Annotated in this window: 52 protein-coding genes and 1 tRNA gene (2 of these 53 running past the window's edge); 21 read left to right on the top strand and 32 right to left on the bottom strand. The window is 68.2% G+C overall.

The window, feature by feature from the left end; genetic code table 11:
* Positions 1-628 carry the 3' portion of a Bug family tripartite tricarboxylate transporter substrate binding protein gene (locus AC07PU_RS38375; protein WP_495323144.1) on the top strand. 350 nt of this gene lie to the left of the window's left edge, so only the last 628 of its 978 coding nucleotides appear in the window; its start codon lies off the left edge, out of view; the stop codon is at positions 626-628.
* 13 nt (positions 629-641) lie between these two features.
* On the opposite strand, the gene AC07PU_RS38370 is transcribed toward AC07PU_RS38375, so the two are convergent.
* Complete coding sequence (locus AC07PU_RS38370; RefSeq protein WP_093341052.1) at positions 642-1,268, bottom strand: helix-turn-helix transcriptional regulator; 627 nt, start codon at positions 1,266-1,268, stop codon at positions 642-644.
* A 165-nt stretch (positions 1,269-1,433) separates the two neighbouring features.
* Between AC07PU_RS38370 and AC07PU_RS38365 the strand changes: the two genes are divergently transcribed.
* Together AC07PU_RS38365 and AC07PU_RS38360 are read left to right on the top strand one after the other, a co-directional pair.
* A complete protein-coding gene (locus AC07PU_RS38365; RefSeq protein WP_495323143.1) occupies positions 1,434-2,342 on the top strand; it encodes an amino acid ABC transporter substrate-binding protein in 909 nt (302 codons plus the stop codon).
* Positions 2,343-2,374: 32 nt separating this feature from the next.
* On the top strand, positions 2,375-3,517 hold the full coding sequence (locus AC07PU_RS38360) for a threonine synthase (protein WP_495323142.1): 1,143 nt from the start codon (positions 2,375-2,377) through the stop codon (positions 3,515-3,517).
* 36 nt (positions 3,518-3,553) lie between these two features.
* On the opposite strand, the gene AC07PU_RS38355 is transcribed toward AC07PU_RS38360, so the two are convergent.
* The 3 genes from AC07PU_RS38355 to AC07PU_RS38345 all read right to left on the bottom strand — a co-directional run bounded on the left by AC07PU_RS38355 (position 3,554) and on the right by AC07PU_RS38345 (position 6,083).
* A complete protein-coding gene (locus AC07PU_RS38355) occupies positions 3,554-4,696 on the bottom strand; it encodes a DSD1 family PLP-dependent enzyme (protein WP_495323141.1) in 1,143 nt (380 codons plus the stop codon).
* A gap of 22 nt (positions 4,697-4,718) precedes the next feature.
* Entirely contained in the window at positions 4,719-5,708 is a 990-nt protein-coding gene (locus AC07PU_RS38350; RefSeq protein WP_495323140.1) for an ornithine cyclodeaminase family protein, read from the bottom strand.
* Positions 5,709-5,774: 66 nt separating this feature from the next.
* Complete coding sequence (locus AC07PU_RS38345) at positions 5,775-6,083, bottom strand: hypothetical protein (RefSeq protein ID WP_093341044.1); 309 nt, start codon at positions 6,081-6,083, stop codon at positions 5,775-5,777.
* Positions 6,084-6,304: 221 nt separating this feature from the next.
* Here AC07PU_RS38345 and secA point away from each other — a divergent pair, with 221 nt between their 5' ends.
* From secA to AC07PU_RS38315, 6 genes are all read left to right on the top strand, one after another.
* Positions 6,305-9,091, top strand: a complete 2,787-nt coding sequence (secA, locus tag AC07PU_RS38340; RefSeq protein ID WP_093341043.1) for a preprotein translocase subunit SecA — start codon at positions 6,305-6,307, stop codon at positions 9,089-9,091.
* A gap of 25 nt (positions 9,092-9,116) precedes the next feature.
* Positions 9,117-10,346: a bifunctional glutamate N-acetyltransferase/amino-acid acetyltransferase ArgJ gene (argJ, locus tag AC07PU_RS38335; protein WP_093341041.1), complete on the top strand. Its 1,230-nt coding sequence runs from the start codon at positions 9,117-9,119 to the stop codon at positions 10,344-10,346.
* Positions 10,347-10,353: 7 nt separating this feature from the next.
* Complete coding sequence (locus AC07PU_RS38330; RefSeq protein ID WP_093341040.1) at positions 10,354-11,229, top strand: ATP-binding protein; 876 nt, start codon at positions 10,354-10,356, stop codon at positions 11,227-11,229.
* Entirely contained in the window at positions 11,226-11,684 is a 459-nt protein-coding gene (locus AC07PU_RS38325) for an NUDIX domain-containing protein (RefSeq protein ID WP_495323138.1), read from the top strand. The genes AC07PU_RS38330 and AC07PU_RS38325 overlap by 4 nt, the downstream gene beginning before the upstream one ends.
* A gap of 86 nt (positions 11,685-11,770) precedes the next feature.
* A complete protein-coding gene (locus tag AC07PU_RS38320) occupies positions 11,771-13,738 on the top strand; it encodes an acyltransferase family protein (protein ID WP_495323137.1) in 1,968 nt (655 codons plus the stop codon).
* A 23-nt stretch (positions 13,739-13,761) separates the two neighbouring features.
* Positions 13,762-15,735 (top strand): acyltransferase family protein, encoded by a 1,974-nt coding sequence (locus AC07PU_RS38315; RefSeq protein WP_495323136.1) that lies wholly within the window; start codon positions 13,762-13,764, stop codon positions 15,733-15,735.
* A gap of 30 nt (positions 15,736-15,765) precedes the next feature.
* Here the strand turns inward: AC07PU_RS38315 and AC07PU_RS38310 are convergent, their stop codons facing one another.
* The 10 genes from AC07PU_RS38310 to AC07PU_RS38265 all read right to left on the bottom strand — a co-directional run bounded on the left by AC07PU_RS38310 (position 15,766) and on the right by AC07PU_RS38265 (position 25,181).
* Positions 15,766-15,990: a DNA gyrase inhibitor YacG gene (locus tag AC07PU_RS38310; protein ID WP_203202663.1), complete on the bottom strand. Its 225-nt coding sequence runs from the start codon at positions 15,988-15,990 to the stop codon at positions 15,766-15,768.
* Positions 15,987-16,742: a cell division protein ZapD gene (gene zapD / locus AC07PU_RS38305; RefSeq protein ID WP_057592104.1), complete on the bottom strand. Its 756-nt coding sequence runs from the start codon at positions 16,740-16,742 to the stop codon at positions 15,987-15,989. Before zapD ends, AC07PU_RS38310 begins: the two co-directional genes overlap by 4 nt.
* A gap of 34 nt (positions 16,743-16,776) precedes the next feature.
* Positions 16,777-17,790: a hypothetical protein gene (locus tag AC07PU_RS38300; protein WP_490875682.1), complete on the bottom strand. Its 1,014-nt coding sequence runs from the start codon at positions 17,788-17,790 to the stop codon at positions 16,777-16,779.
* 1 nt (position 17,791) lies between these two features.
* A complete protein-coding gene (locus AC07PU_RS38295; RefSeq protein ID WP_495323135.1) occupies positions 17,792-19,285 on the bottom strand; it encodes an MBOAT family O-acyltransferase in 1,494 nt (497 codons plus the stop codon).
* 74 nt (positions 19,286-19,359) lie between these two features.
* Positions 19,360-19,968 carry a dephospho-CoA kinase gene (gene coaE / locus AC07PU_RS38290; RefSeq protein WP_495323134.1) on the bottom strand — a complete coding sequence of 203 codons (609 nt, stop codon included), beginning with the start codon at positions 19,966-19,968 and terminating at the stop codon, positions 19,360-19,362.
* A 16-nt stretch (positions 19,969-19,984) separates the two neighbouring features.
* On the bottom strand, positions 19,985-20,947 hold the full coding sequence (locus AC07PU_RS38285; RefSeq protein WP_495323133.1) for a prepilin peptidase: 963 nt from the start codon (positions 20,945-20,947) through the stop codon (positions 19,985-19,987).
* Positions 20,947-22,182: a type II secretion system F family protein gene (locus AC07PU_RS38280; RefSeq protein WP_495323132.1), complete on the bottom strand. Its 1,236-nt coding sequence runs from the start codon at positions 22,180-22,182 to the stop codon at positions 20,947-20,949. The genes AC07PU_RS38285 and AC07PU_RS38280 overlap by 1 nt, the downstream gene beginning before the upstream one ends.
* A 30-nt stretch (positions 22,183-22,212) precedes the next feature.
* On the bottom strand, positions 22,213-23,946 hold the full coding sequence (gene pilB, locus AC07PU_RS38275) for a type IV-A pilus assembly ATPase PilB (protein ID WP_296787497.1): 1,734 nt from the start codon (positions 23,944-23,946) through the stop codon (positions 22,213-22,215).
* 121 nt (positions 23,947-24,067) lie between these two features.
* Positions 24,068-24,144: transfer RNA gene (locus AC07PU_RS38270), tRNA-Pro, on the bottom strand.
* Positions 24,145-24,188: 44 nt separating this feature from the next.
* Complete coding sequence (locus AC07PU_RS38265; RefSeq protein ID WP_296787498.1) at positions 24,189-25,181, bottom strand: polyprenyl synthetase family protein; 993 nt, start codon at positions 25,179-25,181, stop codon at positions 24,189-24,191.
* Between the two features lie 185 nt (positions 25,182-25,366).
* On the opposite strand from AC07PU_RS38265, the gene rplU reads away from it, so the two are divergent.
* From rplU to proB, 4 genes are all read left to right on the top strand, one after another.
* Positions 25,367-25,678, top strand: coding sequence for a 50S ribosomal protein L21 (rplU, locus tag AC07PU_RS38260; protein WP_057592097.1), 312 nt, complete (start codon positions 25,367-25,369; stop codon positions 25,676-25,678).
* Positions 25,679-25,690: 12 nt separating this feature from the next.
* The gene (rpmA, locus tag AC07PU_RS38255; RefSeq protein ID WP_057592096.1) at positions 25,691-25,951 is read left to right on the top strand and encodes a 50S ribosomal protein L27; all 261 of its coding nucleotides are present in this window, start codon (positions 25,691-25,693) and stop codon (positions 25,949-25,951) included.
* A gap of 71 nt (positions 25,952-26,022) precedes the next feature.
* Positions 26,023-27,099, top strand: coding sequence for an Obg family GTPase CgtA (gene cgtA, locus AC07PU_RS38250; RefSeq protein ID WP_093341025.1), 1,077 nt, complete (start codon positions 26,023-26,025; stop codon positions 27,097-27,099).
* A gap of 80 nt (positions 27,100-27,179) precedes the next feature.
* Complete coding sequence (gene proB / locus AC07PU_RS38245) at positions 27,180-28,319, top strand: glutamate 5-kinase (protein ID WP_495323131.1); 1,140 nt, start codon at positions 27,180-27,182, stop codon at positions 28,317-28,319.
* Positions 28,320-28,389: 70 nt separating this feature from the next.
* Here proB and AC07PU_RS38240 read toward each other — a convergent pair whose 3' ends face one another.
* Together AC07PU_RS38240 and AC07PU_RS38235 are read right to left on the bottom strand one after the other, a co-directional pair.
* Entirely contained in the window at positions 28,390-28,839 is a 450-nt protein-coding gene (locus AC07PU_RS38240; RefSeq protein ID WP_256222354.1) for a CNP1-like family protein, read from the bottom strand.
* Between the two features lie 91 nt (positions 28,840-28,930).
* Positions 28,931-29,608, bottom strand: a complete 678-nt coding sequence (locus AC07PU_RS38235) for an RNA pyrophosphohydrolase (protein WP_093341020.1) — start codon at positions 29,606-29,608, stop codon at positions 28,931-28,933.
* A 137-nt stretch (positions 29,609-29,745) separates the two neighbouring features.
* Here AC07PU_RS38235 and AC07PU_RS38230 point away from each other — a divergent pair, with 137 nt between their 5' ends.
* A complete protein-coding gene (locus AC07PU_RS38230; RefSeq protein WP_495323130.1) occupies positions 29,746-31,491 on the top strand; it encodes a proline--tRNA ligase in 1,746 nt (581 codons plus the stop codon).
* 61 nt (positions 31,492-31,552) lie between these two features.
* Positions 31,553-32,236 carry a lytic transglycosylase domain-containing protein gene (locus AC07PU_RS38225; protein WP_495323129.1) on the top strand — a complete coding sequence of 228 codons (684 nt, stop codon included), beginning with the start codon at positions 31,553-31,555 and terminating at the stop codon, positions 32,234-32,236.
* A 15-nt stretch (positions 32,237-32,251) separates the two neighbouring features.
* On the opposite strand, the gene paeA is transcribed toward AC07PU_RS38225, so the two are convergent.
* From paeA to hemA, 6 genes are all read right to left on the bottom strand, one after another.
* Positions 32,252-33,535 (bottom strand): polyamine export protein PaeA, encoded by a 1,284-nt coding sequence (gene paeA, locus AC07PU_RS38220; protein ID WP_495323128.1) that lies wholly within the window; start codon positions 33,533-33,535, stop codon positions 32,252-32,254.
* A 79-nt stretch (positions 33,536-33,614) separates the two neighbouring features.
* Positions 33,615-34,127, bottom strand: a complete 513-nt coding sequence (locus AC07PU_RS38215) for a cupin domain-containing protein (protein WP_495323127.1) — start codon at positions 34,125-34,127, stop codon at positions 33,615-33,617.
* A 13-nt stretch (positions 34,128-34,140) separates the two neighbouring features.
* A complete protein-coding gene (grxD, locus tag AC07PU_RS38210; protein ID WP_296787505.1) occupies positions 34,141-34,467 on the bottom strand; it encodes a Grx4 family monothiol glutaredoxin in 327 nt (108 codons plus the stop codon).
* A gap of 29 nt (positions 34,468-34,496) precedes the next feature.
* Positions 34,497-35,348, bottom strand: a complete 852-nt coding sequence (gene prmC / locus AC07PU_RS38205; RefSeq protein WP_495323126.1) for a peptide chain release factor N(5)-glutamine methyltransferase — start codon at positions 35,346-35,348, stop codon at positions 34,497-34,499.
* On the bottom strand, positions 35,345-36,433 hold the full coding sequence (prfA, locus tag AC07PU_RS38200; protein ID WP_495323125.1) for a peptide chain release factor 1: 1,089 nt from the start codon (positions 36,431-36,433) through the stop codon (positions 35,345-35,347). The genes prmC and prfA overlap by 4 nt, the downstream gene beginning before the upstream one ends.
* A gap of 96 nt (positions 36,434-36,529) precedes the next feature.
* Positions 36,530-37,801, bottom strand: a complete 1,272-nt coding sequence (gene hemA / locus AC07PU_RS38195) for a glutamyl-tRNA reductase (RefSeq protein ID WP_495323124.1) — start codon at positions 37,799-37,801, stop codon at positions 36,530-36,532.
* A gap of 93 nt (positions 37,802-37,894) precedes the next feature.
* Here hemA and AC07PU_RS38190 point away from each other — a divergent pair, with 93 nt between their 5' ends.
* Positions 37,895-38,173 carry a hypothetical protein gene (locus tag AC07PU_RS38190; protein WP_495323123.1) on the top strand — a complete coding sequence of 93 codons (279 nt, stop codon included), beginning with the start codon at positions 37,895-37,897 and terminating at the stop codon, positions 38,171-38,173.
* A 10-nt stretch (positions 38,174-38,183) separates the two neighbouring features.
* On the opposite strand, the gene AC07PU_RS38185 is transcribed toward AC07PU_RS38190, so the two are convergent.
* The 4 genes from AC07PU_RS38185 to AC07PU_RS38170 all read right to left on the bottom strand — a co-directional run bounded on the left by AC07PU_RS38185 (position 38,184) and on the right by AC07PU_RS38170 (position 41,422).
* A complete protein-coding gene (locus AC07PU_RS38185) occupies positions 38,184-38,684 on the bottom strand; it encodes a GNAT family N-acetyltransferase (protein WP_495323122.1) in 501 nt (166 codons plus the stop codon).
* Positions 38,681-39,475 carry an ABC transporter ATP-binding protein gene (locus tag AC07PU_RS38180; RefSeq protein WP_093341008.1) on the bottom strand — a complete coding sequence of 265 codons (795 nt, stop codon included), beginning with the start codon at positions 39,473-39,475 and terminating at the stop codon, positions 38,681-38,683. The genes AC07PU_RS38185 and AC07PU_RS38180 overlap by 4 nt, the downstream gene beginning before the upstream one ends.
* Positions 39,475-40,371: an ABC transporter permease gene (locus AC07PU_RS38175; protein WP_057592072.1), complete on the bottom strand. Its 897-nt coding sequence runs from the start codon at positions 40,369-40,371 to the stop codon at positions 39,475-39,477. Before AC07PU_RS38175 ends, AC07PU_RS38180 begins: the two co-directional genes overlap by 1 nt.
* 76 nt (positions 40,372-40,447) lie before the next feature.
* The gene (locus AC07PU_RS38170; RefSeq protein ID WP_495323121.1) at positions 40,448-41,422 is read right to left on the bottom strand and encodes an ABC transporter substrate-binding protein; all 975 of its coding nucleotides are present in this window, start codon (positions 41,420-41,422) and stop codon (positions 40,448-40,450) included.
* 204 nt (positions 41,423-41,626) lie between these two features.
* Between AC07PU_RS38170 and AC07PU_RS38165 the strand changes: the two genes are divergently transcribed.
* Positions 41,627-42,097: an Lrp/AsnC family transcriptional regulator gene (locus AC07PU_RS38165; RefSeq protein WP_209541745.1), complete on the top strand. Its 471-nt coding sequence runs from the start codon at positions 41,627-41,629 to the stop codon at positions 42,095-42,097.
* Positions 42,098-42,115: 18 nt separating this feature from the next.
* Here the strand turns inward: AC07PU_RS38165 and AC07PU_RS38160 are convergent, their stop codons facing one another.
* From AC07PU_RS38160 to ugpB, 6 genes are all read right to left on the bottom strand, one after another.
* A complete protein-coding gene (locus AC07PU_RS38160; RefSeq protein WP_495323120.1) occupies positions 42,116-44,539 on the bottom strand; it encodes a DUF3772 domain-containing protein in 2,424 nt (807 codons plus the stop codon).
* A 70-nt stretch (positions 44,540-44,609) separates the two neighbouring features.
* Positions 44,610-45,350, bottom strand: a complete 741-nt coding sequence (gene ugpQ, locus AC07PU_RS38155) for a glycerophosphodiester phosphodiesterase (RefSeq protein ID WP_495323119.1) — start codon at positions 45,348-45,350, stop codon at positions 44,610-44,612.
* On the bottom strand, positions 45,347-46,354 hold the full coding sequence (gene ugpC, locus AC07PU_RS38150; RefSeq protein WP_093340999.1) for a sn-glycerol-3-phosphate ABC transporter ATP-binding protein UgpC: 1,008 nt from the start codon (positions 46,352-46,354) through the stop codon (positions 45,347-45,349). Before ugpC ends, ugpQ begins: the two co-directional genes overlap by 4 nt.
* Before the next feature lie 17 nt (positions 46,355-46,371).
* The gene (ugpE, locus tag AC07PU_RS38145; RefSeq protein WP_057592066.1) at positions 46,372-47,220 is read right to left on the bottom strand and encodes a sn-glycerol-3-phosphate ABC transporter permease UgpE; all 849 of its coding nucleotides are present in this window, start codon (positions 47,218-47,220) and stop codon (positions 46,372-46,374) included.
* 63 nt (positions 47,221-47,283) lie between these two features.
* Positions 47,284-48,165, bottom strand: coding sequence for a sn-glycerol-3-phosphate ABC transporter permease UgpA (gene ugpA, locus AC07PU_RS38140; protein ID WP_093340998.1), 882 nt, complete (start codon positions 48,163-48,165; stop codon positions 47,284-47,286).
* Between the two features lie 127 nt (positions 48,166-48,292).
* A complete protein-coding gene (gene ugpB / locus AC07PU_RS38135; RefSeq protein WP_093340996.1) occupies positions 48,293-49,606 on the bottom strand; it encodes a sn-glycerol-3-phosphate ABC transporter substrate-binding protein UgpB in 1,314 nt (437 codons plus the stop codon).
* 231 nt (positions 49,607-49,837) lie between these two features.
* Here ugpB and serA point away from each other — a divergent pair, with 231 nt between their 5' ends.
* The 4 genes from serA to AC07PU_RS38115 all read left to right on the top strand — a co-directional run.
* The gene (gene serA, locus AC07PU_RS38130; RefSeq protein ID WP_093340995.1) at positions 49,838-51,070 is read left to right on the top strand and encodes a phosphoglycerate dehydrogenase; all 1,233 of its coding nucleotides are present in this window, start codon (positions 49,838-49,840) and stop codon (positions 51,068-51,070) included.
* 138 nt (positions 51,071-51,208) lie between these two features.
* A complete protein-coding gene (locus AC07PU_RS38125) occupies positions 51,209-55,087 on the top strand; it encodes a DUF3683 domain-containing protein (protein ID WP_495323118.1) in 3,879 nt (1,292 codons plus the stop codon).
* Positions 55,084-55,530, top strand: coding sequence for an HIT family protein (locus AC07PU_RS38120; RefSeq protein WP_296787525.1), 447 nt, complete (start codon positions 55,084-55,086; stop codon positions 55,528-55,530). Before AC07PU_RS38125 ends, AC07PU_RS38120 begins: the two co-directional genes overlap by 4 nt.
* 64 nt (positions 55,531-55,594) lie before the next feature.
* Positions 55,595-55,955: the 5' portion of a gamma-butyrobetaine hydroxylase family protein gene (locus AC07PU_RS38115; protein ID WP_093340991.1), read on the top strand. The gene runs 53 nt beyond the window's last position; the window shows 361 of its 414 coding nt (coding positions 1-361); its start codon is at positions 55,595-55,597; the stop codon falls past the right edge of the window.

Below are 55,955 nucleotides of genomic sequence, written 5' to 3'. Positions count from 1 at the left end.
GGTGACCATGATCGGCACCTCGCCGCTGGTGCTGTTCGCGGGCATGGACGAGGGCAGCAAGGACTTCCGCAGCTTCATGAAGACGGCCGCCGCGAGCGCCGCGCCGCCCGCGATCGCGCACAGCGGCGCGGGCACCGTGAGCCATCTCGCGGGCGAGCTGCTGGCGCAGCGCTCGAAGATCCGTTTCAACATGGTCCCGTACCGCGGCTCGGCGCCCGCGCTCACCGACGTGGCCGCGGGCACGGTGGCCGGCCATTTCGCGACCCTGGCCAGCGGCTCGAGCCTGGTGGGCGCGCGCCGCATCCGGCCGCTGCTGGTGGCGAGCACGAAGCGCGTGGACATCCCGGGCCTGCAGGGCGTGCCCGCGCTGGCCGAGAGCGGCCTCGCGGGCATGGAGATCGACCAATGGTGGGCGCTGGTCGCGCCCGCCACCACGCCGCTCGAGGTGGTCGAGAAGCTGCGCGCCGAGGCCGTCTCGGCGCTGGCCCATGCCTCGGTGAAGGAGCGCATGTCGGCGCTCGGCGTGCAGCTGCGCGGCTCGACCCCCGCCGAGCTGCGTGCCTTCATGCGCGCCGAGGCCGAGCGCTGGCAGCGCGTGGCGCGCGAGATCGGGCTGCAGCCGCAGTAAGCCGCGCGGACTCCTAGCGGGCGTCGCTGTAGACGGTGGCGCGCGACACGCCCATGTGCGCGGCCGCGATCTCGGCGCCGCGGCGGATCTCGAGAAAGCCTTCCTTCTTGAGTTCCTGCACCAGCTGCTTGCGGTCGGCCGGCTTGAGCGAGCGCGGCGTGGTCGCGCGCGCGGCCGCGAAGGCGTCGATGCGCGCATGGATGCGCTCGGACTGGCCGCTGCCCGGCTCGAGGTGCTCGCGCACCTCGCTGTCGTCGATGCGCGTGAACTGCGACATCGCGCTCTGGAAGCTCTGGAACAGGGTCAGGTCCACGTTCAGGCACAGCGCGGCCACGTACTCGCCGTGCTCGTCCTTGATGCCGATCGAGGTGCTCTTGACCTTGCGGCCGTCGGGAAAGGCATTGGCGTAGTTCGCGATCACGGCCGGGAATTCGGGATCGCGGATGCGCGCGAGCCCGAGCTCGGTGACCGACTGGCCGACCTGCCGGCCGCTCAGGCCGTTCTCGATCGCATGGATCGCGTTCTCGGGGTTGCGCAGGTCGTGCACCACCACCTCGCAAAAGGGGGCGAAGGTCTGGCCCAGGCCCTCGGCGATGTGGTCGAGCATCTCGAGCAGGTGCTTGTCGGACTTCTTCTTCATGCGGGTGAATGTATCCAGGTCTGGACGAAGCATCCAAACCGCGCGCCAAAACTGTACAAAAAGTACATTAATGGATATATTGTCTGGAACCGCGGTGCCCTCCGGCGGCCGCCTTCGCGGGCGGCGCGCCGACTTCCCTCTTTCTTTCTCTGCTCGGAGAAACCCATGAAGAAGATCCGTCTGGCGTTCCCTGTCCTCGTCCTCTCGCTGCTGGCCGCCGGTGCCGGCCCGGCCTCGGCCGACACCCTGCGCAAGCTCGCCGACAGCGGCCGCATCGCGATGGGCGTGCGCGACTCGGGCGCGCCGCTGTCCTATGCGCTCGGCGCGGGCCGCTACACCGGCTACCACGTCGAGCTCTGCGAGCGCGTGATCGCCGGCCTGCGCGAGGCGCAGCGGCTGCCCGCGCTGGCCATCGACTACCAGCCCGTGACCTCGTCGAACCGCATTCCGCTGGTGCGCAACGGCACGGTCGACCTCGAGTGCGGCACCACCACCAACAACGCGGCGCGCCAGAAGGAGGTGGCGTTCGCGCTCACCACCTACGTCACCGAGGTGCGGCTCGCGGTGGCCGCGAAGTCGGGCATCGCCTCGATCGCGCAGTTGCAGGGCAGGACGGTGGTCGTGACCTCGGGCTCGAGCGCGGTGAAGACCGCGCGGCTGCACAAGAAGGCGGCCGGCGTCGAGTTCCAGGAGGTCTACGGCAAGGACACGGGCGACAGCTTCCTGCTGCTGCAGACCGGCCGCGCCGATGCCTGGATCGACGACGACAACATCCTCGCGGGCAACATCGCGAGCGCGCGTGCGCCGGGCGACTTCCGCATCGCGGGCGAGACCTTCGCGGTGGAGCCGATCGCGATCATGCTGCGGCGCGACGACCCGGCCTTCAAGGCCGCGGTCGATGCCCAGCTGCGCCGGCTGATGGCCGACGGCGAGCTCGCGAAGCTCTACGACAAGTGGTTCGTGCAGCCGATCCCGCCGCGCAACGCGGCGCTGAACCTGCCGATGAGCGCCGCGCTGCGCCAGGCGATCGCGACGCCGAACGACAACCCCTCCGAGGCCTACCAGGCCCGCTGAACCCATTCATCAAGCAACGAAGGAACAGATCCATGCCGAACACCCCGCACTACATCGACCCCCGCACCGGCCGCACCCACGGCCTACTCGAGCGCCGCTGGCGCTCCGACGACGGCCACCCGATGATGATCACGTCGCTGCCCGGCATCTCGCGCGACGACATCGACACGCGCGTGCGCTCGCTGTGGCGCTACCGCGCGGCGCTGCCGGTGGCGATCGAACGGCCCGCGAGCCTGGGCGAGGGCTGCACGCCGCTGGTGCAGAAGCGCTGGGGCGGGCTCGAGCCCTTCTTCAAGCTCGAGTGGTTCAACCCGACCTGCAGCTTCAAGGACCGCGGCGCGGCCGTGATGATGTCCTTCCTGCGCCAGATCGGCGTGGACGCGGTGCTCGAGGACAGCTCGGGCAACGGCGGCGCCGCGATCGCCGCCTCCGGTGCCGCCGCGGGCCTGCGCGTGAAGGTGCTCGCGCCCGCCTACACGCCCGCGCCCAAGGTGGCGCAGATCCGCGCCTTCGGCGCCGAGGTGCAGCTCGTGCCCGGCCCGCGCGAGGCTTCCGAAGAAGAGGCGGTGCGCCAGTCCAGCGAGATCTTCTACGCCAGCCACAACTGGCACCCGTTCTTCCTGCAGGGCACGAAGACGCTGGCCTACGAGCTCTGGGAGGACCTGGGCTTCGAGGCGCCCGACAACGTGATCATCCCGGCCGGCGCGGGCAGCAACGTGCTGGGCTGCCACATCGGCTTCAAGGAGCTGCTGGCGGCGGGGCAGATCCGCCGGCTGCCGCGCATCTTCGTCGCGCAGCCGCTCAACTGCTCGCCGATCGATGCGAGCTTCACGGCCGGCGCCGACACGCTGGTCGAGCGCGCGGTGGCGCCGACCATCGCCGAGGGCACGGCGATCAAGCGGCCGGTGCGACTGCGCGAGATCCTGCAGGCGCTGCGCGAGACGCGCGGCGGCACGGTGGCGCTGACCGAGGAACAGATCGCGGCGGCCGTGCGCCGGCTGGCGGCGACGGGGCTCTATGCCGAGCCGACCTCCTCGTCGGCCGCTGCCGCCATCGAGTTGCTGGAGCAGCGCGGCGAGATCCGCGCGGGCGAGAAGACGGTGGTGCTGCTGACGGGCACGGGGCTCAAGTCGACGCAGTTCATGACCGAGCTGTTCGCGGGGGCGGTCGGCTGATCGACCAGGCGCCCCGCGCGCAGCGGGGCGCTCGCTTTACCAGCCGTGCAGGCGCGGCCAGGCGCGCAGGCTGCCGTCCTGCGCGAGCGCGTGGTATTCGGGGAACTGGGCGCCGGTCGCGCAGGCATGGTTGGGCAGGATGCGCAGCCGTGTGCCGATCGGGAAGCGTTCGACGATGTCCGCGGCCGTGCCGTCCGCGAGCGACAGGATGCCGTGCTCCTGGTTCGCGCCGCTCAGCACATAGCCTTCGATCACGCGGCCCTCGAGGTCGCAGGCCTGGCCGTAGCCGAAGTCGTGCTTCTGCTTCGCGGTGCCGCGGTCGCGGCTCATCGCCATCCAGCCCGCGTCGAGGATGGCCCAGCCCTTCTCGGCCTGGTGGCCGATGACGGTGGCCAGCACGCTCAGCGCGATGTCCTCGGGCGCGCAGACGCCGATGTTGTGCATCACGAGGTCGAAGAACACGTAGACGCCGGCCCGTACCTCGGTCACGCCGTCGAGCCGCGCGGCCGACAGCGCGGTGGGCGTGGAGCCCACGCTCACCACCGCGCAGGGCAGGCCGGCCGCGCGCAGCCGCTCGGCGGCCCGCACGCAGCCCGCGCGTTCCTGCTCGGCCATGGCCGCGAGCGCCTCGGGCGTGTCGAGCTCGTAGCTCGAGCCCGCATGCGTGAGCACGCCCGCCAGCCGCATGCCGCCGTCGTGCAGCACGCGCCCCACCTCGAGCAGCGCGGCCTCGCCGGGCTTGATGCCCGAGCGGTGGCCGTCGGTGTCGATCTCGATCAGCACCTCGAAGGCCTCGCCCTGCGCGCGGCCGAAATCGGCGATGGCGCGGGCCGAGGCCAGGCTGTCCGTGATGATCTTCAGCCGGCAGCCCGCGCGGCGCAGCGCGAGCGCCTGCGGCAGCTTGGCCGCGGCCATGCCCACCGCGTAGAGGATGTCGTCGATGCCGTCGGCATGGAACTGCGCCGCCTCCTTGAGCGTGGAGACCGTGATGCCCTGCGCGCCCGCCGCGAGCTGCGCCTGCGCGACCGGCGTGCACTTGCTGGTCTTCACGTGCGGACGGAAGCGCACGCCCAGCGCGTCCATGCGCTCTTGCATGCGCGCGATGTTGCGCTGCATGCGCGGCAGGTCGATCAGGGCGGTGGGGGTGTCGAGCTCGGCGAGGGAGGGGATGGTGGTCATGGCGGGGAGGGAAGAGGGGGAGTTACCAGGGCCAGGCGATGCGCGTGCCGGTGCCGGTCGCGGCCGCGCGCCGCTGCAGCATGCGCGCCACGGTCAGGTCCTGCAGCGCGAGGCCGGTCATGTCGAACACGGTGATGTCGTCGGCGGCGCGCTCGAAGGCCGCGCGGCCCGAGAGCAGGTCGCCGAGCTCGATGCTGGCGGTGTCGGGTGCCCACTGGGTCTCGCCGATCTGCTGCGCTTGTGCGCGGTCGTCGACGACCAGGCGCACGCGCGGCAGCAGGCCGTCGGGCAGTTCGCGCTTGCCGCGCGTGTCGGCGCCCACGCAGTTCAGATGGGTGCCGGGTTGCACGGCCTCGAGGTCGAACAGTGGGCCGGCGCCGGGCGTGGCGGTGATCACGAGGTCGCTGTGGGCCACGGCCTCGTGACGGTCGGCCGCCGGCGCTATCGCGCAGCGCGCGGCGAAGGCGGCCTCGAAGCCGGCGTCGCGCCCGCCGCGGGCGCTCACGTAGCGCACCTCGGCCAGCGCGGGCAGGGTGCGCAGCGCGAACTCGAGCTGCACCCGCGCCTGCACGCCGGTGCCGAAGACGCAGGCCCGCGTGCTGTTGGGCCGCGCGAGCGTGCGCAGGCCCAGCGCGCCGGCCGCGCCGGTGCGCAGCGTGGTGACCGCGTTGCCGTCGATCAGGCACTGCGGCCGGCCGGTCAATGGGTCGATCAGCAGGATCGTGGCCTGGTGGGGCTCGCCGCCGCGCGCGCGGTTGGCCGGCCAGAAGCCAGCGGCCTTGAAGCCCAGCAGCCCCTGCGCGGGCACGTCGCCCGACTTGATGCCGAACACGCCGCCGGTGGCCAGCGGCTCGCGCACCACCGGAAACACCCGGCCTTCGCGCGCGCTGTGCAGCACGAAGGCCTCGCGCACGGCCTCGAGCACGTCCTCGGGAGCGAGCAGGGCGTCGACCTGGTGCTGGTCGAGCAGCAGCAGCGAGGCGTCGGCGGGCGACGATGGGGCTTCATTCATCTGGAAATATTATCCAATTCCAGACGAAAAGTAAAATGCAAGGAAGGCGGCCGGCCGCCGCGGGCTTCAGCGCCCGGTCTGCACCTTGATGCGGATGCTGCGCACCTCCCAGCCGCGGTTGCGCAGCCGGGTCACCAGCATCGGCGCCAGCTGGCGCAGCTTGGCGGCCGCGGCGCTGCCCTTGACCAGCAGGCACCATTCGTCGCCCTCGGCCGGGCCGGCCTGGATGGCGGGGCGCATCAGCGGCGGGATCAGTTCCTCGACCGCGCGCAGCCGGTCGCCGGCGTCGCGCGCGCGGGCGATCAGGCTCGCCAGCGTGGGCGAATCCTCGGCCGCCTGCTGCAGCGTGAACGGGGGCGTGGAACGGCGATTCATTCGTAATTCTGAGGGTGAAACAAGACAGCTAAAATGCCCGGTTTGCCGGCGGTCCCGCCGGGAAAATCGTTCAAATCCGATAACCCGACTACCGATAACCGGCACGGGCTTCCGACTTTCGAAGGCTTGCTTTTGAAAGAGGTGCGCCCAACTGCTCTCACCATATCTTAGGGAATCCGGTCGCAGTGCCTGTCGTGTCAGGTGCCCGCCCACCTCCACCCATGGCCACCAACTTCCTGACCCAGATCTTCGGCAGTCGCAACGACCGGCTACTCAAGCAGTACCGCAAGACGGTCGCGCGCATCAACGCGCTCGAACCCGAATTCGAAAAGCTAGGCGACGACGCGCTGCGCGCCAAGACCCAGGAATTCAAGGACCGCATCGCCAAGGGCGAGAGCCTCGACGACCTGCTGCCCGAAGCTTTCGCCACCGTGCGCGAGGGCTCCAAGCGCGTGATGAAGATGCGCCACTTCGACGTCCAGCTGCTCGGCGGCATGGCGCTGCACAACGGCAAGATCTCCGAAATGCGCACCGGCGAAGGCAAGACGCTGACCGCCACGCTGCCGGTGTACCTGAACGCGCTGTCCGGCAAGGGCGTGCACGTGGTGACGGTCAACGACTACCTGGCCAACCGCGACGCGACCTGGATGGGCCGGCTCTACAACTTCCTCGGCCTGTCGGTGGGCATCAACCTGCCGCAGATGCCGCGCGAGGAGAAGCAGGCCGCCTACGGCAGCGACATCACCTACGGCACCAACAACGAGTACGGCTTCGACTACCTGCGCGACAACATGGTCTACGAGCCCGGCGACCGGGTTCAGCGCAAGCTGAACTACGCGATCGTCGACGAGGTGGACTCGATCCTGATCGACGAGGCCCGCACGCCGCTGATCATCAGCGGCCAGGCCGAGGACCACACCGACCTGTACCTCGCCATCAACAAGGTGGTGCCGCTGCTCAAGAAGCAGGAAGGCGAAGCCGATCCGCGCACCGGCGAGGGCGTCACGGTGCCCGGCGACTTCACGGTCGACGAGAAGACGCACCAGGTGTTCCTGACCGAGGACGGCCACGAGAACGCCGAGCGCATCCTCGGCGAATTCAAGCTGCTGCCCGAGGGCGCCTCGCTCTACGACCCGGCCAACATCACGCTGATGCACCACCTGAACGCGGCGCTGCGCGCCCGTCACCTCTACCACCGCGACCAGCACTACGTGGTGCAGCAGGGCGAGGTGGTGATCGTCGACGAGTTCACCGGCCGCCTGATGACCGGGCGCCGCTGGAGCGACGGCCTGCACCAGGCCGTGGAAGCCAAGGAAGGCGTGGAGATCCAGGCCGAGAACCAGACCCTGGCCTCGATCACCTTCCAGAACTACTTCCGCCTGTACGGCAAGCTCGCCGGCATGACCGGCACGGCCGACACCGAGGCCTACGAATTCCAGGAGATCTACGGCCTGGAAACCATGATCATCCCGCCGAACCGCGTGAGCAAGCGCGACGACCAGCTCGATCGCGTCTACAAGACCACGCGCGAGAAGTACGAGGCGGCGATCCAGGACATCCGCGAGTGCTACGAGCGCGGCCAGCCGGTGCTGGTGGGCACCTCCTCGATCGAGAACTCCGAGATCATCGACGGCCTGCTCACGCAGGCGGGCCTGCCGCACCAGGTGCTCAACGCCAAGCAGCATGCGCGCGAGGCCGACATCGTGGCGCAGGCCGGCCGCACCAAGATGATCACGATCGCGACCAACATGGCCGGCCGCGGTACCGACATCGTGCTGGGCGGCAACATCGAGAAGATGATCGAGGCGGTCGAGGCCGACGAAGGCCGCGACGAGGCCGCGAAGAAGGCCGACATCGAGCACATCCGCGCCGAGTGGAACAACGACCACGAGTTCGTGAAGTCGCTCGGCGGCCTGCGCATCATCGCCACCGAGCGCCACGAGTCGCGCCGCATCGACAACCAGCTGCGCGGGCGTTCGGGCCGCCAGGGCGACCCGGGCTCCTCGCGCTTCTACCTGAGCCTGGACGATCCGCTGATGCGCATCTTCGCGGGCGACCGCGTGAAGGCGATCATGGACCGCCTGAAGATGCCCGACGGCGAAGCCATCGAGGCCGGCATCGTCACGCGCAGCATCGAGAGCGCGCAGCGCAAGGTCGAGGCGCGCAACTTCGACATCCGCAAGCAGCTGCTCGAATACGACGACGTGTCGAACGACCAGCGCAAGGTGATCTACCAGCAGCGCAACGACATCCTCGACGCCGGCGACCTCGGCGCCCAGATCGCGGCGCTGCGCGAAGGCTGCTTCATCGACCTGGTGCGCCAGTACGTGCCGGCCGAGTCGGTGGAAGAGCAGTGGAACATCCCGGCGCTCGAGCAGGCCCTGTTCAACGAGTGGGGCATCGACATGCCGCTCGCGAAGATCGTCGAGGGCTCCGAAGCCATCTCCGACGAGGACATCGTCGAGAAGGTGGTGCAGGCCGCCAACGAGACCTTCGACGCCAAGGTCGCGCTGATCGGCCCCGAGAACTTCACGCAGTTCGAGCGCATGGTGCTGCTGCAGAGCATCGACACCCACTGGCGCGAACACCTGGCCTCGCTCGACTACCTGCGCCAGGGCATCCACCTGCGCGGCTACGCGCAGAAGCAGCCCAAGCAGGAATACAAGCGCGAGGCCTTCGAGCTGTTCGGCCAGCTGCTCGACTCGGTCAAGAACGAGGTCACGCGCCAGCTCATGACGGTGCGCGTGCAGTCGAGCGAGCAGCTCGACCAGGCGGCCGAGGCGATGGAGAACCGCGGCGAGAACGTCTCGAACATCACCTATTCGGCACCCACCGAGACCGGCGAGGTCGAGGTGCGCGTCGACGAGGAAAGCCAGCGCCGCATCGCGGCCGCGGGGCTGGGCACGCTGAGCGCCGAGGCGGCCGCCTTCGCGCGCGTCGGCCGCAACGACCCGTGCCCCTGCGGCAGTGGCAAGAAATATAAACATTGCCACGGCAAACTCAGCTGACCCGCAACTCCGAAGAGATACCGCCATGCCCGTGAACCTGTCCGCTCCCGATCCCGCCGCCTTGTTCGCGGTCCCCGGCATCCGCATCGGCGTGGCCGAAGCGGGCGTGCGCAAGGCCAACCGCAAGGACCTGACGGTCGTGCTGATCGACGAAGGCGCCGCGGTCGGCGGCGTGTTCACGCAGAACCGCTTCTGCGCTGCGCCGGTGCAGGTCTGCCGCGACCACCTCGCGGCCGGCCACGGCATCCGCGCGATGCTGATCAACACCGGCAATGCCAACGCCGGCACCGGCGAGGACGGCCTGGCGCGCACCCGCGCCACCTGCATCGCGCTGGCGCGCCAGCTCGACCTGGCGCCCGAGCAGATCCTGCCTTTCTCGACCGGCGTGATCATGGAGCCGCTGCCGATCGACCGCATCGAGGCCGGCTTGCCCGCCGCGCTGGCCGATGCCGCCGACAACCACTGGGCCCGTGCCGCCGAAGGCATCATGACCACCGACACCGTGCCCAAGGCCTTCAGCCGCCAGGTGCAGATCGGCGGCGCCACGGTCAGCGTCACCGGCATCAGCAAGGGCGCCGGCATGATCCGCCCGAACATGGCGACCATGCTGGGCTTCATGGCCACCGACGCGAAGATCGACCCGGCGCTGATCCAGCCGCTGGCCAAGCAGCTGGCCGACGCTTCGTTCAACCGCGTGACCATCGACGGCGACACCTCGACCAACGACTCCTTCGTGGTCATCGCCACGCAGAAGGCCGCGCACGCGACCATCACCTCGCTCGATTCGGCCGAGGGCCAGGCGCTCGTGGCCGCGATGCAGGACGTGGCGCGCCTGCTGGCGCAGGCCATCGTGCGCGACGGTGAAGGCGCGACCAAGTTCATCGCGGTGCAGATCGACGGCGGCCGCGACGCCGCCGAATGCCGCCAGGTGGCCTATGCGATCGCGCATTCGCCGCTGGTCAAGACCGCCTTCTACGCCAGCGACCCGAACCTCGGCCGCATCCTCGCGGCCGTGGGCTACGCGGGCATCGCCGACCTCGACCAGACCGGCATCGACCTGTTCCTCGACGACGTGCACGTGGCGGTCAAGGGCGGCCGCAACCCGGCCTACCGCGAGGAGGACGGCCAGCGCGTGATGAAGCAAAGCGAGATCACGGTGCGCGTGAACCTCGGCCGCGGCAATGCCAGCGAAACCGTCTGGACCTGCGACTTCAGCCACGACTACGTGTCGATCAACGCCGACTACAGATCCTGATTTTTCGATGAACGAGCAGTTCCAGAGACTGATCGAGCGCGCCGAGCAGCTCATCAACCGCATCGAATCGATCCTGCCCCAGCCGCTGGCCGAGCCGGCCGACTGGAATGCCTCGATCGCCTGGCGCTACCGCCGCCGCAGCTCGGGCCATGGCGTGCTCGAGCCGGTGAAGCACGTGGCCGCGATGGCGCTCGATTCGCTCAAGGAAATCGACGTCCAGAAGGAAAAGATCGAGCGCAACACGCGCCAGTTCGTCGAGGGCAAGCCGGCCAACAACGTGCTGCTGACGGGCGCGCGCGGCACCGGCAAGTCCTCGCTGATCCGCGCCTGCCTGCAGGCCTACGCGCCGCAGGGCCTGCGCCTGATCGAGGTCGACAAGGCCGAGCTCACCGACCTGCCCGACATCGTCGAGGTGGTGTCGCAGCGGCCCGAGAAATTCATCGTCTTCAGCGACGACCTGAGCTTCGACGAGGGCGAGCCGGGCTACAAGGCGCTCAAGTCGATCCTCGACGGCTCGATCGCCGCGGCCACGCCCAATGTGCTGATCTACGCGACCAGCAACCGGCGCCACCTGCTGCCCGAGTACATGAAGGACAACCTCAGCTACACCCATACCGAAGATGGCGAGGTCCATCCGGGCGAGGTGATCGAGGAGAAGATCTCGCTGTCGGAGCGCTTCGGCCTCTGGGTCAGCTTCTATCCGTTCAGCCAGAACGAATACCTCGCGATCGTGGCCCAGTGGCTGTCGTCGTTCGGCGTCGATGCCGCCGCGATCGAGGCCGCGCGGCCCGAGGCGCTGGTCTGGGCGCTCGAGCGCGGCTCGCGCAGCGGTCGCGTGGCCTACCAGTTCGCGCGCGATTACGCGGGGCGGGCTACTGCATGAGCGCGGCGCCGGGCCAGCCACGCAAGCACACCGAGGTCGCGGTCGGCGTGCTGATCCGCACGGCCGACGATGCGCTGCTGCTGTCGACCCGTCCGCCCGGCAAGCCCTATGCGGGCTATTGGGAGTTTCCGGGCGGCAAGATCGAGGCCGGCGAGACGGTCGAGGAGGCGCTGCGGCGCGAGCTGCAGGAAGAACTCGGCATCACCATCGACGGCGCCACGGTCTGGAAAGTGACCGAGCACGACTACCCGCATGCGCTGGTGCGCCTGCACTGGTGCAAGGTCACGGCCTGGCACGGCGACTTCGAGATGCGCGAAGGCCAGCAGATGGCCTGGCAGCACCTGCCGCTGGACGTGGCGCCCGTGCTGCCGGGCGCGCTGCCGGTGCTGGAATGGCTGGTGCAGGAGCGCGGCCTGCCCGCGTCGGCGGCCCAGGCCGTATCGACCCTGGCCTGAGCGCCGCGGCGTGGCGATGCCTGCGCCGCTGACTGGGTCCCGGCGCCGCGCGCCGCGGGCCTGAGCGAAGAACGAACAAGAGACGGATGCATCCCAAGTACCGCCCCGACATCGATGGCCTGCGCGCCGTGGCCGTGGCCTCGGTGGTGGCGTACCACGCCTTTCCGAAGGCGCTGCCCGGTGGCTTCGTGGGAGTGGACATCTTCTTCGTGATCTCGGGCTTCCTGATCACGACGATCATTCTTCAGAGCCAGGCGGCGGGCGACTTCAGCTACCGCGACTTCTACGCACGGCGCGTGCGGCGCATCTTCCCGGCGCTGATGCTGGTGCTGGCGGCGACCCTGGCCTTCGGCTGGTACGTGCTGCTGAACCGCGAGTTCGTGGAGCTGGGCAAGCAGGCCGCAGGCGGGGCGGCCTTCATCGCGAACTTCGTGTTCTGGGGCCAGGCGGGCTACTTCGACACGGCGGCGGAGACCAAGCCGCTGCTGCACCTGTGGTCGCTGGGGATCGAGGAGCAGTTCTACATCTTCTGGCCGCCGCTGCTGGCGCTGGCGTGGCGCCGGCGCTGGCCGATGCTGCGCGTGCTGTGGGCGCTGGCGGTGGTGTCGTTCCTGATCAACGTGCTGACGATCCATCCGTTTCGCACGGCGGCGTTCTACTCGCCGCTGTCGCGTTTCTGGGAGCTGATGGCGGGCGGGATCCTGGCGTGCATGCGGTTGAGGGATGCTGGAACCATGAAGCCCGCGTGGCGCGGCCATGTGCAATCGGTGCTGGGCGTGGGGCTGATCGTGCTGGGGCTGGTGATGATCCGGGCCGACAAGGCGTTCCCGGGCTGGTGGGCGCTGCTGCCGGTGCTGGGCGCGGCGAGCTGCATCGCGGCGGGGCCACAGGGGGTGCTGAACCGCTACCTGCTGTCGAACCCGTTGATGGTGGGCATCGGGCTGATCAGCTATCCGCTGTACCTGTGGCATTGGCCGCTCTTGTCCTATGCGCGCATCGTGCAGGGCGCGGCACCGCCGGCGGCCGTGAGCGCGGCGATGGTCGCGGCCAGCGTGGTGCTGGCCTGGCTCACCTACCGCACGGTGGAGCGCGCCGTCCGGACGCGCACGCAGCCCGCCACGCTGCGCGTGCTGGGCGGCAGCGCCGTTGCGGTGCTTGCCATGGCGGTCGCGGTGCAACTGGGCCTGCCCGCGCCGCGGCACGACAACCCGATGCTGCAGACGCTGAGCAACGCGTCCTCCGACGGCGAGTACTACGAAGGCCTCGCGTCGGAGACGCTCGACGGCCACTTCGTGCGCCGCATCGGCGAGGGCGCGCGCAAGGTGCTGGTGATCGGCGACAGCCATATCTCGCAGTACGCGCCGCGCGCACGCGCGCTGGCACGCAGCGCGCCCGATGCGATGTCGACCACCTACTTCTTCGAATACCCGGCCTGCGCGCCGGTGCCGGGCATGGTGGTGGCGATCAATCCAGGCTGCGCGCCGCGGCGCGAGCAGATGCTCAAGTCCGCCTTCGATCCGAAGATCGACGTGGTGATGGTCGGCGCCTGCTGGAACTGCTACTTCACCGGCAACTTCTACATGCCCTATGTGTTCCAGGACGGCGCCTCGGCGCTGCCGATCAACGACGGCGGCCCCGGCATCGAGCCGGCACTCGCGTCGCTGCAGAAGCTGCTGGGCGAACTCGCGCGCCACAAGAAGGTCTACCTGCTGCTGGACAACCCGATGGGCAGCGATTTCGAACCGGGCCGCATGATCGCGGGCAGCCGTCTCGGCACGATGACCGTGCTCGCGACGGCAGGCAGCGCGGTGCTCCCGCCCGCGCAGGAGCGCTTGAACGACCGGCTGCGCGCGATCGCGCTGGCCGCCGGTGCCGAGCCGATCGACGCGGTCGGACAGCTGTGCCGGGAAGGCCGGTGCCTGCGCACCATGCCCGACGGCGCGCCGGCCTATCTCGACAGCAACCATCTGCGTCCGGCCTACATCCGCGACCACGCGCGCTACGTCGATCCCGTGTTCCTCGCACCCGCCGCGCCATCGCGCGCCGGCAACTGAAAGAACGGCCCGGAGGGGCACCGATGCATCCCAAGTACCGTCCCGACATCGATGGCCTGCGCGCCGTGGCCGTGGCCTCGGTGGTGGCGTACCACGCCTTCCCGAAGGCGCTGCCCGGTGGCTTCGTGGGGGTGGACATCTTCTTCGTGATCTCGGGCTTCCTGATCACGACGATCATTCTTCAGAGCCAGGCGGCGGGCGACTTCAGCTACCGCGACTTCTACGCACGGCGCGTGCGGCGCATCTTCCCGGCGCTGATGCTGGTGCTGGCGGCGACCCTGGCCTTCGGCTGGTACGTGCTGCTGAACCGGGAGTTCGTGGAGCTGGGCAAGCAGGCCGCTGGTGGCGCGGCCTTTATCGCGAACTTCGTGTTCTGGGGCGAGGCGGGGTATTTCGACACGGCGGCGGAGACCAAGCCGCTGCTGCACCTGTGGTCGCTGGGGATCGAGGAGCAGTTCTACATCTTCTGGCCGCCGCTCTTGGCGCTGGCGTGGCGCAGGCGCTGGCCGATGCTGCGCGTGCTGTGGGCGCTGGCGGTGGTGTCGTTCCTGATCAACGTGCTGACGATCCATCCGTTTCGCACGGCGGCGTTCTACTCGCCGCTGTCGCGCTTCTGGGAGCTGATGGCGGGCGGGATCCTGGCGTGCATGCGGTTGAGGGATGCGGGGGTGACGAGGCCCGCGTGGCGCAGCCATGTGCAGTCGGTGCTGGGCGTGGGGCTGATCGTGCTGGGGCTGATGATGATCCGGGCCGACAAGGCGTTTCCGGGCTGGTGGGCACTGCTGCCGGTGCTGGGTGCGGCGAGCTGCATCGCGGCGGGGCCGCAGGGGGTGTTGAACCGCTACCTGCTGTCGAACCCGCTGATGGTGGGCATCGGGCTGATCAGCTATCCGTTGTACCTGTGGCACTGGCCGCTGCTGGTGTACCCGCGCATCCTCAACGGCGGCTGGGAGCCCTCGGCGGGCGTGCGCACCGGCGCGGTGGTCGCGGCGGTGCTGCTGGCCTGGCTGACCTACCGCTTTCTCGAACGCTTCACGCGCACCCGCGCGGGCGCGCCGCTGCTGCGCGGCCTGGTCGGCATCGGCTGCGCGATCGTGCTGGCCGGCGTGATGGTGGTGGCCGGTCTGCCGGCGCGCAACGGCGGCGAGATGCTGCAGAAGGTGACCGACGCGACCGTGGACGACGGCTACTACGACGGCTTCACGCCCGAGAAGGTGGGCCCGCACCTGGTCTACCGGGTCGGCCGCGGCGAGCGCAAGGTGCTCTTGATCGGCGACAGCCACATGCAGCAGTACGGGCCGCGCGCCAAGGCGCTCGAGCGCCTCGCGCCCGAGCGCATGGCGACCGCCTACTTCTACACCTGGGGCGCTTGCGCGCCGATTCCCGGCATGTTCGCCGAGGGCAACCCGGCCTGCGGCGAACAGCGCGACGGCATGCTGCAGCTCGCACGCGCGCCGCAGATCGACACCGTGGTGTTCGGCGGTTGCTGGAACTGCTACTTCAGCGGCGACTTCCCGCTGGCCTACGAGTACCGCGAGGGCCGCGCGGTCTACCCGGTGAACAACGGCGGGCCCGGCATTGCGCCGGCGCTCTCGATGCTCGGCCACACCATGGCCGAACTCGTGAAGCAAAACAAGAAGGTCTACCTGCTGCTCGACAACCCGAGCGGCATGGACTTCCAGCCGCAGCGCATGATCGCGGGCAGCCGGCTCGGCACGATGACGGTGGTGCTCGATTCGCCGACGGCCCCGGTGCCCGCGGCGCAGGCCGAGCTCAACGCACGGCTGCGGCAGATCGCGCTGGACAGTGGCGCGCAGGTGGTCGAGCCGATGGCTTCGCTGTGCAAGGACGGCCAGTGCCTGCGCGTGACGGCCGACGGCAAGCCGGTCTACAAGGATGGCGAGCATCTGCGGCCCGTGTACACGCGAGCGCACGCGGACTATGTCGACAGGATCTTTCTCGGAGAGGCGGCGCCGGCCACCGCGGGCGGCAAGTAAGTCGACCCACGGATTTCCGCGGGCCGATGTCTACTGCTGCGCCTTCGGATCGCCGAAGGGCTCGTCGTCGGGCGGGGCTTCGGCCGGCATCCTGAACTCCTCGCTGGCCCAGGCACCGAGATCGATGCCCTTGCAGCGCGCGCTGCAGAACGGACGGTAGGGGTTGCGTTCCGAATAGACGCTGTCGCCGCCGCAGCTCGGGCAGCGGACGATGCGTTCGCCCTCGCGGGGCTCGATGCGCTCTTCGCCGGTCATGCGCACAAGGTGAGTTCGAAGGGGGTGTCGTCGCTGCTCTGGTGGAGGCGGTCGTCGCTCTCGTGGCGCATGAGCCGCACCGAGACCATGAGCCGGTTGCCGCTGATCTCGGGGATCAGGCCGAGCTTGGGATCGATGCGCAGGCGCAGCAGCTGGAAGCTGCGTCCCTGCGGCAGGTTCTGCTGGAACTGCCCGTTGGTGGCGATGACCTTGTAGGGCACGTCGGCGTCGCGCAGCAGCTTGAGCAGCAGGTAGATCGACTCGGCCAGCGGCGCCAGCGTGCCCGACCAGCGTTCGAGGTCGGCGCGGCGGCTCTGGGTGCTGCGGTGCTGCCAGGCGTAGTAGGCGGGCAGGTCGAATTCGCAGGTGCCGCCCGGAATGCTCGCGCGGCTGCGGATGCTCATCAGCCACTCGTTCTCGGTCAGCGACTGGCCGGCCTTGCCCGCGATGCCGTTGAGCGTGTTGAAGTTGCGCTCGAGCTGCGCCACCACCTGGTCGAGCGCGGCCTCCGAGATGTTCGGATTGCCGCGGTAGGCGTTGAAGGCGGACTTGTGCTTCTCGAGGTCGCGCATGACGTCGGCCTTGAGGTCCGCGCGCGCGGCCACGTCCATGATCTCGAAGATGGTGACGAGCGCGAAGTGGTGGGACAGGGGCGACTCGGCAGGCACCAGCTCGCCGAGGCGGCGAAACAGGTGCTCCAGTCGCAGATAGGTCCGGATGCGCTCGTTGAAGGGGTACTCGTAGAGGATCACGCGGGCTCGGTCTCCTGACGAGGCGATGATAGCCTCATGGCGTGCGTGACGGGGGCTCGGGCACGATCTTGCGCACCTCGCCGAGCATCAGCTCGCCGAGCGCGAGCTGGCCGTGCATCGACAGATGGGTGTCGTTGGGGAAGTAGAAGTCGCGGATCCGGGTCTTCTTTTCCTGCGTGAAGGCGAACAGGTCGGGGCCCAGGCCCGAGGTCTTGAAGGCCTCGACGAAGGCCTTCGAGTGCGAGGGATCGATGTAGGTGGTGGTCTTGTTGGGGATCACCATCCAGAGCATCGGGAACGCGGTCTGCGACTTGGTGAAGGCCTGCATCGCGGCCACGTCCGCGGCCGGCAGCTCGCCGTTCTCGTCGTCCTCGCCGAAGAACAGGGCCTTGTTGCACAGGCGGTGACTGAACATTTCGCAACCATTGACCACTGTGCGCGCCTTGGTGCGGTCGGTGGAGACGGTGTCGGCCGTGGTCGCCTTGGCGGCGCGCGTGTACTTGAGCGTGTCCAGGCCCGAGGTGAGCTTGGCGCCCCAGTTGAGCGCGAAGCCGGGCACGTGCTCGAGCGGCACCGCGAAGGGCTCGGTGCGCGCGGCGAAGGGCCGCTTCATCGTCTCGCAGCTGCGCGTGTAGCGCATGCGCTCCTGCAGGATGCGCTCCACGCTCTCGACGATCACCAGCTTGCCCTTGAAGCCGGCGCGCGCGAGCCAGGCGTCGAAGTCGCCGCACAGGCGCTCGTCGAACTGCCCCCAGAAAGCCGTGGTGACCTTGTAGCCGGCCTTGACCAGCACCGACTGCCAGCGGTGCGTCATCGAGAAGCTGTCGCCGATCACGACGATGTCGGCCTGGTCGAGCGGCACGGCATGCAGGTACTCGGGCGCCACCTTCGGCGGCTCCTGGGTCCAGCCGAACTCGCGGTCGGACATCAGGCCGATGCGGCTCAGGTCGCCATAGGGAATGGGCGTTGCGAGCGTGAGCACCAGCAGCGACGAGATGACGAGGAATCCGGCCACGAAGATCCGCAGCCACAGTTTTGCGGGCGTCATGTCAGAACTGGAAGTAGAGGAACGGGCTGTAGGTACCGAGCTTCGAGATGCAGATGCCGAGCAGCGTCACGGTGAACAGCGCCATCGCGGCCGTGAACAGCTTGTTGAGCGCGGGCCGGCCGGCCAATGCGGCGGCCTGCGGCACCCAGCGCTGCAGCGTGATGGTGGGCGGCAGCGCGAGGCAGATGATGATCGCCACCAGCATGGTCTGGAAGAACTCGGGCTTGCGGTAGGGTACCGCGAGGAACTCGCGGAATGCGGTGCCGGGCACGCCGTGCAGGCCCAGCATGCCGCGGTAGATGTCCATAGCGGCGTGCAGGCTCTCGGCGCGGAACATCACCCAGGCGATCATCACGCACAGGAAGGTCAGGAACCAGCCGAGAACGCGGCCGGCGATGCTCGGCGGGCCCTTGCGGCGGAAGGTGGTGCTCCAGATGTGGTTGATCATCAGGAAGATGCCGTGCAGCGCGCCCCAGATCACGAAGGTCCAGGCCGCGCCATGCCACAAGCCGCCGAGCACCATCGTGAGGAACAGATTCACGTGGCGACGCTTCGGGCCCTTGCGGTTGCCGCCCAGCGGGATGTAGAGGTAGTCGCGCAGGAAGGTCGACAGCGAGATGTGCCAGCGGCGCCAGAACTCGATGATGCTGGTCGACTTGTAGGGCGAGTTGAAGTTCAGCGGCAGCTGCACGCCCAGGCACAGCGACAGGCCGACCGCCATGTCGGAGTAGCCCGAGAAGTCGAAATAGATCTGCAGCGTGTAGGCCAGCACGCCGAACCACGCGGTGTAGAGCGTGGGCTCGATGCCGTTGTGCACGCCGTTGAAGACCAGGTCGGCGTATTGGCCCATCGGGTCGGCGATCAGCAGCTTCTTGGCCAGGCCGAAGGTGAAGATGGCCAGCCCGAGCGCGATCTTGTTGGGGTCGGCGCGGTAGGTCGCCGGGTTGGCGAACTGCGGCATCATCTGCGCGTGGTGCAGCACCGGGCCCGCGATCAGGTGCGGGAAGTAGGTGACGAACAGCACGTAGTGGATGAAGCTGCGCTCGTGCACCTTGCCCTGCCAGCAGTCGACCAGGAAGGCGATCTGCGTGAAGGTGTAGAACGAGATGCCGATCGGCAGCACGATGTGCAGCAGCGGGATCGGCGCGAGGCCCGCGGCGCTCAGGCCGTCGTTGACGTTCGAGACGAAGAAGTTGGCGTACTTGAACACCGCCAGCACCACGAGATTGACCGTGAGCGCCGTGATCAGCAAGGTCTTGCGCCGGCGGTCGTCGCGCCCCGGTGCCGGCGTCAGGCGCAGGCCGAACCAGTAGTTGACGCAGATCGAGGCCAGGAGCAGCGGCAGGGCCTGCACGCTCCACCAGCCATAGAAGAACAGCGAGGCCAGCGCAAGAAACCCGGCTGCGGCCCGGATGTTGCGTTTGCCGATCAGGAAGAACCCGAGCAGCACCAGCGGGAAATAGACAAAGATGAAGGAATACGAGTTGAACAGCATCTCGAGAGGAGGCGCTGCTGCGAGCGCCCTTTTGTCGTAATCGTGGTGCAGCCGCCGCTGCGGCTAACCGGTGATTATCGCGTGCTGGCCGAGGCCCACCGTTTCCAGAGACCCCGCACCTGCACGGCGAGTTCCTCCAGGGTCAGGCTTTCGTTGTCGATGACCGCGTCGGCCGCGGCCCGGCGCAGCGCCCGCGGGGCCTGTTGCGCGATCACCGAGCGCACGGCTTCGGGGGCCCAGCCCGAGCGCGCGACGACGCGTTGCAACTGAGTTTGCTCGCTGGCGTCGACCACCAGCACGCGCTCGACCTGTGCGCGCCAGCGCCCCGATTCGACCAGCAGGGGGACGTCGAAGACGATGGTGGCGTCGGGGCCGGCGGCCGCGGCTTCGCGCCGGGTTTCGGCGCCGATCAGGGGATGGAGGATGCCTTCGAGGGCGCGCTTGGCCTCGGGGTCCTGGAACACGAGTTCGCGCATGCGGGCGCGGTCGAGGCCGCCGTCCGGCCGCAGCACCGCGGCGCCGAAGCGGGTCTCGAGCGCGGGCATCGCGATGCCGCCAGGCTCGGCGATGCGGCGCGCGATGGCATCGGTGTCGACCAGCACCGCGCCCTCGGTGACCAGCAGGCCCGCGACGGTGCTCTTGCCGCTGCCGATGCCGCCGGTGAGGCCGATGCGCCGGATCATGAGAGGGGCGTGGCCTTCAGTGCAGCCAGGGGCCGAGCGGGAAGGCGAAGGGCACCCATTGCTTGACGACACCGGGGCCGATGACGAGGCAGACCAGGCCCGCGCCCGCGAGGAAGGGGCCGAAGGCAATCGGAACGCCCTTGTCGAGCTTGCCGCTGAAGCGCATGCCCAGGCCGAGCACGGCGCCCACGATCGAGGAGATCAGGATGATCGCGATCAGGTAGTCGGCACCAAGCCATGCACCCAGTGCCGCCAGCAGCTTGAGGTCGCCTTGGCCCATGCCTTCTTCCTTCATGACGAATAGGTAGCCATGGTAGACCAGCCAGAGGCTCAGGTAACCGAACACCGCGCCCCAGACCGAGAGCTGCAGCGAGGTGCCGGTCCAGCCCGCGGCCGCGCCGATCAGGCCGAGCCACAAGAGCAGGTAGTTGAGCGAGTCGGGCAGGAACTGGGTGTCGAAGTCGATCAGGAACTGGCAGACTAGCAGGGCGGCGAAGGCGGCCCACAGCGCGCCCGTCGGCGTGAGGCCGAAGCGATGGCCGCAGAGCGCGAACAGCGCGGCGGTGGCCAGTTCGACCAGCGGATAGCGCGGGCTGATCCGGGTCTTGCAAGCGCCGCAGCGGCCGCGCAATACGAGGTAGCTCAGCACCGGGATGTTCTCGTACCAGCGGATCTCGTGGCCGCAACTGCCGCAGCGCGAACCGGGCCGCATGAGGTCGAAGCGCGGCAGCTTCTCGAGCTCGACCGCGGCCTTGTCGGCTGCGGCTTCGAGGCCGGCCGGGGGCTGCGCCTTGGGGCCGAAGACCAGCGACCAGAGCGAGGGCATGTCCTTGACGCTCATGAGGTTCGCGACCGCGTCGTTCAGCCAGTCGCGGTACATCATGACCGGCGTGCGGTAGATCACCACGTTGAGGAAGCTGCCGATCAACAGACCGAGGACGCCGGCCAGTGCGGCGTCGAATCCCTGCGACACCGGCATCAGACGACCTGGCCGAGCTTGAAGATGGGCAGGTACATCGAGACCACGATGCCACCGATGATCACGCCGAGGAAGACGATGATGATCGGCTCCATCAGGCTCGAGAGGCCGGCGACCATGTCGTCGACCTCGGACTCGTAGAAATCGGCCGCCTTGCCGAGCATGTGGTCGATGGAGCCCGATTCCTCGCCGATGGCGGTCATCTGGATCACCATCGAGGGGAACAGGTTGACGTTGGTCATCGCGTTCGTGAGGCTGGTCCCGGTCGACACCTCCTGCTGGATCTTGGCCGTGGCGTCGCCGTACACGGTGTTGCCCGAAGCGCCGCCGACCGAGTCGAGCGCCTCGACCAGCGGCACGCCCGCGGCGAACATGGTGGCCAGCGTGCGCGTCCAGCGCGCGACGCAAGACTTCTCGATCAGCGCGCCGAAGATCGGCACCCGCAGCAGCAGGCGATCCATGACCCGCTGCACGCGCTCGTTGCGCTTCCAGGCCTGGAAGAAGAAATAGAGGCCGCCGCCGATCACGCCGAAGATCAGCCACCAGTACGCCACGAAGAATTCGCTGACCGCCATCACGAACAGCGTGGGGGCGGGCAGGTCGGCGCCGAAGGAACTGAACACCTGCTTGAAGGCCGGGATCACGAAGATCATGATGATGGCCACCACCACGAAGGCCACCACGACCACCGAGGTCGGGTACATCAGCGCCGACTTGATCTTCGATTTGATCGCCTCGGTCTTCTCCATGTAGGTCGCCAGGCGGTCGAGCAACTCTTCGAGGATACCGGCCGCTTCGCCGGCCTCGACCAGGTTGCAGTAGAGGTTGTCGAAGTATTTCGGGAACTTGCGGAAGGCCGACGACAGCGAGGTACCGGTCTCGACGTCGCTGCGGATCTCGTTGAGCAGCTTGGCGACGCTGGCGTTGGCATTGCCGCGGCCCACGATGTCGAAGGACTGCAGGAGCGGCACGCCGGCCTTCATCATGGTGGCGAGCTGGCGCGTGAAGATCGCGATGTCCTTGGGCTTGATGCTCTTGCCCGAGCGGGTGCGGCGCTTCTTGATCTTGCTGGCGAGCACGCCCTGGCGCCGCAGCGCGGCCTGCACCTGGTTCTCGCCGGCGGCACGCAGTTCACCGCGCACCAGCTTGCCGTTGCGATCCTTGCCTTCCCATTCGAAGACGAATTCCTTGACGTCGCGCCGTTGCCGGTTTGCCGTCGATGCTGCTGTGGCCATTCGGTTCGATCTCCGCTTCCAGTGTGTTCGTTATAGGTTGGTGACCGCCACCACTTCCTCGAGCGAGGTCAGGCCCTGCATCACTTTGCGCAGGCCCGACCGGCGCAGCGAGCGCACGCCTTCGGCTTCCGATTGCTGCGCGATGTCGAGCGCACTGCCGTCACGCAGGATGATTTCCTGAATCGCCTCGGAGATCGGCATCACCTGGTAGATGCCCACGCGGCCCTTGTAGCCGCCGGTACAGGCCGCGCAGCCCACGGGCCGATAGGGCTTCCAGCTGCTGTCGATCTCGTCGTCCTGGAAGCCCGCTTCGAGCAGGGCTTCGCGCGGGATGTCCACGGGCGCACGGCAGGCCATGCACAGCCGCCGCGCGAGCCGCTGGGCGGTGATCAGGATCACGCTCGATGCGATGTTGAAGGGCGCGATGCCCATGTTGCGCATCCGCGTTAGGGTGGTGGGGGCGTCATTGGTGTGCAGCGTCGACAGCACCAGGTGACCGGTCTGGGCGGCCTTGATCGAGATGTCGGCGGTTTCGATGTCGCGGATTTCGCCGACCATGATGATGTCGGGATCCTGCCGCAGGAAGGCCCGCAGCGCGGCCGCGAAGGTCAGGCCGGCCTTCTCGTTCACGTTGACCTGGTTGACGCCCGGCAGGTTGATTTCCGACGGGTCCTCGGCGGTCGCGATGTTCACGCCCGGCTGGTTCAGAAGGTTGAGGCAGGTGTAGAGCGACACCGTCTTGCCCGAGCCGGTCGGCCCGGTGACCAGCACCATGCCGTAGGGCCGGCTGATGGCGTGCAGCAGGCGTTCCTTCTCGTCGGCGTCGTAGCCCAGCGCATCGATGCCCATGCGCGCGCTGCTGGGGTCGAGGATCCGGACCACGATCTTCTCGCCGAACAGCGTGGGCAGCGTGCTCACGCGGAAGTCGATCACCCGGTCGGGACCGATCTTGAGCTTCATGCGTCCGTCCTGGGGCACGCGCTTCTCGGAGATGTCGAGTCGCGAGATGACCTTGATGCGCGAGGCCAGCTTGTCCTTGATCACGGTCGGTGGGCTCGCCACCTCGCGCAGTTCGCCGTCGACCCGGAAGCGTACGCGGTAGTGGTGCTCGTAGGGCTCGAAGTGGATGTCCGAAGCGCGCATGCTGACCGCGTCGAGCAGCATCTTGTGCAGGAAGCGCACGACCGGCGCGTCCTCGACTTCGGCGATCGCCTGTTCGTTGGCGTCGCCCGCGGTGTCGGCGCTGACGTCGTCGAACTCGAACTCGGTGCCGACGATGCTGTTGATGGTTTCGGCCGCGCTCGCAGCGGCGGCCTCGACCATGCGCGACAGCTTGTCGTACTCGGCGATGACCCAGTCCACGCCCATCTGGGAGGCGAACTTGATCTTCTCGGCAGCCTGCTGGTCGGACGGGTCGGCCGTGGCGACGATCAGGCGGTTGTTGCGCTTGCTGAGGACGACGATGCGGTAGGCCTGGCAGAGCTTGGGATCGAGCAGATCCTTCGGCAGGCGCTGGTGATCGATGGCGTCGAGGTCGAGCAGCGGAGCGCCGAAGGCATTCGAGAGCGTGTGGGCGAGGTCGGCGGCCGAGACGGCGCCGGTGCCCGTGAGCTCGGCGATGAAGCTGGAGCGGCTGCTCAGCGACTTCTGATAGAGATCTTCCGCGGTTTTCGCGGGCAGCTTGCCGGCCGAGACCAGCGCGCGTGCAAGCCCTGGCAAGGCGACTTGCGGGTTTTCTTTAACGGGAAGTTCGGCTGCAGCCATCAGCGAATGCAAGAGATGTGAGAAATTGCTTCACGATCATCGCCGAACACTCCTGTGCTGTAAATCGCTGTACAGCAACAGAAAATGGCATTCTGATGGTTTATGCCAGTCTCGAAAAGACTGGTCGGGGTGAGAGGATTCGAACCTCCGGCCTCTACGTCCCGAACGTAGCGCTCTACCAGGCTAAGCTACACCCCGATGGTGCGAAAAGTCAGTCGTCCTTGGCCAACTCGTTAGAGGTGTCAGGCACGCCGCTCAAGCAGCTGAGCCGCTAATTGTAGCAAACCTGAAGCGTGCGAATTCGTCGCGAAGCCGTCGAGCGCAGAAATTGCGCGTTGTGCTTCGGCCGCGGCCGCCGCGCGCGATGCATCCAGGGCACCGGTTTCGCGCACGATCTCGACGATCTTGCCCAGCTGGGCGGTGTCGCCCGCCTCGATGGCGGCGCGCACCAGCGCGCTCTGGGCCGCGGTACCGCGCTGCATCGCAAAGATCAGCGGCAGCGTGGTCTTGCCTTCGCGCAGGTCGTCGCCGAGGTTCTTGCCGGTTTCGCTCGCGTCGCCCGCGTAGTCGAGCACGTCGTCGATCACCTGGAAGGCCGTGCCCAGCGCCTGGCCGTAGGTGGCGCAGGCCTCCTCGACCTCGGACGTCACGCCTGCCAGCACCGCGGCCAGGCGCGTGCTGGCCTCGAACAGCTTGGCGGTCTTGGAGCGGATGACGCGCAGGTAGGCCGACTCGTCGAGCGAGGCGTCGTGCATGTTCATCAGCTGCAGCACCTCGCCTTCGGCGATCACGTTGGTCGCTTCGGCCAGGATCTGCATCACGCGCATGTTGTTGGCATCCAACATCATCTGGAAGGCACGCGAATAAAGGAAGTCGCCGACCAGCACGCTGGCGGGATTTCCGAAGGATTCGTTGGCGGTCGGGCGTCCGCGACGCAGCGTCGACTCGTCGACCACGTCATCGTGCAGCAGCGTGGCGGTGTGGATGAACTCCACCACGGCCGCGAGATTGAAGCGCTGTTCGCCGGTGTAGCCGAGCGCGCCGGCCATCAGCAGCAGCAGCGCCGGCCGCAGGCGCTTGCCGCCCGCGGAGATGATGTACTTCGAGACTTGGCTGACCAGCGGCACCCCGGTGTCGAGGCGGTTGGAGATCACGCGGTCGACTTCGACCATGTCACCGGCGATCAGGCCGAGGACTGCGGCGGTGGGGGAGGTGTCGGCGGCGGGAACTGACAAAGCGTGGGCGCTGGGCGCTGCTGAATACAGGGATGGCGCAAGACGCCGGAAGGCGCCGATTATAGGGAGCGGGAAGCGGCCACCGGCCCCGCCTGGGTGCCCGGGCATGTGAGCATGCGCAAACCGTGCTATAGTCTTGGGCTCTGCGGAATTCGCCGCGGAGACTCAATTCCTAAGAGGTTCACATGTACGCGGTCATAAAAACCGGTGGCAAGCAGTATCGCGTTGCTTCCGGCGAGAAAATCAAAGTAGAACAGATTGCTGCGGACGTTGGCCAGGAAATCGTGATCGACCAGGTTCTGGCCGTCGGAAACGGCGCTGAAATCAAGGTTGGCACGCCCCTGGTGTCCGGTGCAACGGTGACGGTCACGGTGCTGTCGCACGGCAAGCACGACAAGGTTCGCATCTTCAAGATGCGCCGTCGCAAGCACTATCAGAAACGTCAAGGCCATCGCCAGCAGTTCACCGAGCTGCAAATCGGCGCGATCGCCGGTTAAGGAGCAGACTCCATGGCACAGAAAAAAGGCGGCGGCTCCACGCGAAACGGGCGCGATTCCAAGCCCAAGATGCTCGGCGTGAAGGCCTTCGGCGGCCAACTGATCAGCGCCGGCTCGATCATCGTGCGCCAGCGCGGTACCCAGTTCCACCCCGGCGTGAACGTCGGCGTGGGCAAGGACCACACGCTGTTCGCCCTCGTCGACGGCCACGTGTCGTTCGGCTTCAAGGGTGCGCTCAACAAGCACATGGTCAATGTGACGCCGGCGGCCTGAGCCTCCAGCCACTTCGACTGTCTCGGAGCCCCGCTTTGCCGGGGCTTCTTCATTTGTAAACTGGACATCCCATGAAGTTCGTCGACGAAGCCTTCATCGACATCGCCGCCGGCGATGGCGGCAACGGCTGCGTGTCGTTCCGCCATGAGAAGTACAAGGAATTCGGCGGCCCCAATGGCGGCGACGGCGGGCGCGGCGGCCATGTGTTCGCCGTGGCCGACTCGAACCTCAACACGCTGGTGGATTTCCGCTATTCGCGTCGGCACGAAGCCAAGCGCGGCGAGCACGGCATGGGCTCCGACATGTTCGGCGCCGCGGGCGACGACATCACGCTGAAGATGCCGGTCGGCACGATCATCACCGACGCCGAAACCGGCGAGGTGCTCTACGAATTGCTGACGCCCGGCGAGGTCATCACCATCGCCAAGGGCGGCGACGGCGGCTTCGGCAACCTGCGCTTCAAGAGCGCCATCAACCGCGCGCCGCGCCAGAAGACGCCCGGCTGGCCCGGCGAGCGCAAGAGCCTCAAGCTCGAGCTCAAGGTGCTGGCCGACGTGGGCCTGCTGGGCATGCCGAACGCCGGCAAGTCGACCTTGATCAGCGCGATCTCGAACGCCCGCCCGCGCATCGCCGACTATCCGTTCACCACCCTGCACCCCAACCTCGGCGTGGTGCGCGTCGGTCCCGAACAGAGCTTCGTGGTGGCCGACCTGCCCGGCCTGATCGAGGGTGCTTCCGACGGTGCCGGTCTCGGCCACCTGTTCCTGCGTCACCTGCAGCGCACCCGGCTGCTGCTGCATGTGATCGATCTCGCGCCTTTCGACGAGACCGTCGACCCGGTCGCGCAGGCCAAGGCGATCGTGGGTGAGCTCAAGAAGTACGACGCACAGCTCTACGAGAAGCCGCGCTGGCTGGTGCTCAACAAGCTGGACATGATCCCCGAGGAAGAACGCGCCGCGCGCGTGAAGGACTTTGTGAAGCGCCTGCGCTTCAAGGGCCCGGTGTTCGAGATCTCGGCGCTCACGCGCGAAGGCTGCGAGCCGCTCGTGCACGCGATCTATCGCCAGGTGAAGGCCCAGCAGGTGGCCGAGCAGCCGCCGGCCGAGATCGATCCGCGCTTCGTCGAACTGCCGCCCGAAAAGCCTTGAGCGGGGGCCTTCGGCCCGGCCCTGCAATGCTATTGATTAAATAGCATAATCGTCAGTCTTCACGCCAGCTATAGCCCTCAATGACCTCGAATACCGGATCCACAGCCCTGCGGGACGCCCGCCGCATCGTCGTCAAGGTGGGCTCGAGCCTCGTGACGAACGAGGGTCGCGGCCTCGACGAGGGCGCCATCGGCGAATGGTGCCGGCAGCTCGCCGCGCTGGTGCGCGACGGGCGCGAGGTGGTGATGGTCTCGAGCGGCGCCATCGCCGAGGGCATGAAGCGCCTCGGCTGGAAGACCCGGCCCCACGAGGTGCACGAGCTCCAGGCCGCCGCGGCCGTCGGCCAGATGGGCCTGGCCCAGATGTACGAGACCAAGCTGCGCGAGAACCGCATCGGCAGCGCGCAGGTGCTGCTCACGCACGCCGACTTGGCCGACCGCGAGCGCTACCTCAATGCCCGTTCGACCCTGGTGACGCTGCTGCGCCTCGGCGTGGTGCCGGTCATCAACGAGAACGACACCGTGGTCAACGACGAGATCAAGTTCGGCGACAACGACACGCTCGGCGCGCTGGTCGCTAATCTCGTCGAGGCCGATGCGCTGGTGATCCTCACCGACCAGCGCGGCCTCTATTCGGCCGATCCGCGCAAGGACCCCGACGCGAAGTTCATCCACGAGGCGGCCGCGGGCGACCCGGCGCTCGAGGCCATGGCCGGCGGCGCGGGCTCGAGCATCGGCAAGGGCGGGATGATCACCAAGATCCTCGCGGCCAAGCGCGCGGCCGGTTCGGGCGCCTCCACCGTGATCGCCTGGGGCCGCGAGACCGATGCGCTGCTGCGCCTTGCGCAAGGCGATGCCATCGGCACGCTGCTGGTGGCGCAGACCGCGAAGCACCAGGCGCGCAAGCGCTGGATGGCCGACCATCTGCAACTGCGTGGCGCCGTGATCGTCGATGCCGGCGCGGCCGCCAAGGTGCGTGCCGAGGGCAAGAGCCTGCTGCCGATCGGCATGACGGGCGTATCGGGCGAGTTCTCGCGCGGTGACGTGATCGCGGTGCGCGATGCCGAGGGCATCGAGCTGGCGCGCGGCCTCGCCAACTACTCGAGCGTCGAGGCGCGGCTGCTGTGCCGCAAGCCCTCGGCCGAATTCGAGCGGCTGCTGGGCTACGCGGCCGAGCCGGAGATGGTGCACCGGGACAACATGGTGCTCATGCCGGTCTGAGGCTCGCCTCGACCCGCGCCAAAGAAAAAGGCCCCGATCGGGGCCTTTTCTCATCGTGCCGGCGTGCCGCTCACTGCACTTCGCGCACCGGATTGCGGATGTACTGGACGATCTCGCTGGCCGTCGAGCGCGGTGCGCTGTCGCGGCACAGGCCCTGGGTCGCGATGGCCCAGGTGTAGCGCGAGTTGAGGTCGGTGATGCGCTTCCACTCGGGCGCCTTGGCCAGCTCCCAGGCATTGCCGCTGTAGCGCGCATAGCTCTTCATCTCGCCGGTCTTGCAGCGCACGCCGTCGTAGAAGGCGTTGACCGTGCCGCCCGCCTTGCTGCTCGCCACCACCACGTAGCGCACGATGCCGTCGGGCGTGATCGTGATGGTCTTCGGGTCGATGCCGAACTTCAGCGTCATGTAGGGCGGCATCTCGATCGGCACCAGGCTGTTCTGGTCGAAGGCCGGTGGCGGCGGTGCCGCAGACTCCTGCCACTCGGCATCGGACTGCGTCGTCTTGGGCGGGGGCGGCATGCCGCTTTGCGCCCAGTCGGGGTTGTCGGTGTCGTGCTTGGCCGAGCCGCAGGCCGCCAGCAGCAGGGCACTGGCGAGAACGAGCGCCGGGCTAGCGCGGCGTGGGAGGTTGCGCAGCGGATGCGGACGGAAAGACGGGGCCGTCGGAAGAGTCGGTCGCAGATTTGACATTGGGATCCGGGTCGAAGCTCGCGCCCGGAGGCAGTTCGAAGTTGGCGTCGTGGCCGCCTGCGGAGGGATGGCGCTCGAACTCTCGGGCGCGCACGTTGCTGCGCAGGAAGCGGTTGCGGAAATCCTGCCGTGGCAGGTAGCGAGCAAGCTCGGTGAGCGCCATCTCGTAGACGCCCCGTTTGAATTCGACGACGACGTCGAGCGGCACCCAGTAGTCGTGCCAGCGCCAGGCGTCGAATTCGGGATGGTCCGTGGCACGCAGGTTGAGATCCCAGTCGTGGCCGACCAGTTGCAGCAGATACCAGATTTGTTTCTGGCCCTTGTAGTGACCTCGTGCGTCTCGTCGGATGAACCGATCCGGCACCTCGTAGCGCAACCAGTCGCGGGTACGGGCCACGATACGCACGTGCTCCGGATGGAGACCCACTTCCTCATGCAATTCCCGGAACATGGCTTGCTCGGGACTTTCGCCGCGGTCGATGCCGCCTTGCGGAAACTGCCAGGAATGCGTGCGGATGCGTTTGCCCCAAAAAACCTGGTTTTTCTGGTTGAGCAGGATGATGCCGACGTTGGGCCTGAAGCCGTCCCGGTCGAGCATAATCAAACCCCAATTTTTGAACTGAGTCGATTATGCATGCCGGGTTGCACTCGGCAAGCGACCGGTTCCGGGCTCTCAGGGTCTCTACGGGGGCCGTCGTCCGTCTCGTTTCACTCCGAACCAGCACCGCATTTCCGATGAAAGCATCCCGTTTCTTCGTCTCCACCCTCAAGGAAGCGCCGGCCGATGCCGAGGTGGCGAGCCACCGTCTCATGATGCGCGCTGGCATGATCAAGAAGGTCGGCACCGGCATCTACACGTACATGCCCATGGGCCTGCGCGTCATCCGCAAGGTCGAGGCGATCGTGCGCGAGGAGATGAACCGCGCCGGCGCGGTCGAGCTGACGATGCCGGTGGTGCAGCCCGCCGAGCTCTGGCAGGAGTCGGGCCGCTTCGACAAGATGGGCCCCGAGCTGCTGCGCATCAAGGACCGCCATGACCGCGACTTCGTGGTGCAGCCCACCAGCGAAGAGGTGGTGACCGACATCGCGCGCCAGGAGATCCGCAGCTACAAGCAGCTGCCGAAGAACTTCTACCAGATCCAGACCAAGTTCCGCGACGAGCGCCGTCCGCGCTTCGGCCTGATGCGCGGGCGCGAATTCATCATGAAGGACGCCTACAGCTTCGACCGCGACCTCGACGCGGCCAAGGCCAGCTACCAGGCGATGGCGCAGGCCTACCGCAACATCTTCGACCGCTTCGGCCTGCGCTACCGCGCCGTGGCGGCCGACAGCGGCGCCATCGGCGGCGACCTCAGCGAGGAATTCCAGGTCATCGCCGCCACCGGCGAGGACGCGATCGTCTACTGCCCCGACAGCGACTACGCGGCCAACATGGAGAAGGCCGAGGCGCTGGCTCCGGCCGGCCCGCGTCCCGCCGCCGCCAATGCGCTCGAGAAGACGCCCACGCCCGGCAAGAGCACCTGCGAGGACGTCGCCGTGCTGCTCGGCGTGCCGCTCGCCACCACCGTGAAGTCGCTGGTGCTGGCCACCGACATCATCGACGAGGCCGGCAACATCACGGGCTCGCAGGTCTGGCTGCTGCTGCTGCGCGGCGACCACGAGATGAACGAGATCAAGGTCGCCAAGCTGCCCGGCCTCGACAAGGGCTTCCGCTTCGCGACCCTGGCCGAGATCGATGCGCACTTCGGCTGCAAGCCCGGCTACCTCGGCCCGCTGAACCTCAAGAAGCCGGTGAAGCTGGTGGCCGACCGCGAAGTCGCGCTGATGGCCGACTGGATCACGGGCGCCAACGAGGTCGACTTCCACATGACCGGCGTCAACTGGGGCCGCGACCTGCCCGAGCCCGAGCTGGTGGCCGACCTGCGCAACGTGGTCGCGGGCGATGCCTCGCCCGACGGCAAGGGCGTGCTGGCGATCGAGCGCGGCATCGAGGTGGGTCACGTCTTCGTGCTGGGCACCAAGTACAGCAAGTCGATGAACGCCACCTTCCTCGACGAGGCCGGCAAGCCGCAGTTCCTCGAGATGGGCTGCTACGGCATCGGCGTCACGCGCCTGCCTGCCGCCGCCATCGAACAGAACCACGACGAGCGCGGGATCATCTGGCCCGACGCGATCGCGCCGTTCACCGTGGTGGTGTGCCCGATCGGCATGGACCGCAGCGCCGAGGTCAAGGCCGCGGCCGAGGCGCTCTACGAAGCGCTGCTCGCCAAGGGCGTCGACGTGCTGCTCGACGACCGCGGCGAGCGCCCGGGCGCGATGTTCGCCGACTGGGAACTGATCGGCGTGCCGCACCGCGTGGTGATCTCCGACCGCGGCCTCAAGGAAGGCCAGCTCGAATACCAGCATCGCCGCGACACCGCCGCGACCAAGGTGCCGGCCGCCGGCATCGCGGACTTCATCGCCGGCAAGCTCGCGGCATGAGCGCCGCGCCGGGCCGCCCCAAGCAAGCTCGCACCGCAGTGCGAAGCACGAAGGTGCTTCAGTGAACCTTCCGGGCGGCTTCTCCCGGCGCCATTGCATCGGCGCCGCGGCGGGCGCCCTCGCGGCGCTGTCGCTGCCGCGCCCCGCACTGGCCGGCGCGCAGATCGAGGAGCCGCTGATCGACTCGGTGCGCACCGCGCTGAGCTCGGCCATCCACAACAAGGCACCGCCGGTGCCGCAGTTCGCGAACACCGAGGCGCGTCTGGCCTACCTGCGCTGGCTCGGCGAGATGAGCGAACGGCTCAAGAAGAAGATCGCCGACGCGCCCTCGCGCATCGAATTCCTGCAGACGGTCTGGTACGAGGCCAAGCGCTCGGGGCTCGACGTGAGCCTGGTGCTCGGGCTGATCCAGGTCGAGAGCAATTTCCGCAAGTTCGCGGTCTCGAGCGCGGGCGCGCGCGGCTACATGCAGGTCATGCCGTTCTGGACCCGCGTGATCGGCGACAGCGATCCGGCCAAGCTGTTCCACATGCAGACCAACCTGCGCTTCGGCTGCGTGATCCTGCGCCACTACCTCGACCGCGAGAGCGGCGACCTGTTCATGACGCTGGGCCGCTACAACGGCAGCCGCGGCAAGTCGCCGTATCCGAACGCGGTGTTCTCGAACCAGCGGCTGTGGGCCTGGGCCGACCGCGAGCGCGAGATCGAGCGCAAGGAACAGGACAAGGCCCGTTCCGCGGCCTGACTGGAATTCTGGCGATCAGGTCTTGGTGACCATCACCTGGTCGATCCGGTAGCTGTCGACGTCCATCACCTCGAAGGTATAGCCCGCCCAGCTTACGCTGTCGGTGCGCTTGGGAACGCGGCGCAGCATCACCATCAGGAAGCCCGCGAGCGTCTCGTACTCGTCGGCATGCGGCAGCTCGTCGATGTGCAGCGCACGCTGCACGTCCTGGATCGGCGTGATGCCGTCGATCAGCCAGGAGTTCTCGTCGCGGCGCACGATCTGCTCCTCGTCGGGCGTGGACACCAGGTCGCCCATCACCGTGCTCATCACGTCGTTGAGCGTGATCACGCCCACCACCAGGCTGTACTCGTTGACGATGATCGCGAAGTCTTCATGGGCCTGCTGGAACTGCTCGAGCACCTCGGTCAGCGACAGCCGGTCGGGGATCACCAGCGCCTTGTGCAGCGGCAGCCCCTGGTCGAAGGCCAGCGGCTGGCCGCTGAGCACGCGCTGGAACATGTCCTTGGCATCGACGTAGCCCAGCACGTGGTCGATGTCGCCGTCGCACACCGGGTAGGCCGAGAAGGGCTCGGCCACGATGCGCGCGCGCAGCACCGATTCGGGGTCGTCGTGCAGGAACCAGGCGATGCTGTCGCGCGCGGTCATCACGCTGCTCACGAGCCGCGTCTCGAGCTCGAACACGTTGGCGATCACCTGCTGCTCGCGCACCGCGAGCACACCGGCCCGCGCGCCGGCCTCGGTCATCGCGAGGATGTCGGCCGAGGTGATCTTGTCGTCGCGCGCCATCGGCATGCCCAGCAGCTTGAACAGCAGGTCGGTGCAGGCGGTGAACAGCCACACCAGCGGTTTGAAGGTGGTGATCAGCAGCTGCATCGGCTTGGCGATGCGTACCGCCAGGCGCTCGGGGTCGTTCATGCCCAGCCGCTTGGGGAACAGGTCGGCGAACACCAGGAACACCGCGATGATGGTCACGAAGGAGCACAGGAAGCCTGCGCTCTGCGCGCCCTCGGGGCTGAGCCAGCCGGTGAACAGGCGCGCGAAGTAGGGGCTCAGCGCGCCTTCGCCGACCACGCCGCCCAGGATCGCGACCGCGTTGAGGCCGATCTGCACCACGGTGAAGTAGTAGCCCGGCTGTTCCTGGATGCGCAGCACGAGGTCGGCGCGCGCGTCGCCGTCGTCGGCCATCTGGCGCAGGCGCAGGCGGCGCGAGGCGGCCAGCGCGATCTCGGCGAGGGAGAAGAAGGCGCTCAGCGCGATCAGGAGCGCGATGACGAGCAGGCTTTGGGTCAGGGTCATGGTGTTCACCAGCAGACCCCGATGGTGCCATGGCGCAGGGGGCGCCCGCCACGGGCGCGGCCCGCAGACGAAAGGGGGCTCAGACCCCGCCGTGCGGATGGGTCGGGTCGACCCACAGCACCGACTCGGGCTTCTCGACCGGCTCGATGTCGAGGTTCACCGCGACGGCCTCGCCGTCGCTGCGGCACAGCACGCACTCGAGCGTCTCGGTCGGGCTGGCGTTGATTTCCTGGTGCGGCACGTAGGGCGGCACGTAGATGAAGTCGCCCGGCCCGGCCTCGGCCGTGAACTCGAGCTTCTCGCCCCAGCGCATGCGCGCGCGGCCGCGCACGACGTAGATCACCGATTCGAGGTGGCCGTGGTGGTGGGCGCCGGTCTTGGCGTCGGCATGGATGGTGACCGTGCCGGCCCAGAGCTTCTGCGCGCCGACGCGCGCGAAATTGATCGCCGCGGCCCGGTTCATGCCGGGCGTCTGGGCGGTGTTGGCGTCGAGCTGGTTGGCCGCGATCACCCGCACACCGTCGTGCTTCCACGCCGGGGCCGAAGCCTCGTCGTGCGGATGCCCGTGGTCGTGATCGTGGCCGTGGCTCATCGCCGGGCCTGGATCAGGCAGCGTCGCCGGCCAGCACCTTCTGCAGTTCGCCCGACTCGTACATCTCCATCATGATGTCCGAGCCGCCGACGAATTCGCCCTTGACATAGAGCTGGGGGATGGTGGGCCAGTTGCTGTAGTCCTTGATGCCCTGGCGGATGCCGTCGTCCTCGAGGACGTTGACGGTCTTGAGCGACCTGGTGTCGACGCCCACGGCCTTGAGGATCTGGATCGCGCGGCCCGAGAAGCCGCACATGGGGAAGCTGGCGTTGCCCTTCATGAAGAGCACGAGTTCGTTGGATTTGACGAGGTCGTCGATGCGTTGCTGGGCGTCGGACATGGGGGCTCCTGAAAAGTAGGCTGGAGGGATTATTTCACCGTGCGCCGGATTCCGCCCGAGCAGCGCGCGATGCCTGCCAGGTCGTCGCGGCTTTGCACCTCGGCGAAGCCGTGGGCGGCCAGCAGCTGCCGCACGGCGGGGGCCTGGTCGTGGCCGTGCTCCAGCAGCAGCCAGCCGCCTTCGGCCAGGTGCGCGGGCGCGTCGGCCACGATGCGGCGGATGTCGTCGAGCCCGTCGGCACCGGCCACCAGCGCCGAGACGGGCTCGTGCTGCAGCGCCGGCAGGTGCGGGTCGCCGGCGGCGATGTACGGCGGGTTGCTGGCGATCAGCGCGTAACCCGGGTCCGCGCCCGCCAGCCAGTCGGCCTGGGCGAAGCGCACCGGCAGTCTCAGGCGCTCGGCATTGGCGCGGGCCACCGCGAGCGCGTCGGCGCTGGCATCCACGGCATCGACTTGCGCATCGGCGCGCGCATGCTGCAGCGCCAGCGCGATCGCGCCGCTGCCGGTGCCCAGGTCGAGCACGCGCGGCGCGGTGTGGCCTTCGAGGCATTCCAGCGCCCAGTCGACCAGCGTCTCGGTGTCGGGCCGCGGCACCAGCACACGCGGATCGACGCGCAGCTCGAGGCCGTGGAATTCCTTCTCGCCCAGCAGGTAGGCCACCGGCTCGCCCGCGAGGCGGCGCAGCAGCCGCGCCGACAGTTCGGTCCACAGCGGCTCGGGCAGCGCATCGGTGTCGTGTGCGAGCAGCCAGGCGCGGTCGTGCGGCGGCCGGCCCAGCGCGTGCAGCAGCAGCAACTGGGCGTCGAGCCGGTCGACGCCCAGCCGCGCGGCCGCGGCCAGCGCCTGGGTCACGGTAGAAGGCGCGAGCGGCTCGGTGCTCATGAGGGCAGGCTCGATTCGAGCTCGGCCAGCTGCTCGGCCGCGCGCGCCGCGCGCAGCGCCTCCAGCACGTCGCCGAGGTCGCCTTCCATGATCGCGAGCAGCTTGTAGAGCGTGAGGTTGATCCGGTGGTCGGTGAGCCGGCCCTGGGGGAAGTTGTAGGTGCGGATGCGGTCGGAGCGGTCGCCGCTGCCGATCAGGCCCTTGCGCAGCGCGGCGTCCTTGGCGGCGCGCTCGCTGCGTTCCTTCTCCTGGATCCGCGCCGACAGCACCTGCAGCGCCTTCGCCTTGTTGCGGTGCTGGCTGCGGTCGTCCTGGCACTCGGCCACGATGCCGGTCGGGATGTGCGTGATGCGCACCGCCGAATCGGTCTTGTTGATGTGCTGGCCGCCGGCGCCGCTGGCGCGGTAGGTGTCGATGCGCAGGTCGGCCGGGTTGATCTGCACCGCCTGCGCCTCGTCGGGCTCGGCCAGCACCGCCACCGTGCAGGCGCTGGTGTGGATGCGGCCCTGCGTCTCGGTGGCCGGCACGCGCTGCACGCGGTGGCCGCCCGACTCGAAGCGCAGGTTGCCGAACACCTCGTTGCCCGAGATGCGCACCACCACTTCCTTGTAGCCGCCGAGCTCGCTCTCGTTCTCGCTCACGATCTCGCAGCGCCAGCCGGCGCGCTCGCAGTAGCGCGTGTACATGCGCAGCAGGTCGCCCGCGAACAGCGCCGATTCGTCGCCGCCGGTGCCGGCGCGGATTTCGAGGAAGGCGTTGCGCGCGTCGTCGGGGTCCTTGGGCAGCAGCAGGCGCTGCAGCTCGTCCTCCAGCTGCGTGAGCTCGGCCTCGGCCTCGGCGATCTCCTGTGTGGCCATCTCGGCCATATCGGGGTCGTCGAGCATTTCCTTGGCGCCCGCGATGTCGGCCTCGCGCTGCACGTAGCGCGCATAGCGGCCGGCCACCTGCGTCACCTCGGCATGCTCGCGCGAGATGGTGCGGTACTGTGCCATGTCGCCCATGATGTCCTCGCGCGAGAGCAGGAAGTCGAGTTCGCCGAGGCGGGCGGCATAGCGTTCGAGTTGGTGGCGGAGAAAGGGCTTCACGGCGGAGAGATTCGAAAAAGAGGGGAAGTGCCGCGGCATGGCGGCAAGGCGCATGGAGAGCGCGGCACGCCGTGCCGGGCTCGCGGACGAGCGCCGCTAACGCTCTTTGCGCAGGAACAGGCGCGAGATGGTCTGCGCCGTCTGCTCGCGCGAGGCGGCATCGCCCGCGTGCAGCTCGGCCAGCGCGCCGTGCAGCATCTTCTGCGTGAGCCCGCGCGACAGGGCTTCGAGCACGGCGTCGACCGATTCGCCCTTGGCAAGCAGCTTGCGCGCGCGCGCCAGCTCGGCGGCACGCCATTCATCGGTCTGGGCGTTGAGCTGCTGGATCAGCGGCACCGTGCCGCGCTGGCCCAGCCAGTGCATGAAGCTCTGCACGCCGGCGTCGATGATGACCTCGGCCTGCGCCACCGCGGCCTGGCGGTTGGCCTGACCCTGCTGCACGACCTGGGCGAGGTCGTCCACGGTGTAGAGGTAGATGTCCTCGAGCGCCTTCACCTCGGGCTCGATGTCGCGCGGCACGGCCAGGTCGACCATGAACATCGGGCGGTGCTTGCGCGACTTGAGCGCGCGTTCCACGGCGCCCAGGCCGATGATCGGCAGCGTGCTCGCGGTGCAGCTCACGACGATGTCGAACTCGGCCAGCCGTGCCGGCAGGTCGGCCAGCCGCATCGCCTCGCCGCCGAAGCGCGAGGCCAGCTTCTCGCCGCGCTCGAGCGTGCGGTTGGCGATGGCGATGGACTTCGGCTCCTTGGCCGCGAAGTGCGTGGCCGCGAGGTCGATCATCTCGCCGGCGCCGACGAACAGCACGCGTGTCTGGCGCAGGTCCTCGAACAGCTGGCCGGCCAGGCGCACGGCGGCCGCCGCCATGCTGATCGAGTGCGCACCGATCTCGGTCGCGGTGCGCACTTCCTTGGCGACCGCGAACGAGCGCTGGAAGAGTTGGTTGAGCGTGCTGCCCAGCGCGCCGGCGTTTTCGGCGGCGCGCACCGCATCCTTCATCTGGCCGAGGATCTGGGCTTCGCCGAGCACCATCGAATCGAGGCCGCTGGCCACGCGGAAGGCATGGCGCGCGACATCGCCGTCGTGCAGGGTGTAGGCATGCGAGCGCAGCAGCGCGGGGGCCACGCCGCCGCTCTGGGCCAGCCAGCCGACCGTGTGGTCGATCGCGGCATGGTCGGCGGCGCAGTAGATCTCGGTGCGGTTGCAGGTCGAGATGATGGCGGCCTCGACCTGCGGGTGGCGGCCGCTTGAGAACGAGCTGCGCAGGCTCTGCAGGGTGGGAGCGATCTGGTCGAGCGCAAACGCAAAACGACCGCGCAGATCGAGCGGCGCGGTCGTGTGGTTCAAGCCAAGAGCCCAGACAGACATGCAGCGATTATAAAATTTGCGGAGCCCGTCCCGGCACCGTGCTGTCTATGACCTCCATAGCGGCTGGCGGATGACGCTTCCGCCCCTTCCCGAATGTCCGCGCTCGCCCTGCTCAACCACCTCCTCAACTTCGCGCTGCCGGCCGTCTTCGTGGCCGGGGTGCTCGCGCTGTGCGGCCGCTTCCTGATGCCGCGAAAGCCCGGAACGCCCGCCATCTGGGCGCAATTCGCTATCAATACAATAGCTGGCGTGCTGGTCCTGCTGGCCGGTCTGGTGTTCACGGGCCACGACGGTCGCATCGCGAGCTATGCCGCGCTGGTGGTGGTCTGCGGCACCGTGCAGTGGCTGCTGCAGCGCAGCTGGCGGCGCTGAGCGGCGGCTTTCAGGTCCGCACCATGTAGTGCGCCGGCGCGGGATAGCTCGCCAGGCGCGCCTGCTGCGCCGCGTCGGCCAGCGCACGCACCGCGTAGCCGTGGCGTTCCCAGAAGCCCAGCGAGGACTGCACCGACACCAGCGCCGAGCGCCGCCACCCCGCCGTGTCGGCGAAGGCCAGCGCATGCCGCACCAGCGCCGGTCCCAGGCCATGGCCCGAGGCCGCTGGGTCGACCGCGAGGTCGTGCAGGTAGAGCGCGTCGGCCTGCGCCTCGGGCAGCACCTCGAAATCGCCGTGCAGGGCCGTGAGCTTGCCCACGCGCGAGGGATAGGCCGCGAGGTAGGCGGCCACCCGCCCCGCGTGCTCGACCACCCAGCCGGTGCGCGGCGCCGCGGCGAGCCGGCGCACGATCAGGGCCCCGTCCTCGACGAAGCCCGCGCCGTAGCAGGCGAGCTGGATTGCCAGCACGGCCTGCAGGTCCTCGGGCCGCATCGCGCGCACAGCGGTCATGCCAAGAGCAGCTTGTCGTCGTCGAGCTTCTCGCCGCGCGTCTGTTCGAACATGCGCAGCAGGTCGGGCACGTCCAGGCCCGAGCGCTCGGGACCGGCCACGTCGAGGATCACCTGGCCCTCGTGCAGCATCACCGTGCGCGAGCCGTAGTCCAGCGCCTGGCGCATGCTGTGCGTGACCATCATCGCGGTGAGCTTGCTCTCCTCGACGATGCGCGCCGTGAGCTCGAGCACGAAGGCCGCGGTCTTCGGGTCGAGCGCGGCCGTGTGCTCGTCGAGCAGCAGGATGCGCGAGGGCTTGAGCGAGGCCATCAGCAGGCTCACGGCCTGCCGCTGGCCGCCCGACAGCAGGCCGATACGGTCGGCCAGCCGGTTCTCCAGCCCGAGCTTGAGGATCGACAGCTTCTCGCGGAACAGCTCGCGCAGGCCGCGATTGAGCGACAGGCCCAGGCCGCGCCGCTCGCCGCGCTTCCAGGCCAGCGCCATGTTTTCCTCGATGGTCAGCGCCTCGCAGGTGCCGGCCATCGGGTCCTGGAACACGCGCGCCACCATGCCCGAACGCTGCCAGGCGTTGAGCCGCGTCACGTCCTTGCCGTCGATCTCGATGCGGCCCTTGTCGACGATCAGGTCGCCGCTGACCGCATTGAGGAAGGTCGACTTGCCGGCGCCGTTCGAGCCGATCACGGTGACGAACTGGCCGGTGGGAATCTCCAGGCTGAGCCCGCGCAGCACGCGGTTCTCGATCGGCGTGCCCGGGTTGAAGGTCATCTCGAGTTGTTCGGCGCGCAGCATCAGTTCTTCCCCTTGAAAAGCCCGCCGAGCTTGCGCTTGTAGGCAGGCACCAGCAGCGCGAAGGCCACCAGCACGGCGGTCACCAGGTTCAGGTCCTGCGCCTGCAGGCCCATGAAGTCGGTGTTCAGCGCCATCGCGATGAAGAAGCGGTAGAGCAGCGCCCCCAGGATGCAGGCCAGCGTGGTGATCACCATGCTGCGCGCGGGCATCAGCGTCTCGCCGATGATCACCGCCGCCAGGCCGATCACGATCGTGCCTACGCCCATCGAGATGTCGGCCGTGCCCTGGCTCTGCGCGAACAGCGCGCCGGCCAGCGCCACCAGCGCGTTCGACAGCGCCAGGCCCGCCATGGTGTGGAAGTCGGTCGAGATGCCCTGGGCGCGCGCCATGCGCGCATTGCCGCCGGTGGCGCGCATCGCCAGGCCGGCCTCGGAGGCGAAGAACAGGTCGACCACGATCTTCGCGGCGATCACGATCAAGAGCAGCAACAGCGGCTTGGCCCACTGCTCGGGCATGCCGCCGAAGCTGGCCATGCTGAACACGGTGGGCTCGGTGATCAGCGCCACGTTGGGCTTGCCCATCACGCGCAGGTTGATCGAGTAGAGCGCGATCATCACCAGGATGCTCGCGAGCAGCTGCATGATCTTGAGCTTCACGTTGAGCCAGGCCGTGACCCAGCCCGAGACGGCGCCCGCGACGCAGGCCACCGCGGTGGCGGCCACCGGGTTCCAGCCGGCCACGATCAGCGTGGCCGCCACGGCGGCGCCGAGCGGGAAGCTGCCGTCCACCGTGAGGTCGGGGAAGTTGATGATGCGGAAGGACATGAAGACGCCCAGCGCGACCAGCCCGAATATCAGGCCGATCTCGATGGCGCCCAGCGAGGCGATGAGGGACATGAGGAAGAAGCTCCCGGCGAAAACGAAAAGACGGGCCGCCCGCAGGACGACCCGTCGGTGGCGGTGAAGCCGGGACTTACTTGGTGCTCACGACCTTGGCGGTCTTCAGCAGCTCGTCCGACAGGGTCACGCCCTGCAGCTTGGCCGCGCCCGGGTTCACCACCAGCTCGAAGTTGGTGCTGGTCTGCGAGGCGATCGTGCCGGGCTTCTCGCCCTTGAGGATGCGCACCACGATCTTGCCGGTCTGGCGGCCGATGTCGGTGTAGTTCAGGCCCAGCGCCGCGACCGCGCCGCGCTCGACGGTGGCGGTGTCGGCCGCCACCACCGGCAGCTTGGCCTGCTGCGCCACCTTCACGATGCCCTCGAAGGCCGACACCACGTTGTTGTCGGTCGGCGTGTAGATCGCGTCGGCCTTGCCGACCAGGCTCTGGGCGGCGGTCGGCACGTCCACGGTGCGCGCGGCGGCGGCTTCCACCACCGTCATGCCGGCAGCCGCGGCGGCCTTCTTGAGGTCGGCCACGATCGCCACCGAGTTGGCTTCGCCGGGGCTGTAGATCACGCCGATGCGCTTGGCGGTGGGCACCACCTGCTTGATGAGGGCGATGTGCTTGTCCAGCGGCGACAGGTCCGACACGCCGGTCACGTTGGTGCCGGTGGCGTCCCAGCTCTTCACCAGCTTGGCGGCCACCGGATCGGTCACGGCCGAGTAGACGACCGGAATCGTCTTGGTGGCGGCCAGCGTGGCCTGGGCCGAGGGGGTGGCGATCGCGACGATCACGTCGGGCTGGTCGCCCACGTACTTGCGCGCGATCTGGGCCGCAGTGCCCACGTTGCCCTGTGCGCTCTGGTAGGTGAACTTGAGGTTCTTGCCCTCTTCGTAGCCGGCCGCCTTCAGCTCGGCCTTGATGCCGTCGCGCACGGCGTCGAGCGCCGGGTGCTCGACGATGGCGGTCACGGCCACCGACTTGTCGGCCGCGAAGGCGGGCGCGGCGGCGAGCATGCCGAGGGCCAGGGCGGCGGCGACAGGGGTGCGAAGCAGGGCGAATTTCACGTGAGGATCTCCGGATCAGAGGAAGGGAACGGGTCCGACGCCACGGCGGGGCCGGGCAGGGAAGCGATGCACGGAAATGCGGCATGCACTTCCGGAAGCCTGGAGTCTAGAGCGTGGTCTGCACAATTAAGGTGCATCCCACGCCAGTGCTTACCCCGCTTTGAGAAATATGATTGCGGTCATTGGCACTTGAAGGAGATGAAATTGCACGAGATCACGCTCGACCGCATCGACAGGAAGATCCTCGACCACTTGCAAGCGCATGGCCGTGCATCGAACCTCGAACTCTCCGAAGTGGCCAACCTGTCGCCGGCCCAGTGCCTGCGGCGGCACCGGCGGCTCGAGGAGATGGGCTTCATCAGCGGCTACGCGGCCCGGCTCGACGCGCGCCAGGTGGGGCTCGGCGTGATCGCCTTCATCCACGTGACCATGGCGCGCGGCCACATCGGCGAGCTGCCGAAGTTCCAGGACCTGGTGGCCGACCTGCCGCAGATCCTCGAGTGCTATTCGGTCACCGGCGACTTCGACTACGTCATCAAGGTGGTCGCGCGCGACCTGCACTCGCTGTCGCAGTTCCTGATGGACACGCTGATGCACATGCCGGGCGTGTCGGCGGTGCGCTCGAGCGTGTGCCTCAACGAGGTGAAGTGCACGACCACCCTGCCGCTGAACTGAGCCGGGCGCGGCCGGCCCTCAGCCCTGCACGCCCGGCAGCGGCGAGGCCGGCGAGGAGGGCACCGGCGAGGGCGCGGTCGAGAGCGCCGAGGGTGCCGCCGGCGCGGCCGCCATCACCAGCGTGGGCGTGGCCATCGGCAGGTCGGCCTGGCGCAGCGCGTCGAGGATGGTGAACAGCAGGTCGCTGCGCACGCCGCCGGCCAATCGCGGGCTCGCCACGTAGGCGATCGCCTGGAAGATCAGCAACCCGTTCTCGATGCCCTCGAGCGTGAGCGAGGGCGCCGGCGTCTCGAGCACGCCCTCGTGCGCCTTGCAGGCCTCGAGGATCAGGTCGCGCACCTTCTGCGCGTCGGTGGTCAGCGGCATCGGCAGGCGGATCAGCACCCGGCCCTCGGCGTTGGCCAAGGTCATGTTGCGCACGGTCTTGGTGATGAATTCCGAGTTCGGCACGATCAGCGTGGAGCGGTCGCCGAGCTGGATCTCGGTGGCGCGCACGTTGATGCGCCGCACGTCGCCCTCGGCCGTGCCCAGCACCACCCAGTCGCCCACCTTCACGGGCTGCTCGGCCAGCAGGATCAAGCCCGAGATGAAGTTCTGCACGATCGCCTGCAGGCCGAAGCCGATGCCCACCGACAGCGCGCTCGCCACCCAGGCGATGCGCTCGACGCCGATGCCCAGGGCAGAGAGCGAGAACGCGATCACCAGGATGCCGCCCACGTAGCCCAGCAGGGTGCTGATCGAGCTCTGCATGCCGGGCTCGAACTTGGTGGTCGGCAGGTAGCTCGCGGCCAGCCAGCGCTTGAAGATGCGCAGCATCACGAAGCCCACGGCCAGCACCGCCACCGCGCTGAGGATCGCGCCCGGCACGAGCTGGAACTCGCCGATCTTCACGCCGGTGCCGAACTTGCCGCTGCGCTGGAACACCTCGCCGGGGCTGGTGCCCAGCGGCGCGGCCAGCGCGATCAGCATGTAGAAGAACAGCGCCACACGGCTCAGGCCCGACAGCACGGTGGCGATCTGGTCCAGCGTCTGCGGCGCCAGGCCGAAGCTCTTCTGCAGCCGCTGGCCGAAGCCGCTGCGCGACGACACGGTGGCCATGAACACGTCGTCGGCGAACTTGAACAGCACGTAGAACGCGGTGGCGACGATGCCGCTCCAGGTCAGCTGCGAGGCCAGGAAGCTCGCGAGCGCCACGTAGCCCACGGCCACCAGCACCCAGATCACGATCATCAGGATGGCGATCAGCGCCACCAGGATGCCGACCCACATCGGCCGCTCGGGCAGGTCCTCGCCGGGCGCGCCGGCGCGCAGCGCCTTGAGTCGGTAGAGCACCGCGCCCACCAGCGCGGTCAGCAGCAGCGCGGTCAGCACGTGGGTGGCGACCACGGCCGAGAGGCTGGCGTCGACCAGCGCGTTGATCTCGGCCGGCGCCCAGGCCAGGGCCGCCACCAGCGCCACCAGCCAGGGCAGGGCCGCAAGGCGCGCGGCCATGGCGTCGGGAATCGGTGGCAGCCGCCACGACGGCCGGCCGGTGGCCAGCAGCGCGCGGCCCAGGCCGATCACGAAGGCCATGAACACCAGCGCCTGCGCCAGCGACAGCATCGCCTTGCGCGCCTGCGGCGCCCAGCCCGCGTGCTGTTCGAGCACGTAGACGAAGCCGTGCGCGGCCAGCGCCACCAGCAGCACGTGAGCGGCGACGATGGCGATCACCAGCAGCGAGCGCCGCAGCCGCCCGGCGGGCAGCAGCTTCACCGCGAGCCGGGTCAGGCCGTGCTCGGCGGCCCAGACGCCCGCGAAGGCCAGCAGCAGCGCGCCGATCAGCGCCGCGACCACCAACGTGCGGCCCGTGCCGCCGAGGGCAGTGGCGAGGCCCGTCTGCACGCCCGCGGCCATGGCCTGCAGCCGGTCGAGGTCGTCGGGCCAGGCCTCCTGCAGGTCGCTCCAGAACTCGCCGGTCAGCGGTGAGGCCGCGCGCTCGGTGAGCTGGGCCTCGAACACCGCGCGGCGTTGCGTCAGCAGGTCAGTGCCGCGCTGGCGCACGTCGATCGCCAGCAGCTTGGCGAGCCGGATGTCGGCATCGAGCGCATTGCGCTCCTTGGTCAGGCGCGCGCGCTGGCGCGTGATGTCGGGGTCTTCGCTGGCGCCGGCCGCGGGCGGGTTGCCGAGTTCGCCCAGGCGCGCGTTGAGGTCGTTGAGCTCGCCGGTGCGCGCCGCCACGAACTTGTCGGCCTGCGCGCCGATCGCGTTGATCTGGGTCAGCCGGCTGCGCGCATCCTCGACCGAGTCGGTGCTCTGGTCGATCTTCGCGAGCAGCGCGCGCAGCTCGGCCACGGTGGGCGCGGGCGGCGCGGCCGCGAGATCGGGGTCCTGCTGCGCGAAGGCGGTGCCGCACAGCAGCAGGGCGGCCATCAGCAAGGCCGCGAGACGGGAGGTCCAACTCATGGACGCATCATAGAAGCCGCACCTGAAGGTCCGGCTTCGCGGCGCGTCACAGCATGTGACGGGGCCGCGTTCAGCGCGCGGGACTGAACAGGTCGACGCGGTCGGTGATGATGCCGTCCGTGCCCAGGTCGATCAGGCGCTGCGCGGCCCAGTCGTCGTTGACCGTGTAGCTCAGCGCGCGCAGGCCGGCGCCGTGCACCTGCGCCACCACCGTGGCGTCCCACAGCGCATGGTTGCAGACGATAGCCACGCAGCCGAGCTCGCGCGCGGTCTCGAGCCAGCCGCTCCACAGCGTGTCGAGCAGCAGGCCGCGCGGCAATTCGGGCGCCGCCGCTGCTGCACCCTTGAGCGCATCGACCTGGAACGAGGTCAGCAGCGGTGGGACGGCCGCATCGCGCCACAGCGCCGCGGCCTGCCGCGCCACCGCCTCGCCGGTCTCGCGCTCGGTGCCGGGCGTGGGCTTGATCTCGATGTTCAGCAGGTGGTCGTTGGCTAGGCAGAAGCGCGCGAGGTTCTCGAGCGTGGGCAGCGGTTCGCCCGCGAAGGCGCGCGAATGCCAGCCGCCCGCGTCGAGCTGCGCCAGTTCGCTCCAGGGCTTCTGGCCGCCGATGCCGCGGCCGCTGGTGGTGCGTTCCAGCGTGGCGTCGTGCATCAGGAACACCACGCCGTCGGCGCTGAGCTTGGCATCGCACTCGAACATGCGATAGCCGTGCGCGGCGCCGAAGCGGAAGGCCGCGAGCGTGTTCTCGGGCGCGAGCTTGCCGGCGCCGCGGTGGGCGATCCAGCGCGGATAGGGCCAGGGGGTGCTCATTCCGCGCGTTTGCCGGAACCGGCGTCGAACCAGTGGAGCTTGTCTTCGCGCGCGGCGATCTTTACGGTATCGCCCGCCATCGGCGGCTGGTCGGCCTCGTCGGTGCGCATGATGATCTGCTCGTCGCCGATACGGCCGTAGACCAGGCGCTCGGCGCCCAGCAGCTCGACCTGCTCGACCTGCACCGACCAGCCGCGCTCGTCGAGCGCCATGTGTTCGGGGCGGATGCCCAGGATCTGGCCCGGCCGCACGCCCGGCGCATGGCGCAGCAGGTTCATCGGTGGCGAGCCGATGAAGCTCGCGACGAAGGTGGTGGCGGGGCGCGAATAGACCTCCTCGGGCGTCGCGAACTGGTCCATCACGCCGCCGTTCATCACGATGATGCGCTGCGCCAGCGTCATGGCCTCGACCTGGTCGTGGGTGACGAACAGCGAGGTGATGCCGAGCTCGCGGTGCAGCTTCTGGATCTCGAGGCGGGTCTGGGCGCGCAGCTTGGCATCGAGGTTCGACAGCGGTTCGTCGAACAGGAACACCTGCGGCTGGCGCACGATGGCGCGGCCCATGGCCACGCGCTGGCGCTGGCCGCCCGAGAGCTCGCGCGGCTTGCGCTCGAGCAGGTGGCCCAGCTCGAGGATCTTCGCGGCCTTGTCCACGCGCACCTTGATCTCGGCCACCGGCACCTTCGCGATCTTCAGGCCGTAGGCCATGTTCGCGAACACCGTCATGTGCGGATAGAGCGCGTAGTTCTGGAACACCATCGCGATGTCGCGCTCGGAGGGCTCGAGCTGGTTCACCACCTTGTTGCCGATGGCGATCTCGCCGGCGGAGATCTCCTCCAGGCCGGCCACCATGCGCAGCAGCGTGGACTTGCCGCAGCCCGACGGGCCGACGATGACGACGAATTCGTGGTCGGCGATCTCGGCGCTCACGCCGTGGATGACCTGGTTGGCCTTGGGGCCGTGGCCGTAGCGCTTGATGACGTTGCGGAGGGAAATGGCAGCCATGTTTTCAGTTCAGCGTTTTATTTGTCGGTATCGACCAGGCCCTTGACGAACCACTTCTGCATCAGCACCACGACCACCGCGGGCGGCAGCATGGCCAGCACGGCTGTGGCCATCACCACGTTCCAGTCCACCGGCGACTCGCCGTTGCCGATCATGGCCTTGATGCCGACGACGATCGGGTACATGTCCTCGCTGGTGGCGGCGATCAGCGGCCACAGGTACTGGTTCCAGCCGTAGATGAACTGGATCACGAACAGCGCCGCGATGCTGGTCTTCGACAGCGGCAGCAGGATGTCCTTGAAGAAGCGCATCGGCCCGGCGCCGTCGACGCGCGCGGCCTCGACCAGCTCGTCGGGCACCGTCAGGAAGAACTGCCGGAACAGGAAGGTGGCGGTCGCCGACGCGATCAACGGTATCGAGAGGCCGGCGAAGCTGTTGATCATGCCGAGGCTGGCCACGACCTGGTAGGTCGGGCCGATGCGCACCTCGACCGGCAGCATCAGCGTGATGAAGATCAGCCAGAAGCACAGGCCGCGCAGCGGGAAGCGGAAATACACCACCGCGAAGGCCGACAGCAGCGAGATGCTGATCTTGCCGAAGGTGATGACGAGCGTGATGACCGTGCTCACCCAGATCATCCGCGCCACCGACACGTTGGCGCTGGTGCGCCCGCCGCCGGTCAGCGCCGCCTTGTAGGTTTCCCAGAAGTTGCTGCCGGGCAGGATCGGCATCGGCGCCTGCATGATCTCCTGCGGCGTGTGGGTGGAGGCGATGAAGGCCAGGTAGATCGGGAACATCACCAGCAGCACGCCGATGATCATGATCACGTGCGCGAGGATGCCCAGGGAGGGGCGGCGCTCAACCATGGCGGGCCTCCGTGGCGTGGGCCGCGCGGCGGGCGGGGAAGAAGGGATGCATGGAGGCGGTCATCAGTACTGGACCTTCTTCTCGACGTAGCGGAACTGCACCACCGTCAACGCGATGACGATCACCATCAGCACCACCGACTGGGCCGCGGCGCCGCCGAAGTCCATGCCGCGGAAGCCGTCGAAGTACACGCGGTAGACCAGCGTGGCGGTGTCCTTGCCGGGGCCGCCCTGGGTGGTGGCGTCGATGATCGCGAAGGTGTCGAAGAAGGCGTACACCATGTTGATCACCAGCAGGAAGAAGGTGGTGGGCGTCAGCAGCGGGAACTGGATGGTCCAGAAGCGGCGCATCGGGCGCGCGCCGTCCATGGCGGCGGCCTCGATCAGCGACTTGGGAATCGACTGCAGGCCCGCGAGGAAGAACAGGAAGTTGTAGGAGATCTGCTTCCAGACCGAGGCCATCACGACCAGCGCCATGGCGTGGTCGCCGTTGAGCAGATGGTTCCAGTTGAAGCCCATCTTCTTGAGCCAGTAGGCCACGATGCCGATCGACGAGGAGAACATGAACGACCACAGCAGGCCGGTCACGACGGGGGCGACCGCGTACGGCAGGATCAGCACGCTGCGGTAGAAGCGCGTGCCGCGCACCACCCGGTCGGCGAACACCGCCAGCACGAGGGCGATGCTCAGGCCCAGGACCGTCACCAGCACCGAGAAGACGATCGTGGTGTGGAACGAGGCCATGTAGGTGCTGTCGTTCCACAGCGCCTCGAAGTTGTCCAGCCCCACCCAGGTGATCGAGTTGCCGAAGGCGTCCTGCTGCTGCAGCGACTGCACCAGCGCCTGGCCCGCGGGCCAGAAGAAGAAGACGCCGACGATGAACAATTGCGGCGCCAGCAATGCCCAGGGCAGCCAGTTCGAGCGAAAGATGACGCGTTTTTCCATGGGGAGGGCGTTCAGGTCACGGACACACTAAATAAGCAAACAGCCAGGACTGCACGGGTCAGCCTGGCTTGTGGCGGGTCAAACGAACCGAAACGAACATTCGTTCGCGCCGATCCGGGTGCGGAGCTTACTTGTTTGCGGCCTGGAATTTCACCAAAAGTTCGTTTCCGCGCTTCACGGCGCTGTCCAGCGCTTCCTTCGGGGTCTTCTTGCCGGTCCAGATCAGCTCGGTTTCCTCGTCCTCGATGGCGCGGATCTGGGGCAGGTTGCCCAGGCGCACGCCACGCGACTTGTCGGTGGTCTTCTTGATCATCTGGTTCACCGCGACGTCGGTGCCCGGGTTTTCCTTGTAGAAGCCGGCCTTCTCGGTCAGCTCGTAGGCGGCGGTGGTGATCGGCAGGTAGCCGGTGCGCATGTGGCTTTCGGACTGCACCTTGGGGCTCGACAGGAAGGTGAAGAACGCGGCCACGCCCTTGTAGCTGGCGGCCGGCTTGCCCGACATCACCCACAGGCTGGCGCCACCGACGATGGTGTTCTGCGGCGCGCCCTGCACGTCCGGGTAGTAGGGCAGCGCCGATTCGGCGAACTTGAACTTGGCGTCGCGCTTCACGCTGGCGTAGCTGCCCGACGAGCCGATGAACATCGCGCATTCACCCGAGGTGAACGAGGTGATCGGCTTGCTGGCGCGGCCCTTGTAGACGAACAGGCCCTGCTTGGACATGTTCGACAGGTTCTCGAAGTGGCGCACGTGCAGCGGCGAGTTGAACTCCAGGCGGGCGTCGAGGCCGCCGAAGCCGTTGTTCTTCGAGGCGTACGAGGTGTTGTGCCAGGCCGAGAAGCTCTCGAGCTGGGCCCAGCTCATCCACGAGGTGGTGAACGGGCACTGGCTGCCGCTGGCCTTGAGCTTGGCGGCCGCCGAGACCACTTCGGGCCAGGTGGCGGGAGCCTTCTCGGGGTCGAGGCCGGCGTTCTTGAAGGCGTCCTTGTTGTAGTAGAACACCGTCGTCGAGCTGTTGAACGGGAACGACAGCATCTGGCCGTTGGGGGCGGTGTAGTAGCCGGCCACCGCGGGGATGTAGGCCTTGGGGTCGAACTTCTGGCCGCCTTCCTTCATGACGTCGGCCACGGGCTTGATCGCGCCCTTGGAGTACATCATGGTGGCGGTGCCCACCTCGAACACCTGCAGGATGTCGGGCGCGTTGCCCGAGCGGTAGGCCGCGATGCCGGCCGCCATCGACTGGTCGTATTCGCCCTTGTAGGTGGGCACGACCTTGTAGTCCTTCTGGCTCTCGTTGAACTGCTTGGCGAGGTCGTTGACCCAGTCGTTGAGGGCGCCGTCCATCGAGTGCCACCACTGGATCTCGGTCTGGGCCTGGGCGAGGGCTGGCACGGCCAGAGCGGCAGCCAGCGTAGAGGCGATGGCGAGCGTCTTGAAGCGCATTAAGACTCCTGTAGGGAAAAGTAAGTAAAACCGGCGATGTTAGGTTACATACGTGACGGTTCTGCGGCTTTGTCGCACGGAGTGCACACGGCAAGAAACCCGGGGAAACCCCCTTGGCCGACAGGGCGCTCGCGCCTGGGGTCCCTGCTTGCTGCGCTGCACCATGCTAGCATCGCCCTCCCTTTTTCGGCCTAGCTTGTTGCCATGGCCGGGGCTACCGCGAGCAGCAGCATGAGCAGCAAGACCTCCCTCGACAAAAGCAAGATCAAGTTTCTTCTGCTCGAGGGTATCCACCCCTCGGCCGTGGAGGTGCTCCATGCGGCGGGCTACACCAACGTCGAGTCGCTGCCGGGCGCGCTGTCCGACGAGGCGCTCAAGGCCAAGATCGGCGACGTGCACTTCCTCGGCATCCGCTCGCGCACCCAGCTGACCGCCGAGGTGTTCGCGGCCGCCCACAAGCTGGTGGCCGCCGGCTGCTTCTGCATCGGCACCAACCAGGTCGACCTCGAGGCCGCGCGCGAGCACGGCGTGGCGATCTTCAATGCCCCGTACTCCAACACCCGCTCGGTGGCCGAGCTGGTGCTGGCCGAGGCGATCCTGCTGTTGCGCGGCGTGCCCGAGAAGAGCGCGGTGGCGCACCGCGGCGGCTGGCTCAAGTCGGCCGACAACGCCTTCGAGATTCGCGGCAAGACCCTGGGCATCGTGGGCTACGGCTCGATCGGCGCGCAGCTGTCGGTGCTGGCCGAGGCGCTGGGCATGCACGTCGCCTTCTTCGACGTGGTCACCAAGCTGCCGCTGGGCAATGCGCGCCAGGTGCGCGACCTGCACCAGCTGCTGGCGCAGAGCGACATCGTGACCCTGCACGTGCCCGAGACGCAGGCCACGCAGTGGATGATCGGCGCGGCCGAGATCGCGGCGATGAAGCCGGGCTCGATCCTGATCAACGCCTCGCGCGGCACCGTGGTCGAGATCGACGCGCTGGCCGGCGCGCTGAAGGAGAAGAAGCTGCTGGGCGCCGCCATCGACGTGTTCCCGGTCGAGCCGCGCAGCAACAAGGACGAGTTCCAGTCGCCGCTGCGCGGACTCGACAACGTGATCCTCACGCCCCACATCGGCGGCTCGACGATGGAGGCGCAGGCCAACATCGGCCTCGAGGTGGCCGAGAAGCTGGTCAAGTACAGCGACAACGGCACCTCGACCTCGTCGGTCAACTTCCCCGAGGTGGCGCTGCCCGCGCACCCGGGCAAGCACCGCCTGCTGCACGTGCACCGCAACGTGCCGGGCGTGCTGTCGGAGATCAACAAGATCTTCTCGGACAACCACATCAACATCTCCTCGCAGTTCCTGCAGACCAACGAGAAGATCGGCTACGTGGTGATGGACATCGACGCCGCCTCCTCGGACCTCGCGCTCGAGAAGCTCGCGAAGGTGCAGGGCACGATCCGCAGCCGCGTGCTGTTCTGATCGCGTCGCGCTGAGGCCGGCCGGCGCGCCGGCAGTGCCAGAGGGACACGCGTCGGCGCCAGGGCACGAACCCTGGCCCTGACCTAAAATCCCCACCCCGGCTATGGACGCGTGGCGCCCGGCCGAGGCCCCACCCCGATGAATGCTCCGACCGCGTTGAACGCGCTGCTGTCGCAGGCCGCAGAGCCTGCACGACTGCGTGAGATCCCCTACAACTACACCAGCTTCTCCGATCGCGAGATCGTGATCCGCCTGCTGGGCGAGCGCGCCTGGGAATTGCTCCAGACGCTGCGCGCCGAGCGCCGCACCGGCCGATCGGCGCGCATGCTCTACGAGGTGCTCGGCGACATCTGGGTCGTGCAGCGCAACCCCTACCTGATCGACGACCTGCTCGACAACCCGCGTCGCCGCGGCCTGCTGGTCGATGCGCTGCGGCATCGCCTGGCCGAGGTGCAGAAGCGCCGCACGCCCGACAGCGACCTGCCGCGCGACCAGCTCGTGGGCGAGCTCACGGCCCGCGTCGGCGAGGCCGTGCAGGCTTTCGACACGCTGTTCCGCGACGTCGCCGCACTGCGCCGCAAGGCCACCCGCGTGCTGGGCCGGCTCACGGCCAAGGACAACATCAAGTTCGACGGCCTCTCGCGCGTGGCCCACGTCACTGACGCCACCGACTGGCGCGTGGAGTACCCCTTCGTCGTGCTGTGCCCCGACACCGAGGCCGAGATGGCGCTGCTGGTCAAGGGCTGCATCGAGCTGGGCCTGACCATCATCCCGCGCGGCGGCGGCACCGGCTACACCGGCGGCGCGATCCCGCTAACCTGGAACAGCGTGGTCATCAACACCGAGAAGCTCGAGGCGATGACCGAGGTCGAGCTGGTCTCGCTGCCCGGCCTCGAGGCCCCCGTGCCCACCATCTGGACCGAGGCCGGCGTGGTCACGCAGCGCGTGGCCGACGCGGCCGAGCGCTCGGGCTACGTGTTCGCGGTCGACCCGACCTCGGCCGAGGCCTCGTGCGTCGGCGGCAACGTCGCGATGAACGCGGGCGGCAAGAAGGCCGTGCTGTGGGGCACCGCGCTCGACAACCTGGCCTCGTGGCGCATGGTCACGCCGCAGGCCGAATGGCTCGAGGTCACGCGCATCGGCCACAACCTCGGCAAGATCCACGACGCCGAGAGCGCGCTGTTCGAGCTCCAGTACTTCGCGGCCGACGGCAAGACGCCGCTGCGCACCGAGCGCCTCGATATCCCGGGCCGCACCTTCCGCAAGGAAGGCCTCGGCAAGGACGTGACCGACAAGTTCCTCTCGGGCCTGCCGGGCATCCAGAAGGAAGGCTGCGATGGCCTGATCACGAGCTGCCGCTGGGTGGTGCACCGCATGCCGGCGCACACGCGCACCGTCTGCCTCGAGTTCTTCGGCAACGCCAAGGACGCGGTGCCCAGCATCGTCGAGATCAAGGACTTCATGTTCGCCGAGCAGAAGCGCTCGGGCGTGCTGCTGGCGGGCCTCGAGCACCTCGACGACCGCTATCTGAAGGCCGTGGGCTACGCCACCAAGTCGAAGAAGCACGGCGGCCTGCCGAAGATGGTGCTGTTCGGCGACATCGCGGGCGACGACGCCGACGCGGTGGCGCGCGTCACTTCCGAGGTGGTGCGCATCGCCAACTCGCGCAGCGGCGAGGGCTTCATCGCCATCAGCCCCGAGGCGCGCAAGAAGTTCTGGCTCGACCGCAAGCGCACCGCCGCGATCAGCCGCCACACCAACGCCTTCAAGATCAACGAGGACGTGGTGATCCCGCTGCCGCGCATGGCCGAGTACAGCGACGGCATCGAGCGCATCAACATCGAGCTCTCGCTGCGCAACAAGCTCGCGCTGGTCGACGAGCTCGAGAAGTTCTTTGTGCACGGCAACCTGCCGCTGGGCAAGACCGACGACGCCAACGAGATTCCCTCGGCCGAGCTGCTCGAGGACCGCGTGGCGCAGGCCGTGGCACTGCTGCAGGAGGTGCGCGCGCTGTGGGCCGGCTGGCTCGACGAGGTCGATGCGCTGTTCCCGCAGCTGCAGGACCATTCGCTGCGCGCGAGCTGGAAGACCCAGCTGCGCCAGCCGCTGTCGGCGATCTTCGCGGGCGCCGCCTTCGCGCCGATCCTGGCCGAGTGCACAGCGATCCACAAGCGCGTGCTCAAGGGCCGCGTGTGGGTCGCGCTGCACATGCACGCGGGCGACGGCAACGTGCACACCAACATCCCGGTCAACAGCGACAACTACGAGATGCTGCAGACCGCGCACGAGGCGGTCGCGCGCATCATGAAGCTGGCGCGCCATCTCGACGGCGTGATCTCGGGCGAGCACGGCATCGGCATCACCAAGCTCGAGTTCCTGTCGGACGAGGAGTTGCGTCCCTTCGCCGAGTACAAGCAGCGCATCGATCCCGAGGGCCGCTTCAACAAGGGCAAGCTGCTGCGCGAGCCGGGTGCCGGCGCGCAGTCGCTGCATGCCGACCTGACCAACGCCTACACGCCGAGCTTCGGCCTGATGGGGCACGAGTCGATCATCATGCAGCAGAGCGACATCGGCGCCATCGCCGACAGCGTCAAGGACTGCCTGCGCTGCGGCAAGTGCAAGCCGGTGTGCGCCACCCACGTGCCGCGCGCCAATCTGCTCTACAGCCCGCGCAACAAGATCCTCGCGACCTCGCTGCTGGTCGAGGCCTTCCTCTACGAGGAGCAGACCCGGCGCGGCGTGAGCATCAAGCACTGGGAGGAGTTCGAGGACGTGGCCGACCACTGCACGGTGTGCCACAAGTGCCTCACGCCCTGCCCGGTGAAGATCGACTTCGGCGACGTGTCGATGAACATGCGCAACCTGCTGCGCAAGATGGGGCAGAAGAGCTTCCGCCCCGGCAACGCGGCCGCGATGTTCTTCCTCAACGCGACCAATCCGCAGACCATCAAGACGGTGCGCGCGGGCATGGTGGGCATCGGCTTCAAGGCGCAGCGCATGGCCAACGACCTGCTGCGCGGCCTCGCGAAGAAGCAGACGGCGGCGCCGCCGGCCTCGCTCGGACCGGCGCCGATCAAGGAGCAGGTGATCCACTTCATCAACAAGAAGATGCCGGGCAACCTGCCGAAGAAGACGGCGCGCGCGCTGCTCGACATCGAGGACGCCGACTACGTGCCGATCATCCGCAACCCCAAGGTCACGACCTCGGAAACCGAGGCGGTGTTCTATTTCCCGGGCTGCGGATCGGAGCGGCTGTTCTCGCAGGTCGGGCTCGCGACGCAGGCCATGCTCTGGCACGCGGGCGTGCAGACGGTGCTGCCGCCGGGCTACCTGTGCTGCGGCTATCCGCAGCGCGGCAGCGGCCAGTTCGACAAGGCCGAGAAGATGATCACCGACAACCGCGTGCTGTTCCACCGGGTGGCGAACACGCTCAACTACCTCGACATCAAGACGGTGGTGGTGAGCTGCGGCACCTGCTACGACCAGCTGCAGGGCTACCAGTTCGACAAGATCTTCCCGGGCTGCCGGATCATCGACATCCACGAGTACCTGCTCGAGAAGGGCATCACCCTGGGCGATGCGGGTGGTGCCGGCTACCTCTACCACGACCCCTGCCACACGCCGATGAAGCAGCAGGACCCGATGAAGACGGTGAAGGCGCTGGTCGGCGACAACGTGCTCAAGAACGACCGCTGCTGCGGCGAGTCGGGCACGCTGGGCGTGTCGCGGCCCGACATCTCGACGCAGATCCGCTTCCGCAAGGAAGAGGAACTGAAGAAGGGCGAGGCCGCGCTGCGCGACGGCGGCAAGATCGGCGCCGGCGAGAACGTGAAGATCCTCACCAGCTGCCCGAGCTGCCTGCAGGGCCTGTCGCGCTACGGCAGCGACCTGAACAACGGCCTGCTCGAGGCCGACTACATCGTGGTCGAGATGGCCAACAAGATCCTCGGTGCCGACTGGATGCCCGAGTACGTGGCGGCCGCGAACCACGGTGGCATCGAACGGGTGCTGGTGTGAGCGGCGAGGCGGCGCGCGTGGCCGGCTGCGTGTTCTGCGAACAGGCGGGCGGACGCCTGGTGTTCGAGGGCGCGAGGCTGCGCGTGATCCACGCGGTGGAGGCGGGCTTCCCGGCCTTCTACCGCGTGGTGTGGAATGCGCACCGGCCCGAGCTGTCCGACCTGTCGCGCGAGGAGCGCGCGCACTGCATGGACGCCGTGGCCGAGGTCGAGCAATGCCTGCGCGACACGCTCGCGCCGACCAAGATCAACGTCGCCGCGCTCGGCAACATGGTGCCGCACCTGCACTGGCACGTGATCGCGCGCTTCGATTGGGACAGCCATTTCCCCGCGCCGTTCTGGGCCGCCGCGCAGCGCGCGGCACCGGCCGCGCGCGTGGCCCAGGTCGAGGCGCTGCTGAGCGCGGCCGAGGCCGCGATGGCCACGCGCCTCGCGGCGCTGTAGCCGGCGCGGCATACTGCGCCGTCTTCCCGCATCCTCTTTCCTCCACTTCGAACGGACACTCCCCATGGCAGGCTTGCAAGCCGGCGCGCCGACGCCGCAGTCGATCACCGTGCACGGCCGCTCGCGCGTGCTCGAGGTGGGCTTCTCCGACGGCGCCACCTTCCGCATCCCCTTCGAGCTGATGCGCATCTATTCGCCCTCGGCCGAGGTGCAGGGCCACGGACCGGGCCAGGAAACGCTGCAGACCGGCAAGCGCGAGGTCGAACTGGTCGCGCTCGAGCCGGTGGGCAACTACGCGGTGCAGCCCCGCTTCAGCGACGGGCACGACACCGGCATCTACTCGTGGGACCTGCTCTACCAGCTGGGTTCGCAGCAGGCCGAACTCTGGGCCGCCTACGAGCAGAAGCTGGCCGAAGCAGGCGTCG

It is taken from the genome of Variovorax sp. GW821-FHT10D07 (genome assembly GCF_059415325.1).
This window is presented reverse-complemented; position numbering and strand designations above follow the sequence as displayed.

Excerpts from the sequence above, each read along its gene's own strand:
- AC07PU_RS38370 (WP_093341052.1), bottom strand. The coding sequence starts at position 1,268 with ATGAAGAAGAAGTCCGACAAGCACCTGCTCGAGATGCTCGACCACATC.
- AC07PU_RS38365 (WP_495323143.1), top strand. The coding sequence starts at position 1,434 with ATGAAGAAGATCCGTCTGGCGTTCCCTGTCCTCGTCCTCTCGCTGCTG.
- AC07PU_RS38360 (WP_495323142.1), top strand. The coding sequence starts at position 2,375 with ATGCCGAACACCCCGCACTACATCGACCCCCGCACCGGCCGCACCCAC.
- AC07PU_RS38355 (WP_495323141.1), bottom strand. The coding sequence starts at position 4,696 with ATGACCACCATCCCCTCCCTCGCCGAGCTCGACACCCCCACCGCCCTG.
- AC07PU_RS38350 (WP_495323140.1), bottom strand. The coding sequence starts at position 5,708 with ATGAATGAAGCCCCATCGTCGCCCGCCGACGCCTCGCTGCTGCTGCTC.
- AC07PU_RS38345 (WP_093341044.1), bottom strand. The coding sequence starts at position 6,083 with ATGAATCGCCGTTCCACGCCCCCGTTCACGCTGCAGCAGGCGGCCGAG.
- secA (WP_093341043.1), top strand. The coding sequence starts at position 6,305 with ATGGCCACCAACTTCCTGACCCAGATCTTCGGCAGTCGCAACGACCGG.
- argJ (WP_093341041.1), top strand. The coding sequence starts at position 9,117 with ATGCCCGTGAACCTGTCCGCTCCCGATCCCGCCGCCTTGTTCGCGGTC.
- AC07PU_RS38330 (WP_093341040.1), top strand. The coding sequence starts at position 10,354 with ATGAACGAGCAGTTCCAGAGACTGATCGAGCGCGCCGAGCAGCTCATC.
- AC07PU_RS38325 (WP_495323138.1), top strand. The coding sequence starts at position 11,226 with ATGAGCGCGGCGCCGGGCCAGCCACGCAAGCACACCGAGGTCGCGGTC.
- AC07PU_RS38320 (WP_495323137.1), top strand. The coding sequence starts at position 11,771 with ATGCATCCCAAGTACCGCCCCGACATCGATGGCCTGCGCGCCGTGGCC.
- AC07PU_RS38315 (WP_495323136.1), top strand. The coding sequence starts at position 13,762 with ATGCATCCCAAGTACCGTCCCGACATCGATGGCCTGCGCGCCGTGGCC.
- AC07PU_RS38310 (WP_203202663.1), bottom strand. The coding sequence starts at position 15,990 with ATGACCGGCGAAGAGCGCATCGAGCCCCGCGAGGGCGAACGCATCGTC.
- AC07PU_RS38300 (WP_490875682.1), bottom strand. The coding sequence starts at position 17,790 with ATGACGCCCGCAAAACTGTGGCTGCGGATCTTCGTGGCCGGATTCCTC.
- AC07PU_RS38295 (WP_495323135.1), bottom strand. The coding sequence starts at position 19,285 with ATGCTGTTCAACTCGTATTCCTTCATCTTTGTCTATTTCCCGCTGGTG.
- coaE (WP_495323134.1), bottom strand. The coding sequence starts at position 19,968 with ATGATCCGGCGCATCGGCCTCACCGGCGGCATCGGCAGCGGCAAGAGC.
- AC07PU_RS38285 (WP_495323133.1), bottom strand. The coding sequence starts at position 20,947 with ATGCCGGTGTCGCAGGGATTCGACGCCGCACTGGCCGGCGTCCTCGGT.
- AC07PU_RS38280 (WP_495323132.1), bottom strand. The coding sequence starts at position 22,182 with ATGGCCACAGCAGCATCGACGGCAAACCGGCAACGGCGCGACGTCAAG.
- pilB (WP_296787497.1), bottom strand. The coding sequence starts at position 23,946 with ATGGCTGCAGCCGAACTTCCCGTTAAAGAAAACCCGCAAGTCGCCTTG.
- rplU (WP_057592097.1), top strand. The coding sequence starts at position 25,367 with ATGTACGCGGTCATAAAAACCGGTGGCAAGCAGTATCGCGTTGCTTCC.
- rpmA (WP_057592096.1), top strand. The coding sequence starts at position 25,691 with ATGGCACAGAAAAAAGGCGGCGGCTCCACGCGAAACGGGCGCGATTCC.
- cgtA (WP_093341025.1), top strand. The coding sequence starts at position 26,023 with ATGAAGTTCGTCGACGAAGCCTTCATCGACATCGCCGCCGGCGATGGC.
- proB (WP_495323131.1), top strand. The coding sequence starts at position 27,180 with ATGACCTCGAATACCGGATCCACAGCCCTGCGGGACGCCCGCCGCATC.
- AC07PU_RS38240 (WP_256222354.1), bottom strand. The coding sequence starts at position 28,839 with ATGCCGCCCCCGCCCAAGACGACGCAGTCCGATGCCGAGTGGCAGGAG.
- AC07PU_RS38235 (WP_093341020.1), bottom strand. The coding sequence starts at position 29,608 with ATGCTCGACCGGGACGGCTTCAGGCCCAACGTCGGCATCATCCTGCTC.
- AC07PU_RS38230 (WP_495323130.1), top strand. The coding sequence starts at position 29,746 with ATGAAAGCATCCCGTTTCTTCGTCTCCACCCTCAAGGAAGCGCCGGCC.
- paeA (WP_495323128.1), bottom strand. The coding sequence starts at position 33,535 with ATGACCCTGACCCAAAGCCTGCTCGTCATCGCGCTCCTGATCGCGCTG.
- AC07PU_RS38215 (WP_495323127.1), bottom strand. The coding sequence starts at position 34,127 with ATGAGCCACGGCCACGATCACGACCACGGGCATCCGCACGACGAGGCT.
- grxD (WP_296787505.1), bottom strand. The coding sequence starts at position 34,467 with ATGTCCGACGCCCAGCAACGCATCGACGACCTCGTCAAATCCAACGAA.
- prmC (WP_495323126.1), bottom strand. The coding sequence starts at position 35,348 with ATGAGCACCGAGCCGCTCGCGCCTTCTACCGTGACCCAGGCGCTGGCC.
- hemA (WP_495323124.1), bottom strand. The coding sequence starts at position 37,801 with ATGTCTGTCTGGGCTCTTGGCTTGAACCACACGACCGCGCCGCTCGAT.
- AC07PU_RS38190 (WP_495323123.1), top strand. The coding sequence starts at position 37,895 with ATGTCCGCGCTCGCCCTGCTCAACCACCTCCTCAACTTCGCGCTGCCG.
- AC07PU_RS38185 (WP_495323122.1), bottom strand. The coding sequence starts at position 38,684 with ATGACCGCTGTGCGCGCGATGCGGCCCGAGGACCTGCAGGCCGTGCTG.
- AC07PU_RS38180 (WP_093341008.1), bottom strand. The coding sequence starts at position 39,475 with ATGCTGCGCGCCGAACAACTCGAGATGACCTTCAACCCGGGCACGCCG.
- AC07PU_RS38175 (WP_057592072.1), bottom strand. The coding sequence starts at position 40,371 with ATGTCCCTCATCGCCTCGCTGGGCGCCATCGAGATCGGCCTGATATTC.
- AC07PU_RS38160 (WP_495323120.1), bottom strand. The coding sequence starts at position 44,539 with ATGAGTTGGACCTCCCGTCTCGCGGCCTTGCTGATGGCCGCCCTGCTG.
- ugpQ (WP_495323119.1), bottom strand. The coding sequence starts at position 45,350 with ATGAGCACCCCCTGGCCCTATCCGCGCTGGATCGCCCACCGCGGCGCC.
- ugpC (WP_093340999.1), bottom strand. The coding sequence starts at position 46,354 with ATGGCTGCCATTTCCCTCCGCAACGTCATCAAGCGCTACGGCCACGGC.
- ugpE (WP_057592066.1), bottom strand. The coding sequence starts at position 47,220 with ATGGTTGAGCGCCGCCCCTCCCTGGGCATCCTCGCGCACGTGATCATG.
- ugpA (WP_093340998.1), bottom strand. The coding sequence starts at position 48,165 with ATGGAAAAACGCGTCATCTTTCGCTCGAACTGGCTGCCCTGGGCATTG.
- ugpB (WP_093340996.1), bottom strand. The coding sequence starts at position 49,606 with ATGCGCTTCAAGACGCTCGCCATCGCCTCTACGCTGGCTGCCGCTCTG.
- serA (WP_093340995.1), top strand. The coding sequence starts at position 49,838 with ATGAGCAGCAAGACCTCCCTCGACAAAAGCAAGATCAAGTTTCTTCTG.
- AC07PU_RS38125 (WP_495323118.1), top strand. The coding sequence starts at position 51,209 with ATGAATGCTCCGACCGCGTTGAACGCGCTGCTGTCGCAGGCCGCAGAG.